This window comes from Streptomyces kunmingensis (genome assembly GCF_039533535.1).
In the GTDB taxonomy this organism is placed as follows: domain Bacteria; phylum Actinomycetota; class Actinomycetes; order Streptomycetales; family Streptomycetaceae; genus Streptomyces; species Streptomyces kunmingensis.
Genome location: NZ_BAAATS010000026.1, coordinates 1 through 57671 on the forward strand (window position 1 = coordinate 1; position 57671 = coordinate 57671).

The 57671-nt window shown below is 72.5% G+C and carries 9 protein-coding genes and 2 pseudogenes (1 of these 11 running past the window's edge); 2 read left to right on the forward strand and 9 right to left on the reverse strand.

The annotated features are described in order from the left end of the window. Nucleotides 1-56 precede the first annotated feature (56 nt). Nucleotides 57-11021 carry a hypothetical protein gene (locus tag ABD366_RS28320; RefSeq protein WP_344442705.1) on the forward strand — a complete coding sequence of 3655 codons (10965 nt, stop codon included), beginning with the start codon at nucleotides 57-59 and terminating at the stop codon, nucleotides 11019-11021. Here the strand turns inward: ABD366_RS28320 and ABD366_RS28325 are convergent. Then, entirely contained in the window at nucleotides 10926-11465 is a 540-nt protein-coding gene (locus ABD366_RS28325; RefSeq protein WP_324768184.1) for a hypothetical protein, read from the reverse strand. The genes ABD366_RS28320 and ABD366_RS28325 overlap by 96 nt on opposite strands. A gap of 173 nt (nucleotides 11466-11638) precedes the next feature. Here ABD366_RS28325 and ABD366_RS28330 point away from each other — a divergent pair. Then, nucleotides 11639-12015 (forward strand): annotated as a pseudogene (locus ABD366_RS28330) (transposase); the annotation flags it as partial. A 196-nt stretch (nucleotides 12016-12211) separates the two neighbouring features. Here the strand turns inward: ABD366_RS28330 and ABD366_RS28335 are convergent. The 8 genes and pseudogenes from ABD366_RS28335 to ABD366_RS28370 all read right to left on the reverse strand — a co-directional run. Next, nucleotides 12212-12500, reverse strand: a pseudogene (locus ABD366_RS28335) (hypothetical protein); the annotation flags it as partial. Between the two features lie 85 nt (nucleotides 12501-12585). After that, a complete protein-coding gene (locus tag ABD366_RS28340) occupies nucleotides 12586-13032 on the reverse strand; it encodes a hypothetical protein (RefSeq protein WP_324768185.1) in 447 nt (148 codons plus the stop codon). 177 nt (nucleotides 13033-13209) lie between these two features. Beyond that, on the reverse strand, nucleotides 13210-14802 hold the full coding sequence (locus ABD366_RS28345; RefSeq protein ID WP_324768186.1) for an RICIN domain-containing protein: 1593 nt from the start codon (nucleotides 14800-14802) through the stop codon (nucleotides 13210-13212). Between the two features lie 36 nt (nucleotides 14803-14838). Next, nucleotides 14839-18900, reverse strand: coding sequence for a hypothetical protein (locus tag ABD366_RS28350; protein ID WP_344442709.1), 4062 nt, complete (start codon nucleotides 18898-18900; stop codon nucleotides 14839-14841). Beyond that, nucleotides 18897-19889, reverse strand: coding sequence for a type VII secretion system-associated protein (locus ABD366_RS28355; RefSeq protein ID WP_324774860.1), 993 nt, complete (start codon nucleotides 19887-19889; stop codon nucleotides 18897-18899). Before ABD366_RS28355 ends, ABD366_RS28350 begins: the two co-directional genes overlap by 4 nt. A 589-nt stretch (nucleotides 19890-20478) precedes the next feature. Continuing rightward, complete coding sequence (locus tag ABD366_RS28360; RefSeq protein WP_324774858.1) at nucleotides 20479-21432, reverse strand: type VII secretion system-associated protein; 954 nt, start codon at nucleotides 21430-21432, stop codon at nucleotides 20479-20481. Between the two features lie 64 nt (nucleotides 21433-21496). Continuing rightward, complete coding sequence (locus tag ABD366_RS28365; protein WP_324774856.1) at nucleotides 21497-22270, reverse strand: type VII secretion system-associated protein; 774 nt, start codon at nucleotides 22268-22270, stop codon at nucleotides 21497-21499. A gap of 18 nt (nucleotides 22271-22288) precedes the next feature. After that, a protein-coding gene (locus ABD366_RS28370; protein WP_344442711.1) for a lonely Cys domain-containing protein crosses the window boundary here: on the reverse strand, nucleotides 22289-57671 show its 3' portion. The gene runs 1487 nt beyond the window's last position; only the last 35383 of its 36870 coding nucleotides appear in the window; its start codon lies beyond the right edge, outside the window — the gene reads right to left on this strand; it ends in the stop codon at nucleotides 22289-22291.

Below are 57671 nucleotides of genomic sequence, written 5' to 3' on the forward strand. Positions count from 1 at the left end.
CCCCGGCCCCGCCACCGGGACTGCGCACGTCCTCCGACGCCCCGCGACTGGACGAGATGCCCGCGCCGCCCACGTCACCGCAGCCGCCTCACGCCGACCTGACCGGTGGCACGGACATGACCGTCCTCGACAGCGACGCACCGACAGGTGACGCCATAACGGGCGATGTCATAACAACGCCTGAGACCGATGCCGACACCGATGGGGACGCGTCTACCGCCCGGACACCGGAGCCCGCCGTACCCGTCGCCGATCCGGTACGGCCCGAGCAGTGGCGGGCCGGCCGCCACGACGCGCCCGCCGTCCCGGTGCGGACCGAACGGTTCGACCCGGCCCTGGACCCCGGCCAGAACCCGCCGGGGCCCGGACTGCTCGACGGCAGGGACACCCTCGTCCGGATGTGGGTCCAGCGGATCCAGGCCGACGACGGCCGCTGGGTGCGAAACGTATCCCTGCACCTGCCGGTCCGGTTCGGCCAGGGCTTCGACCCCGCCGGCCTCACCGCGTACCAGGAACGGATCAACGGCCTCCTCACCACGCACATCAACAGCGGACTGCTGCTTCCCGAGTCGGGCGATCAGCTTCACCTCGACCTCACACTCACTGCCGCATCCGACCACCCCGAGGCCGTCGAACTGAGCCGGACGCCCCGGCCGGACGACTCCGACCAGCTGCATCTGCGCCTCCACACCGACGACACGTCCCTCTCGCCCGAGGCCCGCGACGAGCAGCGGGAACGCGACGACGCGACCGCCCTGCACGAACTGATCCACTACGCGGGCGTGCCGGACCGGGGCCGGTCGGCCAAGGCGCTCTTCCGCCGGCTGGTGCGGCAGAGCGACAGCTATGGCCTCATGGCCGACCACAGCCGACTGCCCGACCCGGCACGGGCCGCCGTTCCCCTCCACTACCTGCGCACCGTCGAGAGTGCCATCGACACCGGCGCCGTCCTCCGAGACCACCCGCTCTCCGCACGGGGCACCCGGCCTCCCAGCGGCATCGACGACCCCGCACGCGCGCCGCGGATGCTGGCCCCCGCCGACGGCCCGCCGGTCCACCCGCCCTCCCAGGCCGAAAATCCCGCCCCCGCACCGCTGCACGACAACGACCACGACGGCGTCAGGCCTCCGGACCACGACCACGTGAGGCCTCCGACTCCGCACGTGTCCGTCGTGTCCACCGATCCGTTCGCGCCCTCCCAGGAGCCGAAAGGCCAGATGGAGACGAACACCCCGCCGCCCAAGGCGCCCGGCACCGCCAAGAGGTGGATCACGGACCTGCTCGCGGAGAGCCATCCACCGGAGGTGGACCGTGACATGGCGCCCCCGTCCCGAGAACGCCGCAGCCCGGCTCAGTTAGAGGACGGCCACAGCATTCCGGCATACCTCGACGACCTCCAGGCGCTCCTGCCGGACAGCCTGACCGACGCCGAGCGCGCTCAACTCCTGGCGACCCCCGCTACGTTCGGCCAGAGCAACGTCCACCTGCGCGGCATCGATCAGGTCGTGGCAGTGATCGAGAACGAGCTGGGGCGCAGACCCGGCGCGAAGCCCGGCAAGGGGGCCGCCCAACTGCTGACCGACATCCGTCAGACGCTCCGGGACAAGCCCAAGACCTTCACCGACGGCGGGCGCCCGTTCCCGTACGTCAATGCGGACGGAAACGTCCGGGTTCTCCATATCGCCACCCGTCACTACGGCAGGTGGAGTTCCTTCAAGGACGCTTTCGGCCATCCCGCGAAAATCGACAGCATGCACCGGGCCGCCGCCACGTTCGGCCTGGTGAAGAACATGCAGGCGAACTCCCAGTGGGGGGCGGGCGGCCCGATCGGTCCCGCCGGCACCACCATGTTCGGTGGATTCGGGCGCCTCGCCGTCCGGTTCGGTTTCATCAACAAGGTCGGCTACACGCTGACGGACCAGCGCATGAACCAGATGGAGACCCGTACCCTCGACGGCTCCCAGGCGTATCTGGACAGCGTGTACTACGAGGTACGGGTCACCGACGCCGCCGGACACATCGTCACCGGCCTCGGGACCGGAACCGACACGGCCACCGGGAGCAACACCGAGACCGGCACGGTCGTCAGCACCAGCCCCGTCCCGGACGCGAACACCGCCAAGGACACGAGCAGCGCCGCCGGCAGGCAGGCGCTCTTCGGCCTTGCCGTTCGCCACGGGCTGCTGGTGCGCCTCCCCGACAGTGTGACGAAGCTGCCGACGCCGGGCCGGATCCCGCGGTCGATGACGCTGGACCGTCAGGCGCAGTACCGCTTCGTCCGTATCGAGGGATTCGGCCCCGTCGCGGCGATCCGGGACTGGGCCGCCGCACGGATCGGTGCCCTGCCGGGCAGCTCCGCCTACCACGAACTGGACACATTCTTCTCAGGCGACAGCTTCCAGCGGCACGGCGGCACGATGGCGCGCGGCCGGATCACCACCCCGCCGCTGTTCGCCGACGACAGGCGGAAGTCACCGCTCGGCGTCTTCGTGGTGGAGGAGGTGATCCCGCGCGCGGCGATCCTGTTCGGCGAGACGGACAAGGCCGAGATGCGGGACATCAACACCTCCACCATTCGCAGCGAGCGGAACCGGGCGGAGGGGAAGAGCCTGACGGTGCAGGCCGCCGGCGGACCCGCCTTCAACTTCGCCGATCCCCTGGGCGAAGCGTTCGACCTGCGGTTGCAGGCCGGCCCGACCGGCCAGTACACCTACGCGACGACTCGTTCGACCGGCCTCGGCGGCGCCGGGACCACCAAGTCGGCGGGCCATGTGAAGGGTCCCCGAACCGCCCTCTACGTGGTCGTGAAATCGGTGTACGTACGACGGAGCGGGGATGGCGGCCCGCCACGGCGGTTCCTCACCTGGAGCCTGGACCGGATGACCAGCGCCGAGGCGCGGCGACTGGCCGGCTGGGACGACGGCACGCGGCTCACCCTGCGCCACGGCGGGCCGCCGCGCGTCCCCGCGTACCTGACCGTGGACCGGCCGCGCACCCTGGGCATGCACCGGGTGAAGGAGTTCACCTTCCCCGACGGGCGGCGCACCGACGCCCCGCCGACGGCGACGGACGCGGTCGGCCGTACGCTGCTGGACGCGTTCGCCGACCGGGTGGTGACCGCCGTCGCCGCGCGCCGCCAGGGCCTGGTGGCACCGCTGGACCAACTCCTGCCGCCGAACCCGCCCAAGGGCTGGCGCGCCCGCTTCAACGACCTGCTCGAACGCAACCCGGGCGCTTTGCTCAAGGCGGCGCGCGGCCGGCCGATGCCCCCGCAGTGGTCCGACCCCGCGACGTACCGGACGGCGCTCCAGAACACCCTCCAGATCCTCGGTGTGCTGTCCCAGCAGAACGTCACGGCGAGCCTGGAGGCGCTGACCACGACCGGCCTCCGTATCCGTCTCGTCGACCCGGACGCGGTCGGGCAGACGTACTACTACGTCTGGGTGCACGGCGAGCTGACCGGGCGGAGCTACGAGGGCAGGGACATCGACGAGGGGATGCGTTTCAGCGCCCAGGGCATCGACCGGCTGGACGGTCAGGTGAGCGCGAAGCGCGGCACGGAGATCGGTTTCGAAGGCACGCTGTCGGGCCGCGACAACAACGTCGACAGCGCCGGCATGCGGGAGAACACGCTCGGGCTGACGTGGGGAGCGCGCAAGGGGTGGCAGCGGGAGGCGGAGAGTGCGTTCGGCTCGACCGTCGGGAACGAGCCCATGTCGGTGACCACGAAGCCCATGGACCTGTACCGCTACGACATCGCGCTCACGGCGGTCCTGGGCGGCTACTGGCGGCCCCGTGGGCTCGTCCGTGGTCTGGGCCTCGGGCTGCCGGGCCTGCTGGTGCTCGACGAGCCGGTCAACGTGCTCTTCGGCCGGTCGGTGAGGGGCTTCCAGCAGGGCGGCGGCCCGGTGACCGGAGAGGTACTGATCAGCGTTCCCAGCCAGCACGCTCCCGCCGCCGACCCGCACGCGGACGGGTCGCTCAATCCGTACACGGCCGTCGAACCGGTTCCCGTCCCCATGGCACCGGAACGCGCCCTCGCGCTGGCCAAGGGCGACCTGATTCTGCCCGCCGGGGCCGACGGCGCGGGCGGCGGCCGGCTGGCCGACCGCGGGTCCGCACTGTTCCGGGAGCTGCGCAAGCACCCGTTCGTGATCGTGAGCATGGTGCTCTCGCCCACACTGCTCGCCGGCGTCGACCGGGTCCTCTCGGAGGCGTCGGGCGGCCCCTGGCAACTCATGAAGGAGGGCGCGCCCACCCGTGACGCGGTCGTCCGCACCTTCACCCCCCAGTATCTGACGGCGAGCTTCGACCAGAGTTCGGGCCCCCTGGGGCTGGCGAGCAGCGGGCTGCTGGGCAAGGGTCCCGCCGGCGAGTTGTGGGGCACCTTCCGCTACGCGACCACCGTGGCCGGCCTGCGAGCCCTCACCCCGTCGATGTCGATGGACACCGAGATGACGCTCGGCGCGACCAGACAGGCGGGCGGCAAGGCGAGCAACAGCACTGTTTTCGTCTTCGGCGGCCAGTTGGTGTACGCCGCTCCCCGGCACCCCGGGCACGGTGTCATGGGCACCTACGGACTCGTCGCCAACCCGGTCTCCCTCTCGAACGGACGGAGCCGCAGCGTCGTCCGGACCGTCGTCGCCGACATGAACCGCAAGGGGTTCACCAACCAGGTGCTGGTGGCCGGGAACGTGGACCACTGGTTCGCGATGGTGACGAGCCGACTCGGGATGGGCCGGACCGGAACCACGGCGGCGGCGAGCTCACTCGTCCCACGGCTGCTCGCCGGAACGGCCGGGCTCTCCGTGACAACACCGGGCGGCCTGCTGGGGCATCTACCCGAGAAGAACGCGCACCGGCTGGGGCTGCTGGACGACGGGCTGGGCGAGGTCCCCCGGTACGCGCGGCAGCCGTGGGCGCCACAGCCGTGGATGCGCGGTACCTCGTTCGGCACGTACGCGGTGAACGCGCTGGATCCCACGCGGGCGTTGACCGCGTTCGAGGAGCGGATCCGCAAGCTGGGGCTGGACGAGGCGAGCCGGGAGCGGGTCCGGCAGTTGGTGTCGGGCCGGGCCACCCGGGCCCTGAAGGGCGAGATGACGACCACCGCTCCCGCGACGCCGGTCTCGGTCGGCGCCTGGGGCTGGGGCGGGATGTGGATCGGCGGCCGGTGGGTGCGGGCGCGGGTCGAACTGGTCCCCGGTACGCCCCGCTTCGAAGGTCTCGATCACAGTGTCGAGCTGGAGGAGAACCGCCGGGCCGTGGAAACCGTCCAGGAGGGCTCGGACTCCTCGTCCGGGGCGGACGTCGGTTTCCTCACCAGTCAGATGGTGTACACCGGCAATCCGGACGTGGTGGGAGCCGGGCCCACCTACAGCGAGGGCGGCTCCCACAAGAAGACGGTCACGTCGGGCCACACGACCACGTCGATCACCATCTACCGGGCAGCGTCCACAGAACCGTACGCGGAGGTGGTCACCCCCTACCGGATGCGCATCACGCTGGAGGCGGACGACACTCCGGACGCGTCCGGCCCGGCGGGGCGGCGGGCGAAGCCGGGAGAGGAAACGGCCACGGCGTTCGACCGCTTCCGGGGTAGGCAGCGGATCGTCGAGGAGCACGACGTAGGCGAGTTGCACGAGCACGTGCCGCTGAGCCTCATGGAACCGGTGATACCCGAGTCCGAGTCCGGGTCCGGGTCCGGGTCCGGGTCCGGGTCCGGGTCCGGGTCCGGGTCCGGGTCCGGGTCCGGGTCCGGGTCCGGGTCCGGGTCCGCGGCCGCGCTGTCCCCGTTGCCGGCGCCGGATCCGGCAGCCGACCCCGCTCTGGCCAGGGCCCCTCGGCCGGCGCCCCTCCCGGCGACCGACAGGACGGTCCTGGTCCGGTACGGCGACGGTGTCGAGCGGCCGTTCACGTTCCCCGAGAACGGCATCCACCCCAAGGCGATCGTCGGAATCGAGAACATCCGGGCAGCGAACGACCTCCTCCTGACACGGGCCTACGACGCCGGCTTCTCGATCGAGGCGCTGGGGGCCGAGGACGGACCCGACACCGACGTCCTGACGGAACTCCTGCGCCGGGCCAAGCGGACCGGGCTGACACGGGTGGGCAGCGGCCCGGCGCAGGCACTGGAGGACGGCACCGGCTACATGGCGCTCACCGCGTTCTTCCCCCGCACCGTGGAGACGGACGGCTACCAGGTGGCGGGGCTGGCCGAGAAGCACCTGACGTTCACCACCGATATCGGCGAACTGACCCTGCGTTCCACGCCCGACTTCAGCCGCGCGGTGCTGCTGACCGTCGGTGACGGCAACAAGCTCGAGGTGCTCAGACGGCACGGCGAGAACGCGAGCACCTCATCGGCGGACGAGCACTCCCAGTCCTCTTCCTTCGGCGGCGGATTTCTGTACAACTCCCCCGACCAAGCGGGCCTCAACCAGGTGGGCATCTCCGGGCCGGGGCCCAACGACCTGGACGGCGACGGGATCCCGGTCGGCGACGACCATCTGACGTCCCGCAACCTCAAGCCGAACACCGGGCGGTCGTTCCTGTTCGCGGTGCCCGCCACCTGGCTCAGCACCGGAGCCGTGCACCGCGGGCTGGTGGACTCGAAGGCGGCGAACAAGGTCGGCGGTACGTTCGGCCGCGCGCGGCCGGGGCCGCAGGCGATGACGTCCGAGGCGTACGTCGTCGCCTGGATACGGGAGGACATCGCCCGCGAACTGATGCTGATCAGCGACACCAGTTTCCCCGCGCGCGTCGGCAAGGCGTGGGACGCGGTCAAGAAGGTCAGCGCGGACTGGGTGGCGGCGGACCAGGCGTACTGGAAGAAGCGCCGCGAGGGCACAGCACTCCGGGACGAGCGGACCGCCGCCCTGGTCGAGTTGAACCGGGCGAACGAGAAGGTACAGACCGCGCGCCGGACCCTCGATACCGCGCAGGCCGAGGTCGAGGCGGCCATGGCGCCGGCGACAGCGCCCGCCGCGAAGCCGGCCCCGGCGGCGGTCCCGGCCGAGGTGACCTCGACGGGCGGTTCCTCCACCGTTCCCAGCGTTGATCCTTCCGTCGATGCGTCCATCGCCGCTTCCATTGATCCCTCCGTCGGCCGCTCGGCCGATCCGTCGGCCGATCCGGGTGTGATCAACGCCAGGGCGCGGGAGGCGGCGGCGGTCGAGGGGCTGGCCGGGGCCTTGCGTGCGGTCGACAGCGCGAAACAGCGGGTGGCGGACGCGACCAGGGCCTTCGAGAAGGCGGGCGAGAAGCTGCGCGGGGAGCTGGTGCCGCTGCTGGACGCGGCGAACGGTCTGGCGGCCGAGTACCACCGGCTGCGCCACGCCACCGATCAGCTCACCCGCTGGCACCAGCTGATGGCCACGGAGGAGGGCCGCAAGACACTCGACGGCCGCGCCGAGCCCCCGGCGGTGACGTACGAGCCGGTCAAGAAGACCGAGAAGGCGGTCCCGCCCCGCTACACGCGGTCCGGCGAGGGAGCGGACGCCCGCCTGACCGCGCCGGTCGTCGAGGAGAGCGCGGCCGGGGACTCGGGACTGAGGGCCTTCGCACGCACGGAGCCGGTGGAATACGCGCTCCACGATGTGCCCAGGGACGGCGACGCGTTCTTCCACGTGCTGCTGGACGGGCTGGAGCGGGCCGGGCGGGGCGATCTGCTCACGGCGGCCGGCATCGACCTGTCCGGGTCGCGGGACGCGACGGTGGCACGGCTGCGGGACGTGTTGGCGGCACGGCTGAGCGAGACAGCCGAGAGCGCTCTGAGCGGCTTCGTGACGGTGGACGGAACGGACACCTTCACTCCGGCCGAGGTGGCCGGAGCGGGGCTGGTGCTCGGCGAGAACACAGCGGCGCGAAGGGAGTTCGACGCGCTGGGTGTGATCCCGCACGCCGTGGACCTGAGCGATGACGCCCGGACCCGGCTGGCGGCTGCCCAGCTCGGGCGCGCGGGTGGGGCGGCAGGGGAAGCGGGCTGGAACAACTCGGCTACGGACCTGTTGCCGGGGCTGGCCGCCCGGGCGTTCGGCGTGCGGGTCACCGTCGTGCGAGCGGACGGGAGCTTCCAGGACTTCGCGCCGCCCGCCGACTCCGGCCGGAACGCCGGGACGCTGGAGACGGACCTCGACGTCGAGCCGAGCCCCGCGCCCCCGCATGTCGTGCTGAGCCTGGCGGACAAACACTTCCAGCTCGCGCTCCCGGTCACGGACACGGACACGGACACGGACACGGAGCCGAACACGACGGTTCCGGACAGCGCGACGCCGCCCAAGGGGCCGGACACTGACCCCCAGGACGCCCCGCAGCCGCCGGTCACGGACGTGCCGGTGACGGACACGCCGACCACGGACACGCGGCCCGAAGACACGCCCGGGACCGGCAAGGACGCCGGCAAGGAGACCGGTGAGGACACTGGCACCGGTGCTGGTACCGACGCGGATGTGTCCGGATCCGGGGCCGGGCCGGGGCGTGGGCGGCGGGTGTCGGTACCGTTGGACGGGGAATGCGTCCTGTCCTCGTTCATGGCGAGTGCTCCGCTGCACATCCGTGACCGTCTGCCGGGTCTCGCCGAGAGTCACCCCGCCGCGTACGCGTGGCTCTCCGTGCCGGAGGCCGTGCACGACGACCTGCGGCGGCGCACCGGGCATCCCCTGCCCACCGACCAGTCTCCCGTCGTGGCCGAGGCCATGCGCGCACATGTACTGGACCACCTCCGGCGGGCGGAGGAGAGCGGTACGGGGCTGGACCGTATGACCCGGTCGCAGTTCCGGGGACACCGGGCGGGGAACCTGTCACGCCGGTTCGACGCACTCGACCGTGAACAGCTTCTCGCCCAGCTCGCCCATCACGGTGTCACGGCCGTCACGCTCGAAGCCCTCGGCGACGCCACACTGCGGATGGCCTACGTCAACGCCCGTACCGCGCATCCCGAGGACGGGACGAGCGACGCGGACATCCGGACCGTCGCCAGTACGGCCGAGAGCCGGGACCTGTTCACCTACCTCGACGATCGCGCTCTGCTGCCGCCGGTGACCTCCCTCGGGGCCACCGGGCTGCGCACCCTGCTCGAGCGGTCCTACCCGGTCAGCGACGCGCCTCTGGACGGCGACGAGTACGCGTCGCTGCGCCGGACCGTGGCCAACTGGTCCAGCCGCTGGAACTCCCCGGAGGGCGAGGTCCTGGTACCTCTGCTGGCCCAGGCCCTCGACCTGCGGGTGGACGTCCTGGTCGGCGGTGACGGCCCGGGCACCCGGCTGCTCACCACCGTGGGGCCGGAGACGGCCCCCAGACGGACCGAGGTCTACTACTCGGGCAACAACCACTACGACGGCAGCGATGCCACTCCCATCTACCGGGAACGGGATTTCGGGGCGCCGGTCGCCCCCAAGCGGGTCAAGGACGAGGAGCGGGACGACGCCGGGGACGTCCGGCTCAATCCGTTGTGGGTGCCGCTGGACGAGTTCAGCGCGGAGGTCCTGACCCGGAGCCAGGACGGTGTGTGGCTGTACACGGTCACAGGGGACGGACGGGTGATCCTGGGCAGTGAGCAGCCGTCCGCGCTGATCGAGCAGGAGCAGTTCGACCGGCTCCTGGCCGGTATGCGGGAGAAGGATCCGGGGCTGACCGCGGAGGCGCTGCGCGACAGCCTGGACGGGCTCGGGCATACGGGTGTCGCCGCCGAGTTCGGCGAAACGAGCGGCCGTACGGCAGCGGGTTTGGCCCGGGTGTCGGGCGAGTTCCGGTGGGACGAGGAACTCAACGCGTGGACGGTGAACGACAAGTCCGGCCGCTACATGAGCGACAAAGTCCGGCCGGACGTGGACCCCGAGCGGGCGACCGCCTGGCTGGAGAACGTGGCGAAGCTCTTCGCCGAACGGCTCGGGGCCACGGTCGTGGCCAACCCGGTCAAGACCAAGGCCGCCCCACCCGCGCCCCCGGCCCCGACCTCTGACACAGAGACCCAGGACCACAACAGGACCAAGAGGCAGATCCAAGGCCCGGATCAGACCCGAGAACGGCCTGCCGAGACGGTTGTCGCCACTCCGCCCGCCCCGGTCGGCACCTCCACCGCCGCCCCGACCGCGCCCCCAGCCGAAGCCACGACCGGACCCACGGCCGAGTCCACCGCGGACGCCGCGATCGTCGGCGCACGCGTCGATCACGAGGAGTCGCTCGCCGCCTTCGGCCGGGCGGCGCGGACCGTCGCCCTGCTCAATCAGCGCGTGGAGGCGGGCGAGGGGAGCGACGAGGACGTCCTGCTGCTCCACGACGCACGGGAAGAGGCCGGGCAGGCGCAGCGGCGGCTCGACGACGCCCTGGACCGGCTGCGCGATCTCGACGCCGGTGCCGCCGACGCCGCGGTGGCGGCGATCGTCCCGCGTGTTGACCGTACGGACGCCGAACGAGGGCTCACCGCCGCCTTGGTCTCAGCGGACGACCTGCCCGACGACCCGCCGCGCCTCGCGCCCGACGACACCATCACCACGGCCCAACTGAACGCCGCCGAGGTCGCGTTGCGCGAGGGGCCCGCGCTCCAGGCCACCCTCAACGGTTCCCTCCCCGTACGGGACAGCCGGCTCGACCCCGCCGACCACGTACGACTGCTGATGGTCCGGCCCGGCCCCTGGGACGACACACTCGACTCCATCGCGGCATATGCCTCACGCCGTACCTGGCGCTCAGCCCACGACGACTTCGCACTCGCCACGGCCCGGGCTTCCGGAGTGCCGGCGGACACCGACCCGGACGAGGTGTGGTGGCGGGCGGTGTCGCTCGTCCTGCCCCTGCGACTCCACCCCGTCCTCGTGGACTCGCGGTACGCGGGCGCGGCGTTCCGCGACGCGGTACGGCAGGTCGCGGAACACCTCGCCCTACACGGGCAGGACGCGGTCTCCGGCATCGACCTGGCGAACCGGCTACGGCATGGGCTGGGCGTTCCGCCGCTCCCCTTCGGCGCCGCCGGGCCGACCGTGACGGACAGCTCCGCCGACACCGGTTTCCGCCGCGGTTGAGCCGACGATGTTGACGGTTCCCGGACGAGTACCCACCGGGCTCGCTCCGCACAACGCGGCAAACGACGCCTCCCCGCGCAGGCGCTCGCGGTTGTCACCCACGGCGGTTAGCAACACAGCCGCGCTGTGCGGTCCGATGCCCACCGCGTCGATCAATTGGGGGTGATGCTGCCTGACCAGGTCCGAGAGTCGGCCCTCCAGCATGCGGGCCTGTGCCCGCAGCTGCTCGATGCGCTCGGCCAGCACACGTAAGGGGCAACGTGTCGCCCGGACTACCGGCTCCGTGTCGTCGTCGCCCTCGTTCAGTTCCAGGCAGGCACCGACCCGCGCACGGCGGGACAACATGGCCAGCTCTTCACGCAGGGCCGGGTCGGCGGTTACCAGGATCGCCTTGAGCTGGTTCGCCACCTGGCGTTGCGCCTTCACCGCAGAGTCTCTGGCCATGAGATACATCCGCGCGATCTCGGCGGGACCGCAGCCCGACTTCACCGGCGAGTACGCACGACCGCTGAGCACCGCACGTGCAGCGGCCTGCGCGTCGCCTCGGTCCGTCTTACTGGCTCTGACAAAAGCTGTCGATCATGAGTCTGTCGGCCGTTCTGTCCGTAGGTCTGGGTATGGGAAAGCGTGAGTCGCGGCCGTGGATCGTGTCGGATGAACTGTGGTCGCTGATCGAACCGTTGCTGCCCGTGCCGGGGCCGAAGAAGGTCGAAGGCAGACCGCGGGTGCCGGACCGGCAGGCCCTGTGCGGCATCCTCTTCGTCCTGCACACCGGCATCCAGTGGGAGTACCTGCCCCAGGAGCTCGGTTTCAGCTCGGGCATGCCCTGCTGGCCGATCGCGGCTACGACCACGACATCTACCGTCGCCGGCTCTGGCAACGCGGGATCCGGCCCGTGATCGCCAAGCGGGGCGAACCCCACGGCACCGGCCTGGGCATTTACCGCCACGTCGTCGAGCGCACCATCGCCTGGCTCCACGGCTTCCGCCGCCTGGGTCCTGGACTACCCCGGTATGTACCTCCGCGAACTGTTCGCCGAAGGCCGCCACCGCGACCACCTGACGGAGAACGGATCGCTGGTCGATCTGCGCGGCGTTCTCTGATCCCTCCGGCCCGCCGTCCGCCCCCCGCAGGCGACCGCCCCGGTAAGCCCATCGCCTCCGGCCGCTCCGCGCCACCGCCCCGCAAACGGCCTGGCCCGCCTCGTCCCGCTCGTACGCACCGTTGAGCCGTACCGGCGCCCGAGTGTGCGGATCGCGCTCGACCCAACGAGCACCCGCCCGCCCCGGTCTCCCGCGCCCCGGCAGGCCGCGGTGCCGAACCCGGTGATGGCGAACGGCTGCGGCCCCCGGGCCAGTTCGCGCACCGTCTCGGAACCGGTCGGCGACCTCGACGCAGGCGGATCAGCTCGTACGTCACGATGTCGAACGACGTCCAGTCGACCTGCTCGACCTGGATGGCGTCGTAGACGAGCCGCCCCGGAAGCGCGGCACGCCTCCGTCCCGGAGCGCGTAAGGCGCGAGCCGGGCGGCGGGCCATGGCCGTCCGGCCGCGGCCGCCCCGCCTACACCACCTGGAAGACCCGGTCGGCGGCGGACGCCTCGACCCCGGTAACGCTCCGTACGACGTCGAGGCCGCGTCCGGGATGCGTACAGCGGCGTACGACACGCGCGTGCCCGAGCGCACCGGAACCGAGGGCCAGCCCGAACGAGCCGAGCAGGAGGGAGGTGAGTGCCGGCGCGGCGAACACGGCGGCCCAGCCTTGCGATGCGTACGGGCCGAGCGGGCGGCCGGCAGCCGGGTCACCTTCGCGTCGGGGCCGATCACGCCGGGGTCGATCACGCCGGGCCTGCCGGCGGGTCGGGAGCCGGAAGCGGCGCTCACCGCCCCGTGCGTCCGTGCCTATGTCCACGCCCGTGCGTATGTCCGTGTCCGCGCGTCCGGCTGTCGCCATCGCCGTCGCCGTCGCTTCGGCTTCCGTACGGGGATGACCGCCACGCCGACGGAACATGCCCGGGGCCCCTCGCGGTTGAGGTGGATCGCACGGCGCGCTGCCGTCCCCGCCGTGCCCTGCGGAACGCTACGAGAGCGGCCGGGAGGGCTGGGAAAGAGAACGTCCCCGTTTCCGAGGAGTAGCTGAGTACTCCTCGGAAACGGGGACGTCGGGTCCGCCGGAGCGGGTCCGTCCTCAGACGATCCAGCGGTCACCGAACCCGCACATGGCGATTTCGAGCCGCGCGTCGTTGCCTGCCGAGGCTCCGTCGGTCGGGCGCAGGCACAGGTCGTTGCTGACGGCGTTACGGATCCAGTTGCTCCCGTCCCCGCGGGGGTCGAGCCACCAGAGCTGGTTGTCGCCGGTCGCGTTGCAGTGGAACTCGCTGACCTTCGTCCCCGCCGACCTCGCGTTGTAGTAGCCCAGGTCCAGGCACAGCCCGTCCTTGTTGTTGCGGATCAGGAAGAGGGGGGCGTTCTGGGGGCCACCGTTCTTGTCCACGATGTCCAGGTTCCACAGCTGGTTGTCGCCGGTCGTGTCGTTGCACGGGTACTGGTTGACCGGATCGTTGATCTTGCCCTTGTTGTAGCCCCCGATGTCGATGCACTGACCGGTCGCCGCGTTCTTGATCACGGTGTTCTGCACGCCGGAGCGGCCGTTGGCCCACTGGCGGAGCTTCTCGGCCGCGGTCAGCTCCTTGGCCTTCGGCTTGGGCTTGTCCTTGGGCTTCTTGGAGGCGCTCGGCGACGGCGCGAGCGTCTGCTTGTGGACCACCGGCGCGGGCCGCTTCTCCTTCTTCTCCTTGCTCGGCTTGGGGGAGGGAGTCGGTGACTCGCTCGTGTAGGCGTCCGGAACGGCGGAGCGCTCGGTGCCCAGCACCGTGTCGGCCGCGTTCTGCGCGCGGGTCCGTTCGGGCTCGCGCTCGTCCTGCCCGGCCACCAGGAACGGGACCGCGATCAGTATCGCGCCGACGATCGCCGCCGCCGCCAGCATCGGCTTCTTGGGGCGGCTGCCGGGCGGCTCGTCGCCCGCGCGCGAGCTCGTGCCCGCGCCACCGCTGCCCGCCGCTGCCGCCGCGACGGCGTCCGGCGCCGGGCCCCCGGCGCTGCTGACGGTCGCCAGCACGGTGGTCGGAGCCGAGGAGGACGCGGAGGAAGCAGACGCGGAGGACGCGGACGCGGAGGACGCCGAGGAGTCGGGCGCGGACGCGGAGGACGCCGAGGAGTCGGGCGCGGACGCCGCCGGTTCGGCACTGCCCTTGGCCGCCGCCTGGACCGCCGCCTGGGTCGCCGCCCTGTCCGCCGCCTTGGTCCCGGCCGGGGTGGCCGCCGACGGCTTCGGGGCGCCGATGCCTCTCGCGGCGCCGGTGGCCCCGTCGGCGTCCGTACGCTCCGTGGCCTTCTTCCGGGCGTCCTTGTTCTCCGGGCCCTTGTTCTCCGGGCCCTTGTTCTCCGGGCCCTTGTTCTCCGGGCCCTTGTTCTCCGGGTCGTCGTGCTCGGGACCCTTGTTGTCCGGCCCGTTGCTCGTCGGTCCGTTGCGCTCCGTACGGGCATGCGTGTCCGGGGTGGCCGCGGCGGGCGACGCGTTCGTACGGCCCCGCTGTCCGGCGCCCGGCGTCAGAGCGCCGCCGGGGGCCAGAGCACCGCCCGGGTCCCCGGCCGGTCCCCGCATCGTCACCGCCCTGCGGACCGACACCGGCGAGCTTCCGGGCTTCCCGGAGACGCCTGCGTCGGCGGACGTGCCGGAGCGCGGCGGTATGCGGTTGGAAGGATCATGCTGAGGTGCCATGCAACTTCCCTACTCATGTCTGGGTTCGGTGTCGCGTCACGGCCCGGCGCCCACGGCGCCGACGCAGCGCTCCGGCCAGTGGCCGGTGCCCTCCGGTGCCGTCGAGCGCCCGCGCACGACATCGTCCAACCGGGCGAGCACGGCCCGATCCGCTTCGGGATCGGGCGTGACCGCCGCGGCGGGACCGGTCAGTTCACGCAGAAAAATCTGTACGGACGGTCCGTCGCGGCGGACGTCCAGCACCCGGAAGAGGGTCCCCGGGGCGAACACCACCTCCTCGGGCCCACGGCTGTGGTCGGACAACTGCCGTACGCGACGGCCGGTCACCGACCAGATGACATAGCTCCCGCCCGGCACCATGGCCGTACGAGTGGGATCGAGCGGCGTGGTGCTCAGCAGGGCCGCATCGCGCAGCAACGTCCCGCGACGGGGCAGGGCGGGGACGCCGGAGCCGTCGGCGGTGGGGTCACTGCCCGTGCCGCGCAGCACAGCGCCCCGGTAGGACGGCAGCCGGTTCAGCGCCGAGGCCACGCAGGCTCCGTACGGCAGCATGCCGGGATCGTAGTCGCGCAGGGCGCGAGTCACCGCGCCGTGGCTCAACGGGCCCTCGGAGGTGTGCAGATACATGCGCAGTGCGATCAGATCGGCGCGGGCCGCCTCCTGTTCCCTGCCGCGCAGCGCGGGCATCCGGGCGAGGGAGCGGGCGACGGCAGCTCCGTGCCGGTCCCACATACCCTCCGCGAGCGCGCGGAAGGCGGTCCGTTCCACTTCGCTGCTGCGGTGGCCGGGGTCCAACGGGACGGGGGACAGGGGGTCCTGGGGGGCATCGGCGTCGTCGGCATCGGCCTCGGTGTGGGCGACGATTCCGGCGTCCGAGGCCTCGGGTGCGCCCGGCGCGTCAGGGGCCCCCGGTGTGCCAGGGGCCTCCGAGGCGTTGGAGGTCTGCGCCGCCTCGCCCGCACCCGCTTCGTCCCGTACCGTCCTCGCACCGCCCGGTTCCGCCGACGCGTCCGACGGGCCGGGGCGTACGGTCCCGTGGCCGCGGCCCCGGTCGTCCGGCGCGGGTGCCGGTCCGGCGGTGGAAGGACCGTCCGGGCCGTCGGCCGGCCTCCCGGCCGTCATGTCGCGGGACGCCATGGCCCCCGGAGACGCGGGGGGCGTGGCGGGCGCCGGATCGGCCGGCGTGCCGGATTCCGCGCGCACCGATTCCGGCGCGGACACGTCGTCGGGCCGGTCCGGGGCCTCGGTCTCGCCCCCGGCGGGGCCGGAGGCGTCAGGACCGGCGGTGTCAGGACCGGCCGCCCCCGGGAGGTCGGCCTGGGCATCGCGACCGTCTCGTCCGTCGTGCCCGTTTCCTTGTGCGTCGACCGGACCGGACGGTTCGGGCCGATCGTGCTCTACGCCTCCCTCGTGCGCCCCGGGGTGCGGGGCGCGGGACGGCTCTCCGTTCGGTCCCGGCTCGTCGGCCGCCTCGGTGCCCCCCGAGCGCACGGAAGCGCCGCTTCGCACCGCGTCACCGGCTTGCGCGGGGGCACCGGCCGCATCGGAGCCGTCATCCCTCGTGGGGACCTCTGCCCGGGCAGAACCATCAAGGCGTTCCGGACCGCCGACCCGCACCGGACCGCCGGGCCGCATCGGGTCGTGGCCCGTGCCAACGCCGTCGGCCGTCTTCGCGCCGTCGGCCCGCGGGGGGGCCTCGCTCCGCCCGGCGTCCGGAGCCGGCGTCCGGGCGTCCTTCTCCTCAGCACGCTGCGGCGCTCCGTGGGGCCCGGCGGGTTCCCGCTGTTCGACCGGTGCCGGGACGGGGGGGCTTCCCGCAGTGCCGGTCGCCGGTTCCCCGGCCGCGCCCGGCCTCCTGGGGCGTCCCAGCGACCCGCTCGGTACGGGGTCGTCGGACCAGTCGTCCGGCTCGGGCTGTCCGCCGGGGTCCGAGGGCGCCCCGGGCTGCTCAGGCGTACTCGGCGTGCCGGGCACCCCAAGTGCCCCGGTACCTCCGGGGGCTCCGGGGGCTCCGGGGGCTCCGGCCGTGCCCGCGCCGGGGGTCCGTACGGGCGCCCCGACGCTCGCGTTCGTCTCCGCCGCCCCGCCCGCGGCCATGGCCTCCCTCACCTGCCGGGCGCGTTCGGCGCGTCCATCCATCGTCCTGTTCGCGCTCGCCGCCGCGTCCATGGCTTCCCTGAGCTGCCGGGCGCGTTCGGCCCGTACGGTCCGCCCGGCGCCTTCCGCCGGCCGGTCGGGCCCGGACCCGGCGGTCCGGCCCGGCGGCAGCGGCCGCGACGGCAGGTCCGGCTGCCCCGGCCGCAGCGTCCCCGGCTGCGCCGACCCCGTCTGTGGTCCCTGACCAGGTTCCGGGCCCGTACGCGCCCCCGGGCGTCCCGCCGGTGCCACGGCCCCGGCCGAGCCGGCCTCCGCCGCAGCGGCCCGCTCCGGCCGTCCGGTCCCCTGTACGGGCGCCGTCGTCGGCCGGTTTCCCTCGGTCGACACCGGCACCGCCGACGGTAACGGCGACATCGGTCCGTGCGCGGGCCCAGGTGCGGGCGCGGGCGGCGCCCCGGCCGTGGCGGCCTGGCCGGGCCGGACCTGGACCTGGGGCTGGGCCGGGCCCAGGGTCTGAGCCGTCGGCCTCGGACGGGCCGGTGCCGGGGCGGGAGCAGCGTAGCGGAGGGTGCGCAGGCGGTAATGGGCGGCCAGTCGGCGCAGTTCGCGCCCGCCGTCCTGGGACACGCCGTGCACATGCAGCGTCGCGCGCTCGCGCAGGGCCGGTGTCAGGGCTCCCAGCAGGTTCGCCAGGACCGGCCACAGGGACGCGTCCATGAGTTCGCCCGGTATGCCCAGCTCGATCACCGGGCCGGACGCGTCCACCTGACGTGCCGTGAGGGACAGCCTCGGGCCGTTCCGAGGACCGAGCCACAGGCCCGCCCTGGTGACCGTGACCTGCCAGCGATCGGTCAGGCCGACCACGCCCTCCTCCGGGCGCGCGGGGCCCGGCAGCGGCGGGGTCCAGCGCAGGAGCCGGGGCGGCCGGGCACGGCCTTCCCCGTCCGGCGGCCGGCACACGACGGCGTCCACGAACGGTATCCACTTCGGCGTGCCGTCCGGTGCGGCCAGCACCGACCGCACGGTGTACGACCCCAGCGGACCGCTCGCCGCGACGAGCGGCAGACCGGTCATCACCTCCACGTCGGCGTCCAGACGGTCGGACACCGACTGCGCCAGCGGCAGCACGTCACGCCGCCCGCCGGGCGCGAGCCGTACGCCGGACCTGACCTCCTCCGGCAGGGCCGCGAGCACCTCGGCGACCTCCTCGGCCGACACGTCCTCGCCGTAGGGGACGCCGATGACCACGGCCGGGCGCCGGGGATCGACCGGCACGGCGTGGTAGAGGTCGCCGGGCTGGGCCTGAGTGGCCTCGGCGGGGCGTACCAGCAGCCCGGCCGGGATCTGTTGCACCACGCTGCCGCCGGCCGTTCCCGACGGCACGCCGCGCAACGCGGGCTGCCAGGACGGCCCCGGGCTGCGCGGGCCCAGGGGTTCCGGGTTCGCGCCCGGGGCGAACCGCCACCAGCCGCCCGCCGATGGCTTCCCGCCGCCCTCCGGTGCGGGCGGGACGAAGAGCGAGCCGCCCGGTACGACGAGGGGCGGCCCGTCCGGGGCCTTCACCTCGAACCCCCAGGCGTCGGCGATCCGGCGCGCCGTGGCGGGCCGGTCCTTGACGTCGTGCCCAGCACCGGCCATGACCAGCCGAACGGTCTCGGTGCCCGACTCGCTCAGTGAGTCCAGCAGTTCGCTCAGCCTCGGCCAGAAGGAGGCGGCCTCCACCCCCTCGGCGCCCGCGATGACGGTCACGGTCCCGTCGTCGTTACGCATGCTGCGCGCCAGGTCGGCGACGTCGGCGGGGGTGAGCGTGTCGTCCGAGGGAGTTCGGAGCAACAGCAGGCCGTCATGGTCCTCGACCAGGAGTCCTTCCGGCGCGTCCGGCGTCTCCTTTTCGGCCGGTGCTCCACCGGCCGAGGGCACACCGTCGTCCCGCAGGTGCTTGGCGACAGCCGCGGAACGATCGCCGCGGCGCCGCGCGAAGGGACCACCCCAGGGTGTCACTCCTTGGGCCTCCTGCCGACCGGGGCCTTGCCCGCCTCGGGGGCGGCCGGTGCGTCAGGCACGTCCGACACGTCGGGCACGCCGGACGCGTCGGACGCGTCGGACGCGTCGGACCGGCCCGCACCGTCTTCCGCGTCAGCCGTCGCGGTGTCCGTGCCCGCGGCCCTCGTCGGGCCGGCGGCAGCCGCCGTGCCCGCGCCCGCCTTGTCGTCCGTCGCCCGGACCGCCGGATCCGCCACCCGTACCGCGTGGATGCGCGGAGTCCTCGGCTCTCCCGTCGCGTCCACGCTCACCGGGCGGGCCTCGCCGCGCTCCTGGGCCGCGATCTCCTCGGCCAGCGCCTCGGTCTCCATGACCATCCCCGCCGGTCCGGTCGGGTTGACGTAGAGAGAGTGCCCCTCGGGCAGCCCCTCGACCACGTCGGGCACCGGCACCAGCCGGGCGGCGAACGTCCCGACGACGCGGTAGTACGCGGGACTGGTGAAGACGGGGACCACCGGCTCGCCCTGCGCCGACCGCACGGCCACCGGCCCGCCGTCGGGGCCGACGAGCACCGCGACCTTCGCGGCGGCCAGTGTACGGAGGACCTCCCCGGCGGGGCCGTAGCCGGTCACGGCGCGCTGGATCGCGGACTCGACCGGGTCGGTGGCCCTGGGCCAGCCGAGCGCGTCCGGGGAGGGGCGGTACTCCTCGTTGTCCTCCCACGCCACGACCGCGCCCGTGGAGTCCGTACGCCACCGGCCGGGGATCGCCCAGGCGGGCGGCGCGCCCTCGCCCGACCACGCGGGATCGGGAACGCTCAGCCACCGGTCGGGCAGGCCCCGGGCGGCCTCGACCACTTCCGGGGGCGGTTCGGGCAGGGACGCGGCCGGGCCGTCCACCCCGTCGGTCCGGTCCTCGTCGCTCCCGCCCTCGTCGGCCACGGCCGTCGGCCCGGCGGTGGCGGCGGACCCGACGGCGGCGGACTCGGTGGCGATCTGCCCGAACACCGGTATCACCCCGGCGTCTTCGGCATCGGGGAGAGACTCTGGTTGGGGCTCGGGCTCTGGTTCGGGCAGAACAGCTTTCTCCGGGACGGCCCTGTCGTCGTACTCACTCACCGACGGGCACTCCAGAAACAGAAGACACGGTCCATCCCTTCGAACTCACCCTCACCAGTTAACAGTCTGGTGGCGCAGAACGCTATGTCGGGGTTCCCTTCCATGACGGGGCGGGGTGTGGAACGTGAACGTCGTGTGACACGACGGGAAGTCGTGGCCCGGTCCGAGAACGACTCTGTTCCCGGCCGCTTCCACCAGCGCGCTCCTGACGCCCCGTTCGCAGGCCACGAGAGGTGTCGTGCTTCGAGGAAGGCGCCGCCCGTCACCTCCGCGTTCCACCGCGCGGGCAGAGAACGGAATCGCCGAACACGCGTGAGACCGCCATCGGTTACGGGCAGGAGACCACCTTGGAGTACCGCCCGAGGATACCGTCCAAAGATCAACCGTAGGGTCCCGGATACGAGTTCGGTGGCCGCGCTCGCCGTCCCGCTCCGGTCCGTCGGTGGCCCCGGCGGTCTCCGCCGGGGCCACCCGCGTATCAGTTCTCTCCCGCCACTCCGGGCCCGGGCCGCTCCGGCCTCCCGGCCGGCCCGTCGTCGCTGCCCGGCCCGTCCTCCGCGTTCTCGTCCGTCGGCCACTGCGCGTCCGTGGGGAAGTCGGGCCATCCCTCGACCGACCCGAGGTCCGGCACATCCGCGAAGCCCTCGGGCGAGCCGCCGGACGGTGCGGGAGGAGTCGACCACACGTCGGCGGCCTCCTCCGCCTCGTACCGCTCAAGGTCGGACTTGGCCTCCCGCAGCGAGCCCGCCGTGACGAGCTGTCCCACCGGGGCGGAGGAGCTGAGGAACAGCACCTCCTTCCCTTCCGGCAACCGGTCCAGGAGAGCGGGTACGGACATCACCTCGTGCGGAGGCAGTTTGTCGTCCTCCAGCTCCGGCGACGGCGAGAAGACGGGCACGGCCTCGGTACCGTCCTCCGCGTCCGTCACCGCCAGGCCGCCGTCCTCGTCGAGACACACGGCCACCTCGGCGTCGGCGAGCATCAGGGCGAACACATCCTCCGAGGCGTATCCGGTGGCGACCAGCTGCACGGCGGCGTCCACCGGGCTGACCGGCGGGGCCCAGCCGTGCGCGTCGGGCGAGGGACGGTAGTCGGTGTTCACCTCCCACTCGACGATCTCCCCGTTCTCGTCGCTGCGCCAGCGCCCGAGGCTCGCCCAGGAGGGAGTGGGTTCGCCCTCGTCACCGTTCCAGTGCCGGTCGATCACGGACAGCCAGTGGTTGGGGGCCGCCTTGGCGGCCTTGACGTAGTCCTCGGGCGGCTCCCGGAACCCCGGCCGGCCCTTCAGCACGGCGGACGGACCGCCCTGGACGGGACCGCCCGTGAGGGCCGGGGGCGGGTCGTCCGGGCCCGCGCCGACGGGCCCGTCCGCGGTGTCCGCCTCGGCGGTGTTCTCAGGCTCGTGGTCCGGAGTACCGGAAAGGCTCGTCATGGGAGGCAACTCCATCGGGATGCGGTGTGCGATGTGCGGTACGCGGAACGCGGTGTGCGGTACGTCACGGTCGGTCGCCGGGGCCGGGGGGCGACTCCTGGCCGGCCCGTCCCCCGGCGCGGGCACCGGCGGGGGTCTCGCCGGCCGGGCGCTTCGGCACCTCCGCGCCGCCGGCCGCCGAGGAGGGCGCGGGGGCCGACCGGCCCTCGGTTTCCTCCCCGTCCGGCGTCTCCGCGGCTTCCTGGGCCGCCGCTTCGAGCGCCCGGCGCAGGGCGTCGGTCTCCACGGTCATGCCGACCGGTCCGGAGGGGTTGAGGTACAGCACGTGGCCCGCCGGTATCTGGTCCACCACCTCGGGAACCGGCATCAGTTCGTAGCCGAAGCGCCCGGCCGCGTGCAGGTACGTGGGGGAGGTGAAGACGGGCACCACCCAGGCCCCGTCGGGTGAGGTGGCCGACAACGGGACGCCGCCGGGGCCCAGCAGGACGGCGACCTCCGCCACGGCCAGCGTCCGCGGCACCGCCTCACCCGAGCCGTAGCCGGTGGCGGCGAGCTGGACCGCCTCGTCCACCGGATCGGTCGGCGCGGACCAGCCGAGTGCCTGGGGCGAGGGGCGGTACTCCTCGTTGGGGCGCCACTCCTCGATGTCGCCGTCCAGGCCGGACCTCCACTGGCCCACCACCGCCCAGTCGGGCGGTTCGCCCTCCCCCGACCACGCGGGGTCGACCATGCCCAGCCAGTGGTCGGGAGCGAGCCGGGCGGCTTCCTTGATGTCGTCGGGAATCGGCGGCATGGCGTCGTTGGCGGCCCCGGCCCCGGCGGCGGTGTTGTCGTTCATGAGTTCCTCGCTGGGATGTTACGCACGGTCGTTCAGTATGTGGCGGAGTTTGTCGGCCAGGGAACCGGACGGGTCCAGGCCCCGCGCACGGAACCAGGCGTCGACCAGGCGCTCCAGCCGGTCGGCCGTCAGGACACCGTCGTCCGAGGCGGGCAGACCGTCCAAGCCCGGTGTATCCAGCGGACCCAGGGCCCTCAGCGCGTCCAGGACATCCTCCAGGACGTCCCGGTGATCCGCCGACCACTCGGCCACCGCTGGATCGGCCGGGCCGGCCGGTTCGTCCCGCTCCCCGCCGGCCGGCCAACCCGCCGTCTCCGCCGCGTGCTCGTCGGGGAACTTGCCGTCGACGGCCACGTGCTCCCGCAGCTCCGCCTCGGTCAGCGGGGCGATATTCCGGTAACGGCCCCAGTTGCCGACGTAGTCGAGGTCGGCCGGCACCGCCTCACCGCTCTGCCTCAGCCGGTCGAGGACCAGCTGGGAGCCCCGCATGATCTCGTCCAGGGAGTGGTGCCTCGCTTGCAGCATCTCGGCCATCAGCGCGAGGCGCACCAGACCCAGGTCGATGTCAAGGCCCCACGCGTCGCGCATCTTCGCGGCCTGCGACATCAGCCGGTGGGACGAGCCCGAGGTGCCGGCCAGGACCAGGCCGCCGTTCAGCTCGGCCTCGGACTGCGGACGGGTGTCCATGGCGATGGCGAAGCGGTTCGTTCCCGGGATCCACGGGACGCCGTCGTCCGGCATCAGGGCCCGCTCGGCCTCGCTCAGCGGCGGCGACAGGTCCTCGGGGCGCACCGGCGTCCGCAGCGTCCGTTCGGCCTCGGCCATGCGCGCCTGCTCCTCGGGCGTCCTGTCCGGCCGCCCGGTCAGCTCCTCGTAGGCCGTCATCTCTCGCGCCTGCGGCCTCGACGCCACGTACTCGGCGGTGATCACCTCGGGCATGGGGTCGGGGCTGCCGAGCAGGTCGGAGATCAGGCCGCCCCGCCGGTCCGATGACTGGCCGCCGATCCACAGCATGCCCATGCGTTCCCGCAGGTTGCCCGACTCCACCACCGCCAGGAGCCGGTCCCGGTCGGTGCCCACGGCGCCGTCGACGGTGCGGTCGTCCGAGCCCAGTTCCGGCCAGCGGCCCGCCCGCACGGCCCGCTCCCACAGCTCGCGCACCATCACGCCGAGCTGGGCGTTGGCCTCTTCGTGGCCGCCGAGATACCGGCCCAGCCGCTCCTCGAAGCGCACGGCCTCCTCCATGTAGCGGATGCGGGCCCGGCCCCACCCCGGCGCCTGCCGGGCCGTCGCCGTGCGCAGGACGGACACCGGCGCGGAGGACAGGGCGTCCGCCACCCGGCGCAGCCGCTCCTCGCTCGCGGCGGTGGTGTCGCCCGGCCCGTCCGGAAGTCCGGCGAGGTGGCGGTCCCCGTCCTGGACCAGGAGGGCGGTCGGTGCGCTCCGCGAGCGGTCACCGTGGAACGTCACCTCGCCGGCCGGGTCCGCCACGGCCACCGTCACACCGAGCCCGCGTACCACCGCCGCCACGAGCGGTGCCATCGGCACGGTCCCGCCCTCGGCCCCATAGGAGGAGTCGGCGATCAGCAACCGGAGATGCTGGGCCGGGCTCAGGGAGACCCGCGAGGCCGGGAACCGGTCGCCGAGAAGCATCGCCTCCGTGCGCTGGGCGGTCCCGAGCCGTACCCCGATCCTGTCCAGGAGCCGCAGCGGAATGTTCCGGCTCGCGTCGAGCGGCTCCACCGGCACGTCGGACACGTCGTCGTCGGTGAGGGAACCGTCCAGCCAGCCGCGGAAGTCGTCGGCCGTCTCGATGCCCGCCTGTCCCAGGGCGTCGGCCGCCACGTACCGGAGGGCGAACAGCAGGGTGTCGACGCTCCGGTCGCCCTCACCCGGCGACTCGTGGAGGGCGAAGACGGTGCCGTCGAGCTCGGCGGCGTACGGGCCGGTGCGCCGGTAGCCGTCGACGGGCGCGGGAACCTGCGGGGCCACGACGGTGTTCTCGTCGTTCGCCGGTGCCGGATCCGTGTCCGCGTCGTCGCTGGCGCTGGCGTTGGCGTCGTCGTTGGCGTCGGTGAGTTTCACGATCCGCGGCTGCGGCTCGCCCTCGGCGTTGTGGTAGGCCGGATGCGGGTAGGCGGGCGCCTCCCGGAACTCGTAGTCGGCGAACGGCCGCCCGGTGTTGGGCTCCGTCTCGATCTCGCGGACGACCACGTTCAGGGCCATGCCCGGCGCGTAGAGCACCTCGTCCTCTTCGAGCCACGCCGAGAACGGCGTCACCACACGTGCGGTGGAGTGGTCCACGAACCCCCGCATCGGGTGCCGGTCCTGAGCGTCGCCGATCTCACCGGCGTCGCCCCGCGTGTAGCCGATAGCCGTCGCCGGGTCCTCGGTGGTGCTGCGGAACCGCGGCATGTACAGCGTGTCCGCGGTGAGGAGCGGCGAGTTCCCCGGGAACTCGTCCAGACGTCCCGGCAGCCAGCCGCCCCACCACACCTGTCCGTTCAGCGGCGGCAGGATCTCCAGTGCCTCGGCAGCCATGCCGACGTGCGCGGCCAGGTCGTCGTACACCCCGTCGGCGACCCGGTACACCTGGCGGCGCACCTCGGCGACGGCCGGGCCGGTCGCCCCCGGGCCCAGGTTCCGCAACGCGTCGATCGCGTCGAGGAGGTCCTGGTCGGCGATCAACAGCTCCGGCAGGAGCGTGTCGTCGTTCGTGGCGTCCTCCCGCGCGTACCGCCACACCTGCTGCCTGATCATCCAGCGGCCGACGGCCTCACCGAAGCGGCCACCGGTGACATAGGTCTTGAAGAGCGCGTGGTCCTCGCCGGTGTAGAGGAACAGCGCGGTCAGATGGCCGGGGCTCAGGGCGCGCAGAGCCGCCACGCCGCGGTCCTCGAACCGCCGCAGCCACGCGGTGGCCGCCTCGACCCGTTCCTGCTGGGACTCGTCGTCCAGCGAGGCTCCGGTCAGTGCCGCACTCAGCGCCGCGCCGATGTCCTGGGGGACGGCGAGGTCGTACCTGGAGACGAAGCGCGTCCTGTTGTCGTAGACGTGGTGGTGCGGCAGGGTCGGGCCGATGCCGAAGGCGGGCCCGGCCCACTGGTGCAGCCGCGCACCGTCGCGGGCGACCGCGGCGCGCTCCGCCTCGGTTCCCAGGCCCGCCAGGTGCGAGACGCGCAGCACCTCGTGCAGGGAATGGGTGTCCGTCAGGATCGACCAGGACAGCAGCGCCTTGCGGAAGGCCATCAGCTCGGACCTGCTCGCCCCGATCGCCCCGTACGCCTGCAACAGCCACAGGGCCGGGCCCACCGTCCCGCCGACGTGGCGGAACCCACGTGTGTCGTGCGCGGTCCGGTACGCCCCCTGCCGGGGACCCCGCGGCCTGGGCGCGCGCGGCGAGCGGAGCCAGCCGGGCAGGGTGTGCCGCAGGGTGACGGGGCCCTGGCCGCCGTACGCCGCGTGGGCGAACGCCCGCATCAGGTCGAGCGCGGACGGCCCGGACGCCAGGAACCGGCGCACCGCGTCCGGCTGCCCCAGCCACCGCTCGGCCTGCGGCCCCTGGAAGAAGGCGGCGTCCGCGGCGGACGCGCCGTGCCGCTGCGCCAGTACGTGGTGGAGCCGGGCGACGGCCCTCATGACGCCCTGGACGGCCTCCGGGTCGGTGGCCAGCTTCCGCGCCAGGGTCTGCTCGAACTGGAAGCTGAGTTGTCGCCACTCCCGTTCCCGGTACAGCGGGGCGAAGCGTACGGCGTCGGGCGAACCGGCGACCCGCCATCCGGGCACCGACCAGGGCGGGCCGGTACGCGCGGGCGGTCCCGCCGCCACGAGGGAGGGGGCGGGCTCGGCCAGGCTCCGGTCCGTGCCGGCCCGGAACCGCGGGCGGACGCGCAGCCAGCCCGTGGCGCCCCCGTCGGCGGACTCCAGGAGCTGGATCTCGGCCGTCGGACCACCCTCCTCGTCCTCACCGGGCGTGACCGCCGTCCGGCCGGTGTTGAGATACACGTCCAGGCCGGTGAAGTCGGCGATTCCCTGGGCCCGTTCGACGGCGCGCCGCAGGCTGTCGTCCTGTCCCTGGGGCGCGGTGGCGGCCTCGGTGGCGGCGCGGGGTCCGGTGGCGGGGCGGGTCTCGGTGTCGCAGGCGAGGATCGTGATGCTGGTGAAGCCCGCCGCGGGCAGGTCCTGGCCCAGGACGTGCCCCACCATCTCGCTGTCCGCGCCGACGGGCATGTCGTTCCGACCGGCGACGGCGTAGCCGCCCTCCCGGCCGTGGGACGTCCAGAAGAACGTGCCGGATTCTCCCGTGGCGGGCAGCGGACGCCGCACGGCCACGTGTTCCCCGGCGGGGCCGCGGCTCCACTCGGTGTAGTGCGTGGCCTTGGGCAGGTGGCCGTAGAAGGGCTCGCGCAGCGCCCAGTCGCGCCGGGTGAAGGACGCCTTCCCGACCGTCCGGCCGTCCTCACGGATCTCCTGGACGGCGATCGCTTCCGCGGAGGGCGCGGTCTCGTGGCCTGCCCACGGGGTGTTCCAGTAATCGGACCTCGGATACGCGCCGACCGGTGCGTCGAAGCGGTCGTCGTCACCGAGGCGGGAATCGGCGTCCGAACCGGCGTCGGAGTACCCGTCGCTGTCCGAGGCGTCGGCATCGGACAGGTCGGAGTCGGAGCGATCGAGGTCGAACAGGGCATCCACCGAGTCCTCGAACGCGGCCGGGGTGTAGGGCAGCGGGTCGGCCTGGGACGCCGTGGGGAGGCCGTCGGGCAGCGGAGTCGCCTCCTCGGCCACCTCGCTCAGCATCGGAGGGCGCAGGCGGGTTTCGACGAGCCGCCGGCTGACGACGTCGAACCTCATGCCCGGCGGATACAGCGCCTCGCCTTCCGACAGATGCTTGAGGAAGGGCGTGCCGTCACGCGCCGTCGAGTTCCTGACCTCGATCAGCTTGCGGTGCGTACGCGCGGGAACGGCCTTGTCGCCCAGGGCGAAGTCGGTCGCCTCCTCGATCTTCAGCGACGTGCTGCGGAAGAACGGTACGTCGATCGTCCCGGCGCCGTACACGGGACCGTTCTCGGCCGGCGCGTCCAGGGGCCCGGGCGCCCCCCGCTCGCCCCACCAGACGGTCCGCCCGACGGACGGCAGGATCTCCAGCGCCTCGATGGCCATGTCGATGTGCAGCTTCAGCTCGTCGTGCAGCCGGTCGCCCATCATGTCCACGCGGCGCCGCAGCCGGGCCAGCTCCGGGCTCGGCGTGTCGAGATCGGGCAGTTCGGACAGTTCCTCGTACAGATCCGTGAACTCGGGCTGGCTGACCAGGGTGAGCGGCGGCATCTCCAGCTCCTCCTCGCGCGCCGACTCGAGGAGGTAACGCCAGGCGTGGAAGCGCACCAGATGGCGGCTGAGGCCCTGGCCCAGCCGTTCGCCGTTGAGCACCGCCTTCATCAGCCGGTAGTCGTACGAGCTGTAGAGGTACAGGGCCGTGATGTGGGCCGGGGTGAGCCGGCTGAGCGCGTCGGCGCCCCGGTCGCCGTACCTCTCCATCCACTCGGCCATGACCTGGAGCCTGCGGGACGAGCCGGGCGGCAGTTCGCCGCTGAGCACCGCGTCGGCCATCGTGACGAGGGCGTCCGGCACGTCCATCGTCCTTGTGAGCTCGAACGGGAACGTCATGCGCTGCTGGTAGAGGTCCTGGTGCGGGGGGAGCAGGGCGTCGAGCGTGTCCCTGTCGATTCCGGGGCTGACCAGCCCGCTCTCGAGGAAGTGGCGCACCGCCCAGGTGTGCAGCGAGGCACCGTCCCGCATGGCGGCGGCGCGCTCGTCCGCGGCGCCCATCCCGATCAGGTGGGAGGCACGCAGGATCTCGGACAGCGACTGCAGGTCGTACGGAACCAGCCAGGTGACCAGAGCGGCCCGGAACAGCGGCAGCGAAGTGGCCGGCAGGCCGAGCGCGGTGGCCATCCGCAGCAGGCGCAGCGCGGGGCCGCGCTCACCGCCCACCCGGCGGAAGCCCCGGCTGTCGAAGACGGCGCGGTAGGCGCTGTCCGCGTCGACCCGCTCGTCGCCGGAGAGGGCCTCCTCGATCCGGCGGGGCAGTCCCGGGCCGGCGTAGGCGGCGCGGAGGAGGGCCCGCATCAGCCCGTCGAGCACTTCCGGCTCGGGGGGCGCGTCGAGCAGCTCCGCCAACGCGGCGGCCGGGTCCTCCGGCATCGCGTCCGGGTCGAAGAACGCGCGCACCGCCCGCTCTTCCCCGTTGCGCCCGGCGAGCTGCTCGTACACCCCGCGCACCACCAGTGCGACCGCCTCGGTGGGTTCGGGTGCGTAGCTCAGCGCCTCGGCGAGGTTGTCCTCCCAATCGACGGCGGCCTGCCGCCACGCACGCTCCCGGTAGAGGCCCGTGAAGCGCGGCGTGTCCGGGGCTCCGGCCGGCCGCCAGGAGGACACCGACCAGGGCGCTCCCTCGGCCGCGTCGATGTTTTCGAGCTGCTCCGGGGTGGCGTCCCGCACGGTTCCCGTGACGTTGAACTGCTCGGCGGACGGATAGCCGAACGCGGTGCGCCGCCCGGTTCCCGCGCCCGGGGCCGGTACACGGGGGCCCGACCAGTTGTCCGGATACTCCGTCACCCAGGCCGTGGCCCGCCCGTCGGCGTTCTCCAGCAGGTGCGGCGACGCGTCGGACACCGCCGAGCGCCCCACCGGCAGATGGACCGGCAGTCCCGCTCCGTTCGCCAACCGCCTGGCCCGCGCCCGCGCCTCCGCCTCGCTGTCCGGCACCTCACCGGGACCGCACGCGAGCACCGTCACACTGCGGAAGCCACGCCCTCGCGCCGACCGCAGCAGCCGTCCCGCGTACGAGCCGTCGTCCCGCCGCACGCCACCGTCCTCGGTGACCAGCGCGAGCCCTTCGGCCCCACCGTGCGACGCGAAGAAGAACGTGCCGTCGGCCGTGCCGCCGCCCGGCAGCGCCTGCTCCGTCGCGACCGGTCGGCCCGCGCCGTCACGCTCCCACGAGACGAAGCCCGTCGCACGGTCCAGCCGGCCGTACCCCTCCTGTCGCGCAGCCCAGTCCGCGTCGTCGAACGAGGCCACGCCGATGCGCTCGCCGTCCTTCCCGTGGATCGGGCGCAGCACCGGCTCGGGCCGCTCCCCGCCCTCGGCGCCGGCGGTCTGCGGACCGATGCCGAACAGCCCGTCCGGGGAGACGAGTGCGGGGGCCCGCCGAGCAGCGCCGGAAGCGTCCTGACGCGGTGTCGCCTCCCGGGCGTCGATGGACTCGTACGACGCCGTCGAAACGCCGCCCGGGACGATCGTCCGGGTGGAGATGTCGAAAGAGGCGCCCGGCGGATACAGGACCTCCGTCTCCAGCGGCGAGACCACGAACGGGCTGACCTCGCGCGCCGTCGAGCGCGCCACGCGCACCAGCCCGCGATGCGAGTCCCCGGGAGTGCCCTTGCTCCGGTGCATGAAGCCGTGTGCTGAATCCTGCCGCAGCGCCGTGCTCCGGAAGAACGGCATCGTGATCCGGTCCCGGCCGTACACCGGACCGTCCGTCGACGGCGCGTCCAGCGGGCCCGGCAGCCCCCGGTCGCCCCACCAGACGTCCTCGTTCACCGGGGGCAGGATCTCCAGCGCCTCGATCGCCATGTCGACGTGCAGCGACAGCTCCTCGTACACCGCGTCGGCCATCGCGTCCAGGCGGCGCCGCAGACCGGCCACCTCGGGGGTCGGTTCCTGGAGGTCGTCCGCGTCCCACAGCGCGTCGTACAGGTCGACGAAGCCGTCCCGCTCGCGGAACGTCATGGGAAGCAGGTCCCAGGCGCCGACCTCGGCCATCTTCGAGATCATCGCCCAGGCGTTGAGGCGCACCAGGCGACGGCCCATCCCCGCGCCGAACCGCTCGCCGTTGAGGAACGCCTTCATCAGCCGGTAGTCGGCACCGCTGTAGAGGTGCAGGGCCGTCAGGTGCGCCGGGTCCAGCCGCTCCAGTGCCTGCCTGCCCGCGTCGCCGTAGCGGTCCAGCCACGCGTGGAGCACCCGGCTCCGGTCCGTGTCGGCCGGCAGGGTCCCGGCGAGCGCGGCGTCGACCAGGGCCACCAGGCCCTCGGGCAGATCGAGCTTGCTGCGGGTGTTGTCCCGGCCGAACCTCATCCGCTCGGCGTACAGCGCGCGGTGCGGCGGGACGAACCGCGCGGCGGAGGGGTCGCCCGGGGCGGTCCGGGGCGTGCCGGACGTCCTGACCGAGTCCGCCACCCAGGCGTGGAGTCCGGCGCCGTCGCGCAGCGCGAGGTCGCGTTCCGCGTCGGTTCCCAGGCCGAGTCGGTGGGAGGCGCGCAGGATCTCGTGGAGCGACTGCAGGTCGGCCGGGATCGCCCAGGCGACGAGCGCGTCGCGCAGCGCGAGCAGTTCGGCGGGTGACGCGCCGAGCGCCGCGTAGGTGCGCAACAGCCGGAGCGCGGGCCCGTGCTCGCCGCCCACCCGGCGAAGTCCCCGGCTGTCGTGCACTTCGCGGTACGCGCTGCCCGCCGTGTACCGCCCACGGCGGCCGGCCGGACGGGCCAGGGCCTCGGCCGCCTCGCGCGGCAGCCCCGGACCCGCGTACGAGGCGTACGCGAACGCGGTCATCAGCTCGTCGACGGCGAGCGGTCCCGGGGGCAGCGTACCCAGCCGCTCCAGCTCCGCGGCCGGGTCCGCCGGGTTCGCGTCCGGTGCGAAGAAAGCGCGCTGGGCCGCGTCCTCACCGTGGCGGGCGGCGAGTTCGTCGTACATACGGGACACCGCGTCGCGAACGGTCTCGGTGAGCCCGTCGGTCCGGCCCGTGTGCTCGGCGAACGCGAGCTCCAAGTCGGCACTGCGACGCCGCCACGCACGGTCGCGGTACATGCTCGCGAACCGCACCGCGCCGGGTGATCCGGCGGGCCGCCAGGACGGCACCGCCCAGCCCGGAGTGTCGTCGGAGCCGGTCCCGGTGCCCGTGGGACCGGCGCTGTCGTCGGCGGTGCCCGCCTCCGGGGTGTCCGCCTGACCTGCCGGGGACACGGGAGTCGCGTTGATCTGGACGGGGGCCGGATAGGCGAGGGCGGAGCGCTCGCCCCGCTCGACGGAACCGGTGCCGTCGCGGCCGATGTCCTCCGGGCCTGCGCCCTTCCGGCCGGCGTCGACCGAGCCGGCGTCAGGAGAGGTTCCGGGCGCGAAGTGGAACGTCCCGACGCCTGAGTCGTGCCGGGTCAGCGGTGCCGGCCAGGACGTGGGGGCGGCGGCCGTGGTGACGGCTCCGGAGGAGGAGGACGGCAGGACCGGCCGGGCCTTCCAGACGGTCGTCCTCCACTGCCCCAGCTTCTTCTCGCGAAGGGTCGTGATGCGCAGCGGGTCGAACGGGCCTTCCTCGAGCACGTCGAGCGGCCCGGTGTAGGCCCAGGCGTTCCGGCCGGTGCGGTCGGAGAACGCCTGCGGCCGCCTCCCTCCGTCGGCCCCGAACTCGGGCATCGGGAAGACGACCGGGGTGCCGACGCTCACCTCGGTCACCAACGGGGCGAGGTCCAGAAGGGCCCAGAGCTCCTCGTCGGGTACGGGCATCGGAGGATGTCCGGGCAGGTGGATCACCACGGTGCCCCGGTCGGTCCCGGTCCAGATCACTCTTGTTCTGCCCGGTGACTCGTCCGACTTCCACTGTGCCGGGTGAGCCACGGTGCGGGTGTTTCCGCTGGGGCTGCCCTTCATCCGCGCGTACCACTGGTGCACGTCCACACCGTTCGGGGCCGGACGGCCACTCCAGTTGTAGCCGGTCGCCTCCTTGCCGTCGGTGAGGATCTCCTCGAAGGCACCCAGTTCCTTGAGGTGGTGGGCGGCCAGCGCGTGCCGGTCGGTGATGTCCAGGCCGCTCACGTGAGCCCGTGCCGCCAGGAGCGTCAGCTCCATGACCTGGTCTTCGCTCCACGGGTCCGTTGCCGCCACGTGGAGGACGCCGCGGCCCAGGTTCTCCTGGTCCGCGTCCGACGTCCGGAACAGGACCAGGTCGGCCGCGGCCACCGTGGCCCAGAAAGCCCGTGTGATGTCCTTCGGGCCCGCCTGCGTGACATCGGGCAGGTCCAGCATGTCCTGTACGAGGGTCAGTCCGTTGCCGCCCGAGAACTCGTCGAGGGCGTACCCCAGGGCGGTGTCCTGCACCATCTCGCCGAGCCGTGCGTCCGGCCGCGCGGTCACCTGGCCCCGGGCCGCGTCCAGGATCCCCAGGTAGGCGGACTGGTCCGGGGTGCCCCCGCCGATCCGCCGCGCGAGGAACGTCCACATCTCCATCCGGAACGGCGTGGCCGCCCGCAGGACCGGGTCGTTGACGCGCAGGGTCTCCAGCGCGCCGATGCCCTTCAGCACCCGCTCGTACCCGCCCCCCGGTACACCGCGGTCGTCCTCGACGGCGACGCCGAACGCCTCCCGCAGCGCACGCACCAGCCGCAGCGTGGCCGCACGGGTCTCCGGCGGCACGGCACCCGGACCGCGGTGCAGCTCCGCGTCCCGCGCCAGCTGGTCCAGCTCGTGATCCAGCGGCTCCGGGCGGACGCGGTCCACGCGACCGACCACACCTCCCGGAGTGTCCTCCACGACGAAGAAGTCTTCGTCGACGCCGGCGATCGAAGACTTCGCCTCGACGTCGAGCCGGCCGGCGTTGGCCGTGTGCTGCGCGAGCGACAGCCCTTCGTCGTCCAGGGGGTCCTCCACGCGGGGTACCGGACGGCCCTCCCACTGATCGCGGTCGGGGTCGCCGGCCGACAGGCCGAAGCATGCCTCCAGCCCGATCCGGTGACCGGGGGGCAGCTCCCTGACCTCGCGCAGCCCTCCGATGTACCGCCCGCCGTCGGCAGCGGACAGCCACACGGTGCTGCCGTCGCGCAGGACGAGTGACATGGCGCCCGGAGTCCCGTGGGCGTAGTACGCGTAGACCGCGCGGTCCGGGCTGAGCGTCTCGGAGCTGACGTGCTTGTCGCCCTGACCGGTGGCCACGTAGTGGAGGAGCCGCTTCTTGCGGAAGAAGGTCCGCAGCCGATTCTCGCGGACCGCCATGTCGTCGTCCATCGAGATGCGGCCGAACCGCTCGCGGCGATCGAAGACCAGGGGATGGGTGACCACGTCGCTGTCGCGGAACGGCGTGCCGTCGAGGGCGGTCCACTCGCGGTCCTCGAACGGCGCGGGCACCGCGGGCGCGTCGAACGGCACCCAGTCGCCGTGCCAGCCCTCGGTGTCCCGGACCATCATCGTCGGCACATGAGCACCCAGGTCGGTGTCGTACCGCAGCCGCCCGTCACCGCTGGGCGCCCACACCCGTCGGCCCAGCCGGAGGGCGACCGCGCGCATCAGCTCCATGTACTGCGACCCCGCGTACGGAATCGCCAGCACCACCGGCACGTGCGGCGGCAGCTTCGCCAGCTCCGGGTCGTGGGCCAGCTTCTCCGCGAACGCCTCGTGGCTCAGCCGCTGCCCGTCGAAGGCCCGGTCCCCTATCACGTACGCCTCGCCGCCCCACGGCGCGGACCGGTCCGGCTCCTCCACCTCCGGCTCGCCCAGCCCGCCCCGGACCACCCGCACACGGTCGATCCGCACCCGGTCGGTCACGGCCCCCGTCAGGTCGCGTCCGCGCACCGTGCCGGAGGCGTCCCGCACCAGGGCGTTCGGGTCCACGAACGGGTCCGTCGCCTGCGTGGTGGGAGCCGTGGGGCCGAAGACGGTCGAGTCGTCCCGGGTGGTGGCCCCGGAGGCGGTGGTCAGGGCTGTGGTGGTCTGGGCGGTGGTGAGCAGCCGGGTGGCGGTGATCCACGGGCCCGGGGCGTTGGTGGCCGGGTCGACGAGGGCGCGGATGCCGAGCGGGATCGAGGGGTCCGCGCTGGTCAGCGTCATCGGCGCACCGTAGCCGAAGCCCGGGCGCCCGGTGCGCTGGGAGAACCGCTGCACCAACTCCGGGCTCAGCGCCCCGTCGCCGGTGGTCAGGAACAGCACCGGTACGTCCAGGGGGACCGTGCGCAGCCCGGGAGACATGTCCAGCAACGCCAGGTACTCGTTCTCGGAGACGCGGACGGGGGCAAGGCCGGGCACGTGCAGCACGATGTTCCCGGCCCGGTCGGCCTCCACCACGTTCAGCATCGGCATCAAAACGCCCGGGCCGGTCCATTCCGGCTGGACCGGACGCATGGCAAGCCCGTCGGGGCCGGGCGTCATCTGCCGCACGTCGACCCAGTCGACCCCGGCCGGTGCGGCCGTCCCGGACCAGTTGACGCCCTGGATGTTCGAGCCCTGCGTCAGCATCGCCGCCTGTTCGAAAGCACCACTCTCCTTCAGGTGATAAGCGGCCAGCAGATCCCGGTCGGAGACGTCCAGGCCCTCCGCGATCGCCTTGGCCGTCAGCGCCCACAAGCCTTCCTGCCACAACCGGTTCCAGGCGACCGTCGCGTCGAGGTGCAGGACCCGGCGGCCCATCGCTTCCCGCTCCGCGGACGACAGCGAGCCGAAGATCTGCGCGGCACGGACCATGGCCCAGAAGGTGGACGCCACGTGCCGGGGGGTGAACGTCGCCGGGGCGGGCAGCGACTGCACGAGACGGGTCACCTGCTCGCCCTGCCGGGCCAGCTGATGGAGCGTGATCTGGACAGCGGGCGACGGCACCGCCTTCGTCAGCTTCGCACCCGGATCGGCCGCGACCCGGGCCGCCGCGAAGTCGAGCAGGGACAGATACCCGGCGGGGTCCGGGGCCCGGCCGGTGTGCGCCTGGACGAAGAAGTCGAACATGTCCAGGCGGAACGGTGCGAGGTGACCGATGTCCGTGTCGTTCGCCCGCATCCGCTCCAGCGCGCCGATGCCCTTCAGCACCCGCTCGTACCGGCCCCCCGGCACACCCCGGTCGTCCTCGATCTCAAGACCGAACGCCGAGCGGAGCCCACGCACGAGCCGCAGCATGGTCTCCCGCGTCTCGGGGGACACCGCACCCGGGCCACGGTGCAGCCCCGCGTCCCGCGCCAACTGGTCCAGCTCGTGGTCCAGCGGCTCGGGGCGGCGCCGGACCCGGCGTCCGAACACACCGTTCGCCGCGCCCACGACCACCCGGGCGGTGTCGTCCAGACCGGTGTGCCTGGTGCTGCCTTCTCCTTCCCGCCGGCTGTAGTTGGACACGAGCTGGTCGAGCGGAACATCGCCCAGTGGATCGTCGACGTGAGGCGCCGGAGCGTACACGGGCTGGTCCCGCAGCGGATCGCCGTCCGAAGCACTCCAGCAGACCTCCAGATTCATCCGGTGCCCCGGCGGCAGTTCCCGCACCTCGGGCAGCCCGGAGATGTAGCGCGCGGCATCCTCCTTGCCCAGCGTCACAGTCCGGCCGTCACGGAGGGGAAGATGCATCCTGCCCGGCTCACCATGGGCGGCGAAGACGTACACGGCCGGATCCGGAGCGATCTCCTCGGTACTCGCCGTATAGCGCCCGTCACCGGCCGGCAGCCTGTGCAGGAGCCGGCTCATCCGGCGGTACTTCCGGAAACGCCGCTCCCGCCGACGCGGCCCGTCCTCCCGCGCGACGGCCAACCGGCCGAGCCACTCATGGTTGTCGTCCATCAGCGCACGGGTGAGCACGTCGCTGTCGCGGAACGTCGTCCCGTCCAGGGCCGCCCACTCACGGTCCGCATACGGCCCGGTCGCCGCCGACGACGGAGACACCGGCACCCACGCGCCGACCGCCGCGTCCGGGGCACGGTCCATCAACACCAGCACGTGCCCGTTCCCGGACCCGTCGGGAACCAGCCGCCCCTCGCCGCTCGGGCCCCACACGGTCCGGCCGAGCCGGTCGGCCACCGCCCGCAACACCGCCTGGTACTGCTCCCCCGCGAACGGAATGGCCAGCACGACGGGGACGTCCTTCGGCAGCTTCGCCAGCACCGGGTCGGCCGCCAGCGCGTCAGCGACCGCCTCGGCGCCCAGCACCCGGCCGTCCGGCAGCCGCACCCGCCCGTTCTCGCCCTCGGCCGCCACGACATACGCGGTGCCCGGCCACGGCGCATCGTCCTCCGACACGATCACCGGCGACTGGCCGGGCCGGGTCTCGATGACCCGTATCTTGCCCGGCAGCACCCGGCTCACGGACTTGCCCGTCCAGGTACGACCCTGCGCACGCCCCGGCGGCCCCGACATCAGGGTCCGCGGCGACAACATCGGATCGTTCACACCCGTGAAACTCCCCGACACCGCCGCAGGCTCCGGCAGGTTCACCGGAGGAGCCACCGCGGGCACGGCCGCCCCCGGCGGCGGCGCGAACAAGGACATCTCCGCGTCCCGCGCCGTCCCGCCACCGAACGCCTGCCCGGCGACAGGCCCGTCCCAGGCCCGCACGCTCTGATGACTCGGGACGATCGAGAACCGGGACAGCTCCAGGTCCATACCCACCGAACCGGCCGCCGAGACCAGCAAGAACTGCAGAGCCACCGGCAACGGAGGCTCCTGCTGCCCATTGGCGGCGAAATACGAACCGATCGCGAAGCGCAGGTCGCCCCACGTCAACGGGGACCGGACACCGTGGGCCACCCGGGTCCGCTCCAGCGCCCAGAAACCCCGCAACAGCGCCTCGAACGCCGCCGTGTCGTTCTCCAGCAACGGACCGTAGACCAGCCGGACCGCCCGCACCCACCGCAACACATCCGGACCACGACCCCGCTCACCCGTCACCCGCTCGGCAAGCCGCCCCAGCATCGCCGTCGACGGCTCAGGACGGAAACCGACCCACCAGTCACCCTCCGCCAACTGCCACCGCGGCCCCACCACCCCGTCACCAGGAACCAGCACCGGCTCGATCCCACTACCGGTCCCCCACACCCACCGGTCCAGACCGTTCGACAACACCTGACCCGCCAACGGGAACTCCAACGGATCAGCCGCCGACGGACCCGCCAGATCAGCACCCGCCACCACCGCCGCCGTCTCCGGAGACGCCGCCGTCAGATGACCATCCACCGCGAACAGGAAATCCACGACCCGCGCATAGTCGACAATGGCATCACTGCCGTCCGACAACGCCAACGCGGCGACATTCGCGTCACCACGCAGCCCGACCACATGCGCCTTGCCGAACGGCAGCGGCTGCGCCGGGCTCTCCAACGGCACCGGCCCCCGCCGCACCTGAGTGAACCCGGACACCTCGGGCAGCAGGCCGTACGCATGCCGCCACGCGTCCTGCCAGTCCTGAACCGGACGCGACGACACACCCACCGGCGCCCCGACCGCGCCCCGGTGCCCGACCGTCAGCACCCGGTCCAGCAGAACCCGCGACCCGTCCACCGCGACGAGCTCGGCGTCCCACTTCACGATCGGCGGCGTCTGCGCGGGATCGGCCAGCACGCGGAGGGCGTTCCGCGCCGCCTCGATCATGGTCCGGAGCTTCGGCTGGTGCGTCGGAGGAGCGGTGCCGAGAAGGCCGACCGCCTCCTCGACGGCCGTCCGAAGCGCCTGGTGCACGGAGTCGGGCAGCGGGGTTCCCAGAGCATAGGCGCCCAGCGCACCGGCGACCCGCTGGCTGTCGCCCACGGACATCAGCCGCCGGGACCCGCCGCCGCCGGCCTGCGGCAGGCCCACCAGCAGGACCATGTGCACGAAGGCCGCGAGGCCGTGGACCACCTTGTTGTCCAGGATCCGCACGATGGATTCACGGAGGACGCCCTCCGGCAGCGGAGCCGGGAACCTCTGCGCCCGCTGGTACGCCTCCCGGCTCAGCCGCGACAGCTCGGCCACGGCCCGCCGGATCTCCTGGGGCGTCAACAACACATCGTCGTAGGCGAAGTGCCGCAGCTCCGCGAGGACCAGTGGAATCTCCAACCGGCCGTCATCGGTGTCCAGGGCCGGGAACCGGTCGTCGTCCATGTCGACCATCTGCTTCTGCGTGACGACCTTGCCCTCGGACGTCCGTCCCGTCAGCACGGAGGTCACATGCTCACGGGCAGAGGGCACCTCGCCGATGGTCGCGTCGAAGAAGCCCGGGAAGAAGGGCTTGTCCGGCGTGATGGCCTTGCGATAGAGCTCCAGCAACTTGGCGAGCACACCGGCGAGATTTCCGCTGATGCCGTCGTGGTGCTCGTTGAGGAAGTCCCGGGTGCGGGGCCGCAGAGCCCGCAGGACACGGTCCAGCGCGGGCCGGGACGCCACCGCCAAGGCGTTCTTGGCCATGAACGGAGACGGGGCCTGGTTGAGGATCGTGCCGACCGGCCTGGCCACCGTATGGGCGTAGCTGTACCGCAGGTAGCCCCACATGTCGTCGATGTCCGGGATGGCCGAGAGGAAGGGAACGGCCACCTCGGCCACGTTGGCCCGGCGGGTGAAGTCGCGCACGAACCCCGCGACGACCTTCATCCCGAATTCCCGGCCCGACAAGTCCATTGCCCCGAAGGGGCCTTCCGGCAGCCGGTCCGCCGCCACGTCCATGAGCGCACTCAGGCCGAGGGCGGGGAGCCCAGGAGTGGGCTGCACATAGGCACGGTCCGTTCCGACCGGAACCGGGCCGACCTCGGTCTTGTCCCCCAGGTCGGTGGTCTCCCAGTCGTCCCCGGCGGGGAGAAGACCGGCGAGAGATGTCCGCGCGGCGTTCTGGGGCTCATTCCTGGCATCCAGCGCCCGCGTCAGCCTCTCCAGCCGAGCCAGCGTCTGCTCCGGGTCCTGCCTGCGCTCACCCGGGAGTACCGCCATCGGCTCGACGACGATCTCACCGATGAGGTACGAGGTGTGGACCGGCTGCGGCTCTCCCTCTTCCAGCTTGGGATACGTCTGGTGCAGCCGTCCGTCGGCGGTCCGCCAGAGCCCGGCGTGATCAGTCACGATCTTGAAACCGGGAGCCTTGGCCAGCACCTGCTTCGAGGGAACGTGTGGCATCCCCTCGATGACGAATATCTGGCGCTTCTCGACCTCCAGGCCGAGGGCACCGTACGTACTCCGCATCGGCGCGTCGAGCACCGCGTACGCGGCGGAGGTCGACTGCGCGAACGCGGGCAACGCGCCGTCCACGACGTCCCGCCGGTCCGGGTCGATCGCCTGCCCGGCGGGGTCGATGACCACGGCCTGTGCGTCGGACGCCGCGACCTTCGGCGGGACCTCGGACACCCGGCCTTCGGCACCGGCCGAGACATCGACCCACACCACACCATCGGCACCGCCGAGGTGGTACGCCGCCCACGCGTGCCCCGGCAACTCACCCTGCCGCCGCGCCAGAACCAACGCAGACGCGCCCGGACCCGCCGCCGCGACCGCGCCCGCCACCGCGGCCCACGACCGCACCCCACGCCAACCCGGGCCCCTCACCAGCGACGACGCGGCAGACCGCTGGTCGATCACCGCATCGTCGACCGTGGCCGCCGGACGCACACCCTTCGGGTACAGCTCGTCCCGCAAGCCCCGCAGCAGCACCAGACACCGCTCGACCGACAACCCCCGCACCGGCCCCCGACCGGCCACGCCGTGCACCCGACGCGTCAGCTCCTCCCGGCTCAGGACCAGCGGCCCCGAGCCCTCCGGCCCGGTGAGGGTCCTCGGCACGGTCGGCGCCGGGGAGGAGAACACCGCCTCGCCGTACGGGGCCGTGAACAGGACGCTGGAGTTGAGCCCCTGCAACCACGCCTTGCGCCACACCCCCGGCTGCCCGGTGCCCGCCTCCGGCAGACCGATCAGACGCAACGGACCGGACGAAGCCCCCGGGGCCGTCATCAGCGGCCCGCTGTAGGCCCAGCCATTACGGGCCGTCCGGTTGGAGAACGCCTCCGACCACACCATCGAACGACCTGTGCCACTGCCCGGACCCGACGCCACGAACACCAGCGGGACACCCAGCGGCATCACACGCAGCAACGGCGCCAGGTCCAGCAGCGCCAGCAACTCCTTGTCCGTCACCCGGAACGGCCGCATCCCCGGCAGGTGCAGGACCGGGAAACCAGCGGCATCGGTGTCCGTCCACACCACCATCGCCTCACCGGGCTCACCCTCACCCGCCCACGGCGCAGCGAACTGCTTACGCGACGCCGTATCACCGTCCCGGTCCTGCGTGCCGACCACCCGCAGGTCCACACCGTCCGGGGCCGGTGTGCCGCTCCAGTTGTAACCCCGGGCGTTCCCACCCTCCTGCAGAAGGTGTGCCGGTCCGAACGCGCCCTTGGACGCCAGATGGAAAGCGGACAGCGTGAAATAGTCCGCCGGGTCCAGCCCGGCCGCGATCGCCTGGGCCGTCAGGATCCACAGCTCCTGCTTCCGCGGCGGCGTCCACTGCTCGTCCGGGAACATATGAAGCACCCGACGCCCCAGCTTCTCCGTGAACGCCGCGTCCATGGTGCCCATCTGCCGCGCCGCACCAGCCACCGCCCAGAACGCCCACGTCACCGCCTTCTTCGTCACCGGCGAGTCCGCACCCGGCTGCCTCAGCACACTGCGCACCAGGCCCGCACCCATCTGCGTCACCTGCTTCAACGCATGCTGGATGAACAGATCCGGCATGTCCTCACCGAGCCGGGCCCCCGGGTTCTGCGTCAGCGTCTGAGCGGCAATATCCAGAACGGCGCGGTAATTTTCCGGAGTGGGGACCTTCTTGCCTCCCACACGCTGCGCCATGAAGCTCCACAGCTCCATCCGGAACGGCGTGAACCTGCCCAACGCCAGGTCATTGGCACGCATCGTCTCCATCGCGCCAATGCCCTTGAGCAACTGCCCGTACAGGCCAGGATCCTTCTCGACCTCCGGACCGAACACGATCCGCAACGCCCGCACCAACCGCAGCATCGTCGCCCGAACCTCCGGCGACGCCGCACCCTCACTCGTGTGCAGCCCCGCGTCCCGGGCCAACGCTTCCAGCTCATGCGGCAAGGGCTCAGGGACCGCGTTCCTACGACGCCCGGCCACCCCACCCGGTGTGTCGATCAGGATCCGCGCATCGACATCAAAACCACTGCTCATCAGCGACCCGTCGGTCTCCCGACGGCTCTCGTTCGCCGCATGCTGAGCCAGCGACACCTCCTCCAGCGGGTCATGGACCGCCGGCGCCGGCCGGTTGTCCAACTGCGGCGCCAACGGACTGCCCGCCGCATCACTGAAGCACACCTCCAGCCCCAGCCGATGCCCCTGCGGCAGCTCGGCCACCTCCGGCAGCCCACCGATATACCGGCCACCGTCCGCCGCACTCAGCCACACCGTCCGGCCATCCTTCAAAGCCAGCTGCAGACCACCCGGCAGACCATGAGCGACATACGTGTACACCGCCGGATCCGGAGTCCTCACCTCCTCACTCACCAACGCCGTCCGCCCACCCGACGGCATCAAATGCACCAACTTCTTCGCATGCAGATACGACCGCAGCTTCTCCTCACGGTCCCGCACACCATCCGCATGCGACATCTGCCCGAACCGCTCATGCCGATCCGAAACCAACGGCCGGGAATCCACATCACTGTCCCGGAACGTCGTCCCGTCCAACGCCCTCCACACACGATCCACATGCGGCCCAGACAGCTTCGTCGGCCGGAACGGCACCCACGACCCCAGCGGACGCTCCGGACCATGGTCGATCAACGCCGGAACATGCTCACGCTTCTTGTTCCGCACCAGACGACCATCACCACTGGCCGCCCACACCGGCCGCCCCAACCGATTCGCGACCGCCCGCAAAAACTCCAGATTCCGCTCATTCGCCAGATACGGCACCACCAGAACAACCGGCATGTCCCCCGGCAGCTTCGCCAACTCCGGGTCAGCCGCCAGCTCCGCCGCGAACTCCTCAGCACCCACCACACGCCCATCCGGGAAACGCACACCACCCGGATCGTTCTCACCCCACACCGCATACGCCGCATCGCCCCACGGCGCATCCACATCCGCCCCCGCAACCTCCCTCAACGAAGAAGACCCCGACACCTCCTCGAAAACACGCACCCGCCCCAACCGCACATGACGCACCTTCTCGCCCGTCAAATTACGCCCACGCGGCGCACCCGACGGACTCACCATCAACGACTCCGCCGACCACGGAACACCCGACGAAGACTCTCCCGCCTCACCGATCCGCAACCCCCCGACATCCGGCAACTGCCCCGACGAGGCGGGACCTGTCGAGTCGGCGAGGACCAACTCGTCCATCCCTGCCTCGATGGCGGAGGTGCCGGAGGTGGCCTGCTGCCGGGTGGCCTTGGTCCAGTCGCCGGGGGCGTTGGTGTCCTGCTCCGGGAGGGCGACGATGGTGAGCGGGGCCGACGGATCGGCGGCGGTCAGTTCGAGGGGCCCGCCGTAGCTGAAGGCGGGGCGGCCGGTGCGCTGGGAGAACCGCTGCACCAGCTCCGGACTCAGGACACCGGGGCCGGAGGTCAGGAAGAGGACGGGAGTGTCCAGGGGCGTGGTGCGCAGCGCCGGGTCGAGGCCGAGCAGCGCGAGGAACTCGTCCTCCGACACCGGGAGAGGGTTGCGGCCGGGCAGGTGCAGGACGATGTCGCCGTCCTCGTCCACCTCGACCAGGTTCAGGAGGGGATCGGGCAGCTTCGGTCCGACCCATTCCGGCACGACCTGCCGGGTGGTGGTGGTTCCGTCCGGCCCCCGCGTCACCTGATGCACGCTGCGCCAGTTGACGCCCTCGGGCGCGGGCGTGTCGCTCCAGTAGACGCCTTGGACCTTCTGCCCCTGCCACAGCAGAGCGGCCGGGTCGAACGCACCGGTCAGCTTCAGGTGGTAGGCGGCCAGCAGATCGCGGTCGGTGACGTCCAGACCCTCGGCGAGGGCCTTGGCGGTGAGGGCCCAGAGGGTCTTCTGCTGCGACAGGTCCCACGTGTCCGTGTCGTCCAGGTGGAGCACACCACGGCCGTGGGCTTCCCGCTGCGCCGGCGGTATCTCGTTGAACAGCGTCTTCGCGGCCCGGACCACAGCCCAGAGGGTGGACGCCACCTGCCGCGAGCTCGGCGTCGCCCCGGGGGCCAGCCCCTGCACCGTACGCAATACGGCCTCGCCCGACGTGGCGAGCTCGTTGAGGGCCACCCTCACCGCCGGGGCCGGCACCTCCGTGCCGAGTTGCGCGGCGGGATCCGCGGCCAAGCGGTCCCGGGCGAAGTCGAGGAGCGACTCGTACGCGGCCGTGTCCGGGGTCCTCCCACTGTGCTGCCGCGCGTAGAAGGCCACCATGTCCCGCCGCAGCGGGGTGACTCCGCTCAGCGCCGCATCGTTCGCACGCAACGTCTCCAGCGCGCCGATGCCCCGGACCAGCCGCTCGTACCGGCCCCCCGGCACACCCCGGTCCCCCTCGACCTCATGACCGAAGAGGTCACGCAACCCCCGCACCAGACGCAGCACGGTCGCCCGCGTCCCCGCCGACGCCGGACCCGTCCCTGTGTGCAGCCCCGCTTCACGCGCCAGCCCGTCCAGCTCATGCGCGAGCGGCTCGGGCAGGTGCGTGACGCGACGCCCGCTCTCCCCGGTGGCCGGGTCGAACAGCACTCGATCCTTGGACGTCATGCCGGTCTGGACGGTGGCGGAAGTGGTCTCCCGCCTGCTCTCGTTCGCGGCGTACTGCCCGAGCGGGACATCACCCCACGGGTCGTCGATGTGAGGTGGCGGCGCGGTCCGGGGCTGGTCCTGATGCGGGTCGCCGTCCGACGCGCTGTAGCAGATCTCCAGGCCCAGCTTGTGCCCCGGAGGCAACTGCCGCACCTCACGCAGCCCCGCGATGAAACGCGCCGCGTCCTGCTTGCCCAGCCACACCTTCCGGCCGTCGCGGAGGGCGAGCGTCACCCGGCCCGGCTTCCCGTGTGCGGCGAAGCTGTAGACCGCCGGATCAGCGGTCAGGTCCTCGATCTCACCTTCCTGAAGTTCGGAACCAGCAGGAACCTTGTGCACGAGTCGCAGCATGTTGCGGAACTTCCTGAACCGCTGCTCGAACTCCCGCAGGTGATCGCCCGCGCCGTCCTCGATCGAGATCTGGCCGTACCGCTCGTGGTCCTCGGAGACCATGGGCCGCAGATCGACGTCGCTGTCCCGGAACTTGGTCCCGTCCAGCGATGTCCAATCACGGTCCTCGGACGGCAGCGTCGTGCCCAGGGGCTCGTACGGCACCCAGAGACCGATCGCCTTCGTCGCGTCACGGTCGACCAGCACCGGAAGATGCGCGTTCCCCGACCCGTCACCGACCAGACGCCCCTCACCACTGGGACCCACCACCGGCCGCCCCAGCAGGTTCGCCAGCACCTGCAGATCCAGGGTCCGCTGCGCGAACGGCACGGCCAGCAGCACCGGCACGTTCTTCGGCAGCTTCGCCAGCTCCGGGTCGGCCCCCAGCACCTCGGCCAGCGTCTCCGTGTCCAGCACCCGGTCGTCGGGCAGCCGCAACCCGCCGGGATCGCCGTTCGCCGCGACGACGTACGTCTCCTCCGGCCACGGCGCGTCCTCCTCCGACGCGATCTTCGCCAGCGTGTTGGGCCGGGTCTCGATCACACGCACCCGCCCCGGCAGCACCCGCTTCACCGGCTTGCCCGTCCAGTTCCGCCCCTGCCGCGCACCCGAAGGACCCGCGATCACCGTCTGCGGCGACAACATCGGATCCGACGCACCGGTGAACGTCCCGGACGCGGTCGGGGGCGCGGGTGCCGGAGCAGGCACGGAGGGGGGAGCAGGCGCGGGCGCGGGTGTCGGCGCGGGAGCCGTGGACGAGGCGCCGGGGACGGATGTGTTCGGCGGTATCCGGGTGGCCTTGGTCCAGCGGCCCGGGGCCTGGGTGGCCGGGTCCGGGAGGGCGACGATGGCGAGCGGGGCCGACGGATCGGCGGCGGTCAGTTCGAGGGGCCCGCTGTAGCCGTATGCGGGGCGGCCGGTGCGCTGGGAGAACCGCTGCACCAGCTCCGGGCTCAGGACACCGGGGCCGGAGGTCAGGAAGAGGACGGGAGTGTCCAGGGGCCTGGTGCGCAGCGGCGGGTCCAGGCTCAGCAGTTCCAGGAACTCGTTTTCGGAGACTTCGATCGGCGGCCCGCCGGGCAGGTGCAGCGCGATGTTCCCGGCCTGGTCCACGTGGACCACCTTCAGGATGGGGTCGGGCAGCCCCGGTTTCGCCCATTCCGGCACGACCTGCCGGGTGGTGGTCGTCCCGTCCGGCTCCCGCGTCACCTGGTCGACGCTGTGCCAGTCGATGCCCTCGGGCGCGGGCGTGTCGCCCCAGTTGGCGCCCTGAGCCACCTTCCCCTGCATCAGCAGTTTGTCCTTGACGAACGCGAATCCCTTCAGGTGGTAGGCGGCCAGCAGGTCGCGGTCGGTGACGTCCAGACCCTCCGCGATCGCCTTCGCGGCCAGGGCCCAGATCTTCTTCTGCTTCGCCAGGTCCCACGGGTCCGTGTCAGCCAGGTGCAGCACGCTGCGGCCGTGTGCCTCCCGCTCCGCCGGCGGTATGTCGTGGAACAGCATCTGCGCGGACCGGACCGTCGCCCACATGGTGGACGCCACCTGCTGCGGACTCGGCTGCACCCCGGGCGCCAGCCCCTGAACAGAACGCAACACGGCCTCGCCATACGTGGCGAGCTCACCAAGAACCATGGTCAGAGCCGGGGACGGCAGCTCCGTACTGAGCTCCGCGTCCGGGTTCGCGGCCAAGCGGTCCCGGGCGAAGTCGAGGAGCGACTCGTACGTGGCCGTGTCCGGGGTCCTCCCACTGTGCTGCCGCGCGTAGAAGGCCACCATGTCCCGCCGCAGCGGGGTGACTCCGCTCAGCGCCGCATCGTTCGCACGCAACGTCTCCAGCGCGCCGATGCCCCGGACCAGCCGCTCGTACCGGCCCCCCGGCACACCCCGGTCCCCCTCGACCTCATGACCGAAGAGGTCACGCAACCCCCGCACCAGACGCAGCACGGTCGCCCGCGTCTCCGCCGACGCCGGACCCGTCCCTGTGTGCAGACCCGCGTCACGCGCCAGCCCGTCCAGCTCCTGCGCGAGCGGCTCGGGCCGGAACCTGACAACGCGTCCCCTCATCCCACTCGCCGAGGCATACAGCACCCGGCTGCTGTTCGTCAGACCCGTCCGTCCCGTGGCCGCGTCGGTGTCCCGCCTGCTCTCGTTGGCGGTGTACTGACCGAACGGGACGTCACCCCACGGGTCGTCGACGTGGGGTGGCGGCGCGGTCGAGGGATGGTTCCGGCGCGGACTGCCGTCCGACGCGCTGTAACAGACCTCCAGGCCCAGCTTGTACCCCGGAGGCAACTGCCGCACCTCACGCAGCCCCGCGATGAAACGCGCCGCGTCCTGCTTGCCCAACCGCACCTTCCGGCCGTCGCGGAGGGCGAACGAGATCCAACCGGGCTGCGCGTGGGCGGCGAAGATGTAGATCGCCGGTTCAGGGGTGACCCGCTCGAACTCGGCGTCCTGGTCGCCGGTACCCGACGGCACCGTGTGCAGGATCCGCCGCATGTCGAGATACGACTTGAACTGCTGCTCCGACCTCCGCAGGCTCTCGCCGTCCTTCCCGGAGATCTGGCCGAACCGCTCGTGGTCCTCCGAGACCAGGGGCCGCAGATCCACGTCGCTGTCCCGGAACGCGATGCCGTCCAGCGACGTCCACTCCCGGTCCACGAACGGCAGCGTGGTGCCCAGGGGCTCGTACGGCACCCAGAGACCGATCGCCTTGTCCGCCGCACGGTCGAACAGCGCCGGAAGATGCGCGTTCCCCGACCCGTCACCGACCAGACGCCCCTCACCACTGGGACCCACCACCGGCCGCCCCAGCAGATTCGCCAACGTCTGCAGATCCAGGGTCCGCTGTGCGAACGGCACGGCCAGCAGCACCGGCACGTTCTTCGGCAGCTTCGCCAGCTCCGGGTCGGCCCCCAGCACCTCGGCCAGCGTCTCCGTGTCCAGCACCCGGTCATCCGGAAGGCGCAACCCGCCGGGATCGCCCTCCGCCGCGACGACATACGTCTCCTCCGGCCAGGACGCGTCCTCCTCCGACACGGTCCTCGCCGGAGTGCCCGGCCGCACCGCCGTCACACGCACCCGGTCCGGCGACACCCGCTTCACCGGCTCACGCGTCCAGTTCCGCCCCTGCGCGCCCCCCGACGGACCCGCGATCACAGTCCGCGGCGACAGCGTGGGATCCGACGCACCGGCGAACACCCCGGAGGCGGGGGGAACGGGGGCCGTGGAGGAGGAATCGGACGGGTCGGCGGGCGGCGCGAAGGTGAGCGGCTCGTCCGTGTCGGCCGGGCGGGACGACGTCGACCGCTCCGCCCGCGCCGGCTCCGACAAGGGCTGCCCGCGGAACCGGCCGGAGCGGGTGGGACGGGCGGGTGCCGAGGACATGGAGCCGCGCAGGGACGGCCCCTCACCGATGCCCTCCATACGGCGGCCGGTCTCCAGCGCCCTCGCGAGGCCCGGCAGCCCTGCCCACGCCTGGCTGTGCCGGCGTGCCTGCTCGGCCAGTTCCTGCCGGACCCCGGTCAGGTCCCGTTCGATCCCGCGGAGTTCGGCCTGGATCGTGTCGCGGACCCTGGTCTTGCGCCTGAGGTCATCGTCCGCCCGCCGCACCGCATGCTCCGCCCGTGTCACGGCATCCTCGGCGCGTGTCAGCTCCCGTTCAAGGGTGTTCTCCCGCTCGCGGGCCTCCACGAGGCCGGTCCGGAGCCCGTCGGCCTTCTCGCGGGCGGTGGTCATCGCCTCCTGGTACCGCTGACGGTGCCGTGTCGCGGCCATCCCCTCGTCCCGGATGGCGTCGGCACGCTCCTCGGCCGCGTCCAGGGCGCTCTGCCGCTCGGCGGCGGCCGGGCCGGTCTCCGGGGAGGTCTGGACGAGCTGCTCGAGGCGTTCCACCTCGGCCAGCGCCCGCTGCCACTGCTCCCGAAGCCGCCGCTCCTCCTGCGACGCGGCGTCGTGCTGTACGCCCGCGTCACGGGCGGCCGTGTCCAGCCGCGCGATCTCCGCCTCCGTCCCGGTGATCCCGCCCCGTACCCCGGCGAGCTCCGTCAGGACGTTGCCGGCGGTGCGGACGGCGACGGTGTGGGCCCGCTCGGCCTCCTCGTGCGCGGTGGTGGCGGTGTCCACGGCGCTGTCCGCGGACTCCAGGGCCTGCCGCGCACCGGGCTGCCTCCGTACCAGCACCTCTTCCCGGTGACGTGCCGCCGCCTCGGCCCCCACCGCCTGGAGGAAGGTGCCGATGGCGTTGCGTATGTCCGCCCAGGAATCGAGCGTGGCCGCGGTCGTGTCGGCGAGGGAGCCGTCGGCGTCGAAAGGCCAGTTGCGCAGGCCGTGGTCGGTGCGTACGACCAGTTCGACCGGTTTCCCGGCCCGCGCGGCCGTACGGGAGGCGACGAACAGGGCACGGGCCAGGCGGGTGCCGTCCGGGTCGGGTCCGAGCGCGAGCCACAGTTCCGCCGACGCGTCCTGCTGGTCGATGCCGTCCGCCAGCACGCCCGGCAGGTCGGTGGCCGGATGGCGTGCCCAGTCCCGCAGGTCGTCCGCGTCCTGGTCGGCGAGCATCGCGGGCAGGTCGTAGATACGGGGGCCCGGGCGCGGCGGGGTGACACCAAAGCCGAGCACGTCGCGTTCCCACAGGCGGGTGGTGGAGCTGCCGGTGACGTACCGGGTGCCCTCGGGGCCGTTCACCGTGATGACGGTGTCGACCAGGGTCTCGTAGACGCGCGTGCCGTGCCGGTCCGCGGGCTCGGAGGTGGTGCCGATCCGCATGTGGGTGAACGTGGAGGCGGACACGTTGCCGCCGGTGGACAGGGCGTGGGGCTGCTGCGCCGCCAGGGGGAAGGTCACACCAAGGACCTGGAAGTTGCCGTTCGCCAGGCTGTAGGTGCCCTGCTGGTTCAGGGCGAAGGAACTCGCGGCCGACGAGGTCGTCGTGGAGGTGCGGACCTGCCTGCGGACCCGGTCCACGGCGACGTCGCCCCCGTCCGTGACCGGTCGCGGGTTGTGCAGTGAGATCTCCAGGGACGGCGCGGTGCCGGGAGCCTGGAGCGGCCAGCTCCCGGGCATCGTGGTGGTCAGGCCCGCCGCCGTGCGGGACGGGTCGAGGCTGATCTCACCGGCCTGGATCAGCTCGCCCAGCCGGCCTGCCATGGCTTCCGCCGAGGTGTTCGCGGGCAGCCCCCAGGACGCGGCCATGCGCGGATCGACGGCGCGTAGCGCCTCCATGAGCTGCGGGGCGGCGTTGTAGTCGTACACCGTCGTCGGCCCGGTCGGCTCCAGGCGTGCGCCGTCCGGGAAGGGCAAGGTGCCCTCGGTCCTGGCGTCGCTCGGTGACAGCAGCAACGGGTCACGGGTGAGCATGGCGGGGGGCCGGGGTCCTGCGTGCTGCCGCGGCTCGACGGCCTCGGAGCCGATGAACCGCAGTGCCGTCGCGGCCGGTACGGAGACCCGGCTGACCGGCCGGCCCCGCAGCAGGCGCCCGATCCAGGTGCGCACCCGCCGCGCGAGGTCTCCTTCGAGGCCGGACAGGTTCAGCAGCCCGCCCTGGAAGATCCCGCCCGGGATGTTGGCCGGCCACGCCCAGACGAGCTGGGAGCGGACCGTCCCGGTGAAGCGGTAGTCGAGGTCGAAGTCGGCGACACTCCCCGCACGCGTCCAGAAGCGGTCCTCGTCCGTCCGGTCGGACCGGGCCGTGCGGGCGCGGGTACTGGTCAGCGCGATGGAGGGGCCCTCGCGGTCCGCACGGCCGGGGTCACCGGGGCGCGGATAGCGGGAGACGAGGTTGACGGTCCCCTGACGGGTCGTGGTGACGCCGGAGGATGTCATCTTGCCCTGGGGGATGTGCGTGTCGACCTGCTCCAGGCCGCCGCCCTCGTCGGCCGGACGGCCGCGTACACCGCGCAGGGCGGGCGTCTGCATCATCGGCTCGGCGCTCAGAGCCACTTCGACCAGCCGCGCCCCGCCGTACGCGACGTGGAGGAAGTAGACGCGCTCCTGGCCGCCGGGGCCGCGGCCGGGCAGGGCGCGCAGCGCCGCGGGCTCGGTGACCCGGGCGATCTCGGCATCCACACCGGACAGGTAGGAGGCGTGTCCGGGCTGCAGGACGCCCGGCGCCTCGTTCTCCACCAGCGTGGTCAGCTCCTGGCCCATCCGGTCCCGGCGCTCCCTGCGGTGCGTCGTGTCGTCGAGCTGGGTGACCGACAGCACGTTCGCCTTGCCGAGCTGGCGGCTCCGGACGAACCGGCCGGGAAGCGGAACAGTGAGCTGGTGCTGCCTCGGGCTCGGGAGTCCCGACAGCCCCTGGTACCACGCCGCCATCCGGCCCATGGCCTCAGCGGGAGCCAGGTACGTCAACCCGCGGGGCAGGTCGATCGCGACCGTCACCGGGGCGAAGCTGCCGAGGCCGACGGTGTTCCCGGCCACGTTGCGCACACCCCACTCGACGGTCACCAGCAGCGTCAGATCGTTGCCGATCCACCGCTTGTCGCCCATCTCCTCCGAGGTACGCGCGACCTTCGTACCGGAGTTCACGGTGCTGATCTCGTCGGTGCGGCGGGACTGGGAGTACCGGCCGCCCGGGTTGGCCTGGTGGACCAGGAGGTCGGGCGGTGTCGGGGCCGACTGCAAGGCCGTGAGCTGGAAGTTGCCCTGATGGGTGATCCCGACGCCGCGCTGCCGGCCCGCGGTGTCGCCGGCGGTGACGCCCTGCTCGGAGTAGAGCGACTCGGAGCCCAGATTGCTGGGGTTGGTCAGGTAGCCGCTGATCTTCAGCTTCATGACCTGGTCCGCCGCCATGCCGGGCAGCGTCAGGCCCTCCACCACGTACACGCCGCCCAGGATCTGCGGTGCCCGGGAGATGAGCTGGGCCGGACGGATCGCGTCGTGCCGGGCCTCGGTCGCGACGGTGCCCTGGTCGTTCAGCGCCGCGCCCGCCACGGCGACCGACGTCCACTTGTAGGTCGCCACCACTCCGTCCGCGGAGGTCCTGGCCGCCCAGGTCACGGGTGTCGCGGCCCAGTTGACCGCCGAGCCGACCCGGTTGACCGCACCGGTCAGGGCGTCCGGCAGCGACTCCTTCACGACGGATCCCCGCTTGGCGGCCTCCGTGGCCAGGTCGGTCAGGGTCACGGAGGCACGCCGCACCGCCCGGCCCACCGGCCCCTGCTCCGGGTGTCCCGGGTAGGTTCCCGCGACGATTCGCCGCAGGGCCTCCATCAGCGCGGCGGTGGCGCGGACGGTGTCCACGGTCGCGCCCACCGGCAGCCGGGTCAGCCCCGGCAGCGGGCGGCCCTGGTCGTCGACCATGTTCAGGCGCCGCCGGTCGTCCGTCGGCCCGCCGTCGGTGACCGGTTCCCGGATCACGTGTCCCGGCCGGGGGGCGGCGGGGACGAGGCTCCTGACGGGCAGGCGGGTCCGGTAGTGGGGCACCAGCAGCGTGACGTCGCCCGGCACGGTGTGCGGTGTGGCGCCCGGGGCCAGCAGCTGCGTCCCGTCCGTGGCGCCCGCCGTGTCCGTACCGTCGTCGCCGTCCGTTCCCACCTCGTCGGCGAAACGGATGCGCGGCTCGTCGCCGGGGCCCTCGTACAGGTCCAGGGCGAGCCTGGCGGGCACCTCGAACAGCTCGGTGCCGTTCTGGGTCGTCAGCACGAACTGGTCGAAGCTGACCGAGTCACCGGTGTTCCCGGTGTCCAAGAGCTGCCCGGTGCCCAGGTAGTCCGGAGCCGCGTTCAGTCCCCAGGAGCCGTCCGCGAGGGGGACGTTGAAGCCGCCGCCGGCGCCGGCGGCACCGCTCAGCGCCGTGCCCCGCTGCCGCCCGCCACCGGACTCGTACGAGCTGAAGCCGATCTGGAGGAGGTCGGGCAGCCTGCGTGTGTGAACCGAGGGCCGCCCGGTGTCCCGCGAGACGGAGAACCGCAACTGCACCCGGCGGGTCCCCGAGACGGCGTTCGGCCGCTTGAACCACTCCGGCTGGCCGCCGTCCACCCCGTCCGGCGACGACGTCGCCTGGCCGAACGTCGAACGCATCTGCCGCAGCAGCCGCAGGTTCTCGAGCTGGGCCAGGACCAGCGGCTCGTCCAGCCGGAACGGCAACGACCGCCGCCGGGGCGCGAGCGGCGGCAGGAACCCTTCCTTGCGCAGCCATGCCTCCGCACGATCGAACATGGCGTCCGCTCCCTCGATCTTGAGGGGCGTCTCGGTGTATCCGATGCTCTCCAGGTTCTCCAGGTGCGCGGGAAGCTCCCGCACCTCTTCCGGGGTGGGCTGGTGTCCCCGCATCGTCGCCCGCTGGGCGATCCGCAGGCGCAGCGCGTCGTCCCACGGCCCGAACGCGCTGCTGACCTGACCGCCGCCGGCCCGGTGCAGCGTCACGGTGTAGGTGACCCGGGCGGGGGTGAGCAGATGACTGGCCTTGGTACGGACGCCGTGCATCAGCGTGGCGCTGCTGACGCTGCTCAGCCCCTCGTTGACCTGCCAGTTGACCCCGGCCTTGCCCATGATGTTGCCGCCGAACGACGACCCGGCGGCCGGGTGTCCCTCGGCGTGGTCGGCGGTGAACGACGGCCCGCCCGAGCCCTCGATCCCCAGGCCGCTGGTCAGCTTCGCCGACCGGTCCACGCTGGAGGAGTGCGCGAACCACGTCTCCAGCGTGGACTTGCCGTCGGCGCTCTTGCGCATCGGCCGGCCCGGTTCGATCACCGCGGTGAGTTCGAGCATGCCGACCGCGTTGCCGTCCTCGTCCAGCAGCGTCGGCGAGAACACCCCGCCGTCCCGCTGGAGGTGCGGAGTGCCCTGCAGCATCCGCTGGGACAGGTAGTTCTCCAGCGCGCTCGCCGAGTCCTCGTTGAGGTGTCTCAGAGAGACGAAGTTGTCGTCCTGGAGGAGTTCGGTCAGCAGCCGGCGCGGTTCGCCGACGCTGTCGCCACCCCACAGCGGCAGGTCGTCCACGCCTCCGTGCTCCGGCAGGTCGGCGGAGTCGGCGCCGTCGAAGGCGAGGTGCTCGTGGAACCAGATCGTGATCGCGCCGTGCGACTGCTCCGGCTGCCAGTTGCCGACCGGATCCTCGCGGGGGGTGTCCACCCGCACCTGCCAGCGCCCGTCGACATCCAGCGGATGGGCGGGTTCCTCGGCCTGCTGCTTGCTCGTGACCATGAAGGTCTCGGCGACGGTGATGGACTGGACGAGCTGGTTGTGCGTCGCGGACAGGTTGACCGTGCTGTCCCCCCAGCGCAGCGCCCCGGGGGCGAGGTGCGGGAAGATCGCGCTCCAGGGCACCGTTCCGGTGCGGACGGTCCCCGAGCTCTCCCCGCTCGAGGACGTCGGGCCGCCCGCGGCCCGGAGCTCCACCTGCATGTCCGGCAGCGTCGGGGGGCGCTGATCGCCGTTCCGGCCGTACTTCGCGGATGGCCCGACATCGGCGTAGGCGAGTCGTACGTCCACCGACCGGTCGCGGCCACCGTGCCGGACGGTGATCCTGTGGCCCTGCTGACTGCGCAGGTACGGCCGGTTCAGCTCGACTTCCTCGGCGCTCAGCACATCACTGAGCTGGGTCCGCAGCTCGCGGCCCTCCGAGGTGTCCGGGTCGGCCCCGAGGGCGCCGATGACCTGTCCGTACAGGCCCTCCAGGACGGAGTCCGGGGTCGGTTCGTGGACGACGAGACCGACGTGCCCGTCGTACCGGGTGCCGTGCTCGCGCACATACTCCGACAGCTCGCGGGGCGTGGCCCCCTGGGGCGGAACCACCGTCGGCCCGGACGGGACCGTCTGCGCGGACTGGACCGCGTCGGTGGCGGGCGCCCCGTCGGTGGCAGGTGCCTCGCCGGAGAAGGTGTGGAGGGTGCCCTGTTCGGCGGAGGTGCCGGGCAGGACGGACGGCTGCCGGCGCTGCCAGTGGGCGACGTCCTGCTGTGCCGGATCGCCCGCCAGGACGATCACGCTCTCATTGCGCGACGGGTCGAAGACGGGAGCGCTCGGGAGCTCGGACAGCACGGTTGTGCGCGCCGTGCCGGAGCGGCCCGCGACATGCTGGGCGAGGCCGCCGGGATTGTTGTGGGTGCCGACCATGAGGAGCGGCGCGGCGAGGGCGATCTGCTGGTGGACGCGGTCGTGACGCAGCAGCGCGGCGATCTCACTGCCCGGCACCCACCGGCTGGAACCGTCGGGCCACGGCATCGACAGATGACCGTTCGTGCTGTCCGCGTAGACCACGTACGCGTGCGCGGACGAACTGGACGGAGCCGCCGGCCACCCCGGGGCGTACTGCGTCCCGTTCTCCACCGACCCGTCCGGCGAGACGACATAGCCCTGGGTGGAGATGTCGCCCATGACCTGCCGGCCGGTCCAGTTACGGCCCATCGGCACACCACGGGTCGTGAGACGCGTGCTGTCGTCCAGGAAGCCGTGACGCACCAGGTCCCACGCCGCGAGATCCGCCGGATCGGTCATGTCGAACCCGGACACCGCCGCGCCGGCCATGAGCCACAACAGCCGGTCACCGGCCTGGTCCGCGGACAGGTCCACCGAGGCGGGCAGGTGCAGGATCTTCTTCGCCAGCGCCACCGGATCCGGCACGGCCCGCAGCGCTTCCGCGCCCTTGACCGTGCCCCACACCAGCCGGCTCATGTCCGCCCGCGTCACCGCCTGCCCCGCCGGAAGGCGCAGCACATCGGCGGCCAGCGCGGAAAGGTCCTTCCCGGCCAGCCGCTTGAGCGCCCAGTCGAACGACGGCAGCTGTGCGTACGCGTGCAGCGTCAGCCGGCCGTCCTGGGCCTCGTCCGCCTTCCGCGCGGCGTCGAACAGCACCCGGCGGATGTCGTCCGGGGGCGGTGCGTCATTGCTGGTGCGCTGATGACGCGCATGAACGACCAGGTGCAGATGGTGCAGGGTAAACGGACCCGCCACCCGCAGATGGGGGTCCGCCCGGCGCATGTTCTCCAGCGCGCCGATACCCCGCAGCAACGTCTGGTACTCGCCCTGCGGATTCGCCTTGTCCGCCTCGATCTCCGGGCCGAACGACCGGCGCAGGGCCCGTACCAACCGCAGCATCCCGTCCAGGACCTGCTCGGAGGCCGGACCTGATCCGGAATGCAGACCCGCCCACCGCGCCATACGCGTCAGCTCGGCCGCATCCGGGTCCGGGGGCAGCAGACGCCGCACGCCCCGCTCGCCCGAGGGCCCGGTCAGCACACCCGTCTTCGGATGCGCACTACGCACCAGCACATGGACGCGGTCCACCGCGAGCACGTCGGCATCGCTGCCGTTCGCCACACCCTGCGCGTAAGAGGTCGTACCCAGGACATCGAACACGTACGGCGGCGTTCCCGCGTCCGTCAGGTACGGCAGATCCTCCGCGAGGGCGTCGGCCCAGCACGACCCCAGATCGATAACAGCGTGCGGGCCGAGCTTCCGCATACTCGGCCGACGGGTGAGGAACCGGCCCGTCTCCACGCCGCCCACCTGAACCGGCGGACGGCCATCCGTCACCTCCATCACTCCCCGCATCGGCATTCCGTGCTGCGAGAAGTGATAAACCGGCCGCCCCGCCTCGAGAAGCGGTTCCGCCTCGCCGAGCGCCCGCTCCGTCACCGGGTCGAACTGCGAGAACTCGGAGATCTCCCCCAGAGCCTCAAGTATCGGCTCATTCAGAACGAGGTCGGAGTCGGACATGGTCACCCGACCGAACGACCGGCCCTCGTCGGCGATGGTCCGCGTCTTGATCGAGCTGTCCGGAAGCACCGTCCCGTCCAGCGCGGTGACAAATCCCTCGTCCGCGATACCGCTCGGCCCGAGATCATTCGCATCGCTGCCGAACCAGCCACCCAGAGGAATCCCCCGCGACCGCTGATTCTCCACAACGATCCTGCTCAACCCGGAATCCGCGTCGTGGACCAGGCTCACCAGACCACTGTGCGCCCAGATCCCGTCCCGGCCCGCCCGGAACGCCAACGTCCGGGGCATGGCCAGGCCCTGGTCACCACCGTGGTTCAGCACGAGCACGACCGGCGTCCCGGCCGGAAGCCCCGTCACTCCGGGGTCGCGCGCCACCAGCTCCACGAATTCCTGCCACGGAACCCGCGACTCACCCTGACCCCACGGCACCACCACGTGATCGTGGCCCCCCTTGGCCACCACCACATACGCACCACGGCTGTTGTCCCACATCGGCTCGAGCGAGCCCTGGAACTGGCCATTACGCCGCTGCCACACCTGCGACGTATCCACCACACCCACCGGCTGACCAGTGAGATTCAGACCCTGATACGAACCGTCCCCGAATACGATGTGACGCTCATGATCCAACGCGCCATTGGCCGCCACATGATAAGAACCGAGTGACACGACACTCGACGACCAGCCGGCGGCCATCGCGTTCTCCACCAACGCGAACAACGCGGTACGGGAATTCGCATCCACCACCGCACCGTCACCCAAGTGCAGAATCCGCCGCGCCAGCCCATCGACGTCGAAAACGCCACCGGGATTCTCCAGCAGCCTCAACCGCTCCAACTCGGCCACCGCACCCGAATACCGCGGCGAAATCACCTCGGCCGTCACCCGGCCCGGACCACCGCTCCCCACCCGCACAGTGATCCCGAACGAATCCGCGACATCACCCGCGCCCAGATCCTCCAACGCCCGCGTCAGGTGATCCGAGAACAACCCCGAAACCGCGCCCACCCGATCCCGGGCCGAACGCCCACCCCGGCCGAACCCCGTCAACACCACCTCAGGCGCCGACAACCCCGCCCGCAGATTCAGCAGCCCCGCCGACGCGACCTCACGCGCCAACGCCTTCAACTCGCGACGTTCGTCCGGGCCCACCGAGGACGAACCCGCGTCAAACCGCACCACCACCGGGGAAGCCCCGGACGCACCCCCCAGCAGACGCGGGGGCAGGCCCAGCTCACGCCGTACCCGACCCGCCAGTTCCACACCCGAAACGGCGTCCGCGCCATGTACGGCGAGGTGTTCGGCCACCTGTCGCACGGCGTCGCGGAAGTCGCCGCGCGCATGGCGTGAGTCGGCGAGTACGGGGTGCAGCTCCAGCGGCAGCACCAGCGACGTCGCCCGCCGCCAGGCTTCGGCCGGGTCCGTGCCGACCGGGACGCCTGACGCCTGGAACGTCGCGAGCGCGAAGGCTTCGTAGGCGTCACGCCAGGTACGGCGGGCGGCGCGTGCCGCGATGCCGTCGAGCGTGTCGCTCCACGGCCCGGGCCGGTTCATCAGCAGCCGGACGTGGCTGACGGCGTCGAGCCCGCTGTCCCGGACGGAGACGAATCCGTTGAGGGCGAGCTGGAGCCCGGGGGGGCCGTCGTTCAGTGTGATGCCGGCGGCGGCCAGCTGGTCCTCGGTGACGGTGTCGTCGAGTGCCAGTCGCGGCGGGTCGTCGGGCAGGTCGTCCGCGGTGACCAGGGCGGCGGTGAGCCGCCGTTCGGCGTCCGTACGGCTGACCCGCGGAACGATCGCCGCCACCGCGGCGTCGACAGCGCTGTCCGCGCCGAGG

Excerpts from the sequence above, each read along its gene's own strand:
- ABD366_RS28320 (WP_344442705.1), top strand. The coding sequence starts at position 57 with ATGCCCGCGCCGCCCACGTCACCGCAGCCGCCTCACGCCGACCTGACC.
- ABD366_RS28325 (WP_324768184.1), bottom strand. The coding sequence starts at position 11,465 with ATGGCCAGAGACTCTGCGGTGAAGGCGCAACGCCAGGTGGCGAACCAG.
- ABD366_RS28340 (WP_324768185.1), bottom strand. The coding sequence starts at position 13,032 with ATGTTCCGTCGGCGTGGCGGTCATCCCCGTACGGAAGCCGAAGCGACG.
- ABD366_RS28345 (WP_324768186.1), bottom strand. The coding sequence starts at position 14,802 with ATGGCACCTCAGCATGATCCTTCCAACCGCATACCGCCGCGCTCCGGC.
- ABD366_RS28360 (WP_324774858.1), bottom strand. The coding sequence starts at position 21,432 with ATGACGAGCCTTTCCGGTACTCCGGACCACGAGCCTGAGAACACCGCC.
- ABD366_RS28365 (WP_324774856.1), bottom strand. The coding sequence starts at position 22,270 with ATGAACGACAACACCGCCGCCGGGGCCGGGGCCGCCAACGACGCCATG.